Source organism: Lacticaseibacillus hegangensis, from assembly GCF_003946465.1.
Lineage (GTDB): Bacteria > Bacillota > Bacilli > Lactobacillales > Lactobacillaceae > Lacticaseibacillus > Lacticaseibacillus hegangensis.
In genome coordinates, this window is record NZ_RHOL01000014.1 from 1 (window position 1) to 56,038 (window position 56,038).

General features: G+C 58.2%; 55 protein-coding genes (1 of these 55 cut by a window edge). 13 read left to right on the forward strand and 42 right to left on the reverse strand.

Going from position 1 to position 56,038, the window contains the following annotated elements:
* Positions 1-148 precede the first annotated feature (148 nt).
* The 3 genes from EKM86_RS05575 to EKM86_RS05585 all read right to left on the reverse strand — a co-directional run bounded on the left by EKM86_RS05575 (position 149) and on the right by EKM86_RS05585 (position 3,095).
* The gene (locus EKM86_RS05575; RefSeq protein ID WP_125755898.1) at positions 149-1,747 is read right to left on the reverse strand and encodes a CTP synthase; all 1,599 of its coding nucleotides are present in this window, start codon (positions 1,745-1,747) and stop codon (positions 149-151) included.
* 230 nt (positions 1,748-1,977) lie between these two features.
* A complete protein-coding gene (gene rpoE / locus EKM86_RS05580) occupies positions 1,978-2,598 on the reverse strand; it encodes a DNA-directed RNA polymerase subunit delta (RefSeq protein ID WP_125755901.1) in 621 nt (206 codons plus the stop codon).
* A gap of 50 nt (positions 2,599-2,648) precedes the next feature.
* Positions 2,649-3,095 (reverse strand): DUF1934 domain-containing protein, encoded by a 447-nt coding sequence (locus EKM86_RS05585; RefSeq protein WP_125755903.1) that lies wholly within the window; start codon positions 3,093-3,095, stop codon positions 2,649-2,651.
* Positions 3,096-3,258: 163 nt separating this feature from the next.
* Between EKM86_RS05585 and EKM86_RS05590 the strand changes: the two genes are divergently transcribed.
* A complete protein-coding gene (locus EKM86_RS05590) occupies positions 3,259-4,602 on the forward strand; it encodes an HD domain-containing protein (RefSeq protein WP_125756004.1) in 1,344 nt (447 codons plus the stop codon).
* Here EKM86_RS05590 and EKM86_RS05595 read toward each other — a convergent pair.
* Complete coding sequence (locus EKM86_RS05595) at positions 4,599-5,042, reverse strand: NUDIX hydrolase (RefSeq protein WP_125756006.1); 444 nt, start codon at positions 5,040-5,042, stop codon at positions 4,599-4,601. The genes EKM86_RS05590 and EKM86_RS05595 overlap by 4 nt on opposite strands.
* A gap of 78 nt (positions 5,043-5,120) precedes the next feature.
* Here EKM86_RS05595 and EKM86_RS05600 point away from each other — a divergent pair, with 78 nt between their 5' ends.
* From EKM86_RS05600 to mscL, 3 genes are all read left to right on the forward strand, one after another.
* Positions 5,121-6,173 carry a YdcF family protein gene (locus EKM86_RS05600; RefSeq protein WP_125755905.1) on the forward strand — a complete coding sequence of 351 codons (1,053 nt, stop codon included), beginning with the start codon at positions 5,121-5,123 and terminating at the stop codon, positions 6,171-6,173.
* A gap of 265 nt (positions 6,174-6,438) precedes the next feature.
* Positions 6,439-9,171, forward strand: a complete 2,733-nt coding sequence (locus EKM86_RS05605; protein ID WP_125755907.1) for a YhgE/Pip domain-containing protein — start codon at positions 6,439-6,441, stop codon at positions 9,169-9,171.
* 88 nt (positions 9,172-9,259) lie between these two features.
* Positions 9,260-9,628 carry a large-conductance mechanosensitive channel protein MscL gene (gene mscL, locus EKM86_RS05610; RefSeq protein WP_125755909.1) on the forward strand — a complete coding sequence of 123 codons (369 nt, stop codon included), beginning with the start codon at positions 9,260-9,262 and terminating at the stop codon, positions 9,626-9,628.
* An 81-nt stretch (positions 9,629-9,709) separates the two neighbouring features.
* On the opposite strand, the gene EKM86_RS05615 is transcribed toward mscL, so the two are convergent.
* From EKM86_RS05615 to purR, 4 genes are all read right to left on the reverse strand, one after another.
* Complete coding sequence (locus EKM86_RS05615) at positions 9,710-10,678, reverse strand: ribose-phosphate diphosphokinase (protein WP_125755911.1); 969 nt, start codon at positions 10,676-10,678, stop codon at positions 9,710-9,712.
* 174 nt (positions 10,679-10,852) lie between these two features.
* The gene (glmU, locus tag EKM86_RS05620; protein ID WP_125755912.1) at positions 10,853-12,262 is read right to left on the reverse strand and encodes a bifunctional UDP-N-acetylglucosamine diphosphorylase/glucosamine-1-phosphate N-acetyltransferase GlmU; all 1,410 of its coding nucleotides are present in this window, start codon (positions 12,260-12,262) and stop codon (positions 10,853-10,855) included.
* A 158-nt stretch (positions 12,263-12,420) separates the two neighbouring features.
* Complete coding sequence (locus EKM86_RS05625; RefSeq protein WP_125755914.1) at positions 12,421-13,560, reverse strand: VanZ family protein; 1,140 nt, start codon at positions 13,558-13,560, stop codon at positions 12,421-12,423.
* Positions 13,557-14,408 (reverse strand): pur operon repressor, encoded by an 852-nt coding sequence (purR, locus tag EKM86_RS05630; RefSeq protein ID WP_125755916.1) that lies wholly within the window; start codon positions 14,406-14,408, stop codon positions 13,557-13,559. The genes EKM86_RS05625 and purR overlap by 4 nt, the downstream gene beginning before the upstream one ends.
* Positions 14,409-14,624: 216 nt before the next feature.
* Between purR and EKM86_RS05635 the strand changes: the two genes are divergently transcribed.
* From EKM86_RS05635 to EKM86_RS05645, 3 genes are read left to right on the forward strand one after another with little or no spacing between them, the layout of a single operon-like run.
* Positions 14,625-15,272: an ABC transporter ATP-binding protein gene (locus tag EKM86_RS05635; RefSeq protein ID WP_125755918.1), complete on the forward strand. Its 648-nt coding sequence runs from the start codon at positions 14,625-14,627 to the stop codon at positions 15,270-15,272.
* Positions 15,265-16,023 carry an ABC transporter permease gene (locus EKM86_RS05640; protein WP_125755920.1) on the forward strand — a complete coding sequence of 253 codons (759 nt, stop codon included), beginning with the start codon at positions 15,265-15,267 and terminating at the stop codon, positions 16,021-16,023. The genes EKM86_RS05635 and EKM86_RS05640 overlap by 8 nt, the downstream gene beginning before the upstream one ends.
* Before the next feature lie 40 nt (positions 16,024-16,063).
* Complete coding sequence (locus EKM86_RS05645) at positions 16,064-16,597, forward strand: GNAT family N-acetyltransferase (RefSeq protein ID WP_225419360.1); 534 nt, start codon at positions 16,064-16,066, stop codon at positions 16,595-16,597.
* Positions 16,598-16,656: 59 nt separating this feature from the next.
* Here EKM86_RS05645 and EKM86_RS05650 read toward each other — a convergent pair whose 3' ends face one another.
* From EKM86_RS05650 to EKM86_RS05685, 8 genes are all read right to left on the reverse strand, one after another.
* Positions 16,657-17,331: a Crp/Fnr family transcriptional regulator gene (locus EKM86_RS05650; RefSeq protein ID WP_125755922.1), complete on the reverse strand. Its 675-nt coding sequence runs from the start codon at positions 17,329-17,331 to the stop codon at positions 16,657-16,659.
* An 80-nt stretch (positions 17,332-17,411) separates the two neighbouring features.
* Entirely contained in the window at positions 17,412-18,290 is an 879-nt protein-coding gene (locus tag EKM86_RS05655; protein ID WP_125755924.1) for a cation diffusion facilitator family transporter, read from the reverse strand.
* Positions 18,291-18,433: 143 nt separating this feature from the next.
* Positions 18,434-19,282 (reverse strand): 4-(cytidine 5'-diphospho)-2-C-methyl-D-erythritol kinase, encoded by an 849-nt coding sequence (gene ispE, locus EKM86_RS05660; protein ID WP_125755926.1) that lies wholly within the window; start codon positions 19,280-19,282, stop codon positions 18,434-18,436.
* Between the two features lie 63 nt (positions 19,283-19,345).
* Entirely contained in the window at positions 19,346-19,834 is a 489-nt protein-coding gene (locus EKM86_RS05665) for a GNAT family N-acetyltransferase (protein ID WP_125755928.1), read from the reverse strand.
* A gap of 76 nt (positions 19,835-19,910) precedes the next feature.
* On the reverse strand, positions 19,911-20,162 hold the full coding sequence (locus tag EKM86_RS05670; RefSeq protein WP_125585135.1) for a Veg family protein: 252 nt from the start codon (positions 20,160-20,162) through the stop codon (positions 19,911-19,913).
* 124 nt (positions 20,163-20,286) lie between these two features.
* Entirely contained in the window at positions 20,287-21,171 is an 885-nt protein-coding gene (rsmA, locus tag EKM86_RS05675) for a 16S rRNA (adenine(1518)-N(6)/adenine(1519)-N(6))-dimethyltransferase RsmA (RefSeq protein ID WP_125755930.1), read from the reverse strand.
* A complete protein-coding gene (rnmV, locus tag EKM86_RS05680) occupies positions 21,164-21,730 on the reverse strand; it encodes a ribonuclease M5 (protein ID WP_125755932.1) in 567 nt (188 codons plus the stop codon). The genes rsmA and rnmV overlap by 8 nt, the downstream gene beginning before the upstream one ends.
* Positions 21,727-22,506 (reverse strand): TatD family hydrolase, encoded by a 780-nt coding sequence (locus EKM86_RS05685; RefSeq protein ID WP_125755934.1) that lies wholly within the window; start codon positions 22,504-22,506, stop codon positions 21,727-21,729. The genes rnmV and EKM86_RS05685 overlap by 4 nt, the downstream gene beginning before the upstream one ends.
* A gap of 132 nt (positions 22,507-22,638) precedes the next feature.
* Here EKM86_RS05685 and EKM86_RS05690 point away from each other — a divergent pair, with 132 nt between their 5' ends.
* The gene (locus EKM86_RS05690; RefSeq protein ID WP_164506180.1) at positions 22,639-23,358 is read left to right on the forward strand and encodes a beta/alpha barrel domain-containing protein; all 720 of its coding nucleotides are present in this window, start codon (positions 22,639-22,641) and stop codon (positions 23,356-23,358) included.
* An 88-nt stretch (positions 23,359-23,446) separates the two neighbouring features.
* Here EKM86_RS05690 and metG read toward each other — a convergent pair whose 3' ends face one another.
* The 6 genes from metG to EKM86_RS05720 form a co-directional block, all read right to left on the reverse strand.
* Positions 23,447-25,426 carry a methionine--tRNA ligase gene (gene metG, locus EKM86_RS05695; RefSeq protein WP_125755938.1) on the reverse strand — a complete coding sequence of 660 codons (1,980 nt, stop codon included), beginning with the start codon at positions 25,424-25,426 and terminating at the stop codon, positions 23,447-23,449.
* Positions 25,427-25,512: 86 nt separating this feature from the next.
* Positions 25,513-26,340, reverse strand: a complete 828-nt coding sequence (locus EKM86_RS05700) for a DUF72 domain-containing protein (RefSeq protein WP_125756010.1) — start codon at positions 26,338-26,340, stop codon at positions 25,513-25,515.
* On the reverse strand, positions 26,333-26,806 hold the full coding sequence (locus EKM86_RS05705) for an NUDIX domain-containing protein (protein ID WP_164506181.1): 474 nt from the start codon (positions 26,804-26,806) through the stop codon (positions 26,333-26,335). Before EKM86_RS05705 ends, EKM86_RS05700 begins: the two co-directional genes overlap by 8 nt.
* A 10-nt stretch (positions 26,807-26,816) precedes the next feature.
* Complete coding sequence (locus tag EKM86_RS05710) at positions 26,817-27,503, reverse strand: NAD-dependent protein deacylase (protein ID WP_125755941.1); 687 nt, start codon at positions 27,501-27,503, stop codon at positions 26,817-26,819.
* Positions 27,504-27,515: 12 nt separating this feature from the next.
* A complete protein-coding gene (locus tag EKM86_RS05715) occupies positions 27,516-28,448 on the reverse strand; it encodes a hypothetical protein (RefSeq protein ID WP_125755943.1) in 933 nt (310 codons plus the stop codon).
* 12 nt (positions 28,449-28,460) lie between these two features.
* Positions 28,461-29,237, reverse strand: a complete 777-nt coding sequence (locus EKM86_RS05720) for a PHP domain-containing protein (protein WP_125755945.1) — start codon at positions 29,235-29,237, stop codon at positions 28,461-28,463.
* 62 nt (positions 29,238-29,299) lie between these two features.
* Between EKM86_RS05720 and EKM86_RS05725 the strand changes: the two genes are divergently transcribed.
* The 3 genes from EKM86_RS05725 (at position 29,300) to EKM86_RS05735 (ending at position 31,012) form a co-directional block, all read left to right on the forward strand.
* Positions 29,300-29,809: a YbhB/YbcL family Raf kinase inhibitor-like protein gene (locus EKM86_RS05725; RefSeq protein WP_125755947.1), complete on the forward strand. Its 510-nt coding sequence runs from the start codon at positions 29,300-29,302 to the stop codon at positions 29,807-29,809.
* A 72-nt stretch (positions 29,810-29,881) separates the two neighbouring features.
* Positions 29,882-30,421 (forward strand): dihydrofolate reductase family protein, encoded by a 540-nt coding sequence (locus tag EKM86_RS05730; protein WP_125755949.1) that lies wholly within the window; start codon positions 29,882-29,884, stop codon positions 30,419-30,421.
* A gap of 87 nt (positions 30,422-30,508) precedes the next feature.
* Positions 30,509-31,012, forward strand: a complete 504-nt coding sequence (locus EKM86_RS05735; RefSeq protein ID WP_125755950.1) for an NUDIX hydrolase — start codon at positions 30,509-30,511, stop codon at positions 31,010-31,012.
* A 57-nt stretch (positions 31,013-31,069) separates the two neighbouring features.
* Here EKM86_RS05735 and EKM86_RS05740 read toward each other — a convergent pair whose 3' ends face one another.
* The 4 genes from EKM86_RS05740 to EKM86_RS05755 form a co-directional block, all read right to left on the reverse strand.
* Positions 31,070-32,053 (reverse strand): DUF1002 domain-containing protein, encoded by a 984-nt coding sequence (locus EKM86_RS05740; protein WP_125755953.1) that lies wholly within the window; start codon positions 32,051-32,053, stop codon positions 31,070-31,072.
* Between the two features lie 109 nt (positions 32,054-32,162).
* Positions 32,163-33,101 carry a Ppx/GppA family phosphatase gene (locus tag EKM86_RS05745; RefSeq protein ID WP_125755955.1) on the reverse strand — a complete coding sequence of 313 codons (939 nt, stop codon included), beginning with the start codon at positions 33,099-33,101 and terminating at the stop codon, positions 32,163-32,165.
* Positions 33,098-35,287 (reverse strand): RNA degradosome polyphosphate kinase, encoded by a 2,190-nt coding sequence (locus EKM86_RS05750; RefSeq protein ID WP_125755957.1) that lies wholly within the window; start codon positions 35,285-35,287, stop codon positions 33,098-33,100. The genes EKM86_RS05745 and EKM86_RS05750 overlap by 4 nt, the downstream gene beginning before the upstream one ends.
* A complete protein-coding gene (locus EKM86_RS05755) occupies positions 35,284-36,813 on the reverse strand; it encodes a Ppx/GppA phosphatase family protein (RefSeq protein WP_125755959.1) in 1,530 nt (509 codons plus the stop codon). Before EKM86_RS05755 ends, EKM86_RS05750 begins: the two co-directional genes overlap by 4 nt.
* 165 nt (positions 36,814-36,978) lie before the next feature.
* Here EKM86_RS05755 and EKM86_RS05760 point away from each other — a divergent pair, with 165 nt between their 5' ends.
* Positions 36,979-37,896, forward strand: coding sequence for an aldo/keto reductase (locus EKM86_RS05760; RefSeq protein ID WP_125755961.1), 918 nt, complete (start codon positions 36,979-36,981; stop codon positions 37,894-37,896).
* 73 nt (positions 37,897-37,969) lie between these two features.
* Here EKM86_RS05760 and EKM86_RS05765 read toward each other — a convergent pair whose 3' ends face one another.
* The 12 genes from EKM86_RS05765 to EKM86_RS05820 all read right to left on the reverse strand — a co-directional run bounded on the left by EKM86_RS05765 (position 37,970) and on the right by EKM86_RS05820 (position 49,942).
* A complete protein-coding gene (locus tag EKM86_RS05765) occupies positions 37,970-38,956 on the reverse strand; it encodes a GDSL-type esterase/lipase family protein (RefSeq protein WP_125755963.1) in 987 nt (328 codons plus the stop codon).
* A gap of 56 nt (positions 38,957-39,012) precedes the next feature.
* Entirely contained in the window at positions 39,013-39,672 is a 660-nt protein-coding gene (locus EKM86_RS05770) for a DUF1648 domain-containing protein (protein WP_125755965.1), read from the reverse strand.
* On the reverse strand, positions 39,659-39,943 hold the full coding sequence (locus tag EKM86_RS05775; protein ID WP_164506182.1) for an autorepressor SdpR family transcription factor: 285 nt from the start codon (positions 39,941-39,943) through the stop codon (positions 39,659-39,661). Before EKM86_RS05775 ends, EKM86_RS05770 begins: the two co-directional genes overlap by 14 nt.
* Before the next feature lie 154 nt (positions 39,944-40,097).
* Positions 40,098-40,910, reverse strand: a complete 813-nt coding sequence (locus tag EKM86_RS05780) for an alpha/beta hydrolase (RefSeq protein ID WP_125755967.1) — start codon at positions 40,908-40,910, stop codon at positions 40,098-40,100.
* Positions 40,911-40,923: 13 nt separating this feature from the next.
* Complete coding sequence (gene lepB / locus EKM86_RS05785; protein WP_125755969.1) at positions 40,924-41,544, reverse strand: signal peptidase I; 621 nt, start codon at positions 41,542-41,544, stop codon at positions 40,924-40,926.
* Positions 41,516-42,910 carry an MATE family efflux transporter gene (locus EKM86_RS05790; RefSeq protein ID WP_125755971.1) on the reverse strand — a complete coding sequence of 465 codons (1,395 nt, stop codon included), beginning with the start codon at positions 42,908-42,910 and terminating at the stop codon, positions 41,516-41,518. Before EKM86_RS05790 ends, lepB begins: the two co-directional genes overlap by 29 nt.
* A gap of 157 nt (positions 42,911-43,067) precedes the next feature.
* Positions 43,068-43,937, reverse strand: coding sequence for a TPM domain-containing protein (locus tag EKM86_RS05795; RefSeq protein ID WP_125755973.1), 870 nt, complete (start codon positions 43,935-43,937; stop codon positions 43,068-43,070).
* A 10-nt stretch (positions 43,938-43,947) separates the two neighbouring features.
* Entirely contained in the window at positions 43,948-44,535 is a 588-nt protein-coding gene (locus tag EKM86_RS05800; RefSeq protein WP_125755975.1) for a LemA family protein, read from the reverse strand.
* Positions 44,536-44,631: 96 nt separating this feature from the next.
* A complete protein-coding gene (gene trpS / locus EKM86_RS05805; RefSeq protein WP_125755977.1) occupies positions 44,632-45,648 on the reverse strand; it encodes a tryptophan--tRNA ligase in 1,017 nt (338 codons plus the stop codon).
* 481 nt (positions 45,649-46,129) lie between these two features.
* Complete coding sequence (locus EKM86_RS05810) at positions 46,130-47,455, reverse strand: dihydrolipoyl dehydrogenase family protein (protein ID WP_125755979.1); 1,326 nt, start codon at positions 47,453-47,455, stop codon at positions 46,130-46,132.
* A gap of 13 nt (positions 47,456-47,468) precedes the next feature.
* The gene (locus EKM86_RS05815) at positions 47,469-48,410 is read right to left on the reverse strand and encodes an ABC transporter ATP-binding protein (RefSeq protein ID WP_125755981.1); all 942 of its coding nucleotides are present in this window, start codon (positions 48,408-48,410) and stop codon (positions 47,469-47,471) included.
* Positions 48,410-49,942 carry an ABC transporter permease/substrate-binding protein gene (locus EKM86_RS05820; protein ID WP_125755982.1) on the reverse strand — a complete coding sequence of 511 codons (1,533 nt, stop codon included), beginning with the start codon at positions 49,940-49,942 and terminating at the stop codon, positions 48,410-48,412. The genes EKM86_RS05815 and EKM86_RS05820 overlap by 1 nt, the downstream gene beginning before the upstream one ends.
* A gap of 143 nt (positions 49,943-50,085) precedes the next feature.
* On the opposite strand from EKM86_RS05820, the gene helD reads away from it, so the two are divergent.
* The gene (gene helD, locus EKM86_RS05825; protein WP_125755984.1) at positions 50,086-52,389 is read left to right on the forward strand and encodes an RNA polymerase recycling motor HelD; all 2,304 of its coding nucleotides are present in this window, start codon (positions 50,086-50,088) and stop codon (positions 52,387-52,389) included.
* Positions 52,390-52,546: 157 nt separating this feature from the next.
* On the opposite strand, the gene EKM86_RS05830 is transcribed toward helD, so the two are convergent.
* The 4 genes from EKM86_RS05830 to EKM86_RS05845 form a co-directional block, all read right to left on the reverse strand.
* A complete protein-coding gene (locus EKM86_RS05830; protein WP_125755986.1) occupies positions 52,547-53,323 on the reverse strand; it encodes a CPBP family intramembrane glutamic endopeptidase in 777 nt (258 codons plus the stop codon).
* Between the two features lie 91 nt (positions 53,324-53,414).
* Positions 53,415-54,086: a CPBP family intramembrane glutamic endopeptidase gene (locus EKM86_RS05835; protein WP_125755988.1), complete on the reverse strand. Its 672-nt coding sequence runs from the start codon at positions 54,084-54,086 to the stop codon at positions 53,415-53,417.
* A gap of 17 nt (positions 54,087-54,103) precedes the next feature.
* Entirely contained in the window at positions 54,104-54,733 is a 630-nt protein-coding gene (locus tag EKM86_RS05840) for a pentapeptide repeat-containing protein (protein WP_164506183.1), read from the reverse strand.
* Positions 54,734-55,369: 636 nt separating this feature from the next.
* On the reverse strand, positions 55,370-56,038 hold the 3' portion of the coding sequence (locus EKM86_RS05845) for a peptidoglycan recognition protein family protein (protein ID WP_125755992.1). It continues 240 nt past the right edge of the window; the window shows 669 of its 909 coding nt (coding positions 241-909); the start codon falls outside the window, past its right edge; the stop codon is at positions 55,370-55,372.

Here is a 56,038-nt window from a genome sequence, read left to right on the forward strand (position 1 = left end):
AGATTCCACCTCGCGATGGACACCCTTGCCCTTGGCTAGCGGTTCCGACTACTACGGCCCGCAGTGGACTTTCACCACCAAGTTGGCGCCCATGCCGGGCGCACCAAAAAAGTGCCAGCCGATTGGGCTGGCACTGAAGACCTTAGGCTTAGTAGTTACCGGCGGCCTTGATAAACGCCTTGAACAGACCTTCCGGCTTGTCCGGACGTGACTGGAATTCCGGATGGTACTGCGGTGCCACGAAGAACTTATTTTTCGGGTACTCGATGATCTCCATCAGGCGGTTGTCCGGGCTGGTGCCGGAGAACACCAAGCCCTTGGCTTCAAGAGCTGCGCGATACTTGGTGTTGAACTCATAGCGGTGACGGTGACGCTTTTGGATCTCCGGCACGTTGTCGTAGGCGGCCGCAGCGACCGAACCCGGCTTCAGCACGCACGGGTACAGTCCCAGGCGCAGAGTACCGCCAAGGTTTTCCAGGTTCTTCTTGTCCTGCATGATGTCGATTACGGGATCTTTGACGTCCTTGTCGACTTCGGTCGTGAAGGCGTCCGTGATGCCGGCCATGTCGCGGGCAAACTCGATGGAGGCCATCTGCATGCCCAGGCAAATGCCGAAGAACGGCACGTCATTTTCACGCGCGTACTTGATGCTGGTGATCATGCCTTCCAGGCCGCGGTCACCGAACCCGCCGGGCACCAGAATGCCGTCGAAGCCTTCCAGTTTCTCCTTAACGTTGTCTTCGGTAATGTCGTCCGCCTGAAATTTCACCAGATCAATGTTGGCGTTCCAGAAGTAGCCAGCAGATTTCAGGGCCTCGGTGACCGAAATATACGCGTCCTTCAGCTCAATGTACTTGCCGACCAGCGCGATGCGCACCGTGTCCTTCAGGCTGCCGATGCGGTCGACCATGCCCTGCCATTCGGTCATGTCGGCCTGCGGCGTGTCAAAGCCAAAGTGGTCCACGACGCGTTGGTCCATGCCTTGCGCCTGCATGGCCAGCGGCACCTGGTACAGGATCTTGGCGTCGCGGGATTCGATGATGGACTCGACCGGCACGTCAGTAAACAGTGCGATTTTCTTCTTCATTGAATCGGTGACCGGCTTTTCGGTGCGCAGGACCAACATGTCCGGCTGAATGCCGACATTGCGCAGTTCCTTGACACTGTGCTGGGTCGGTTTGGTCTTCATTTCACCGGCGGCGCGCAGATACGGGATCAGGGTCGCGTGAATGTAGTACACATTCTCCGGACCGACGTCCTTTTTCATCTGGCGAATGGCTTCCAAAAAGGGCTGGGACTCGATGTCGCCGACCGTGCCGCCGATTTCCGTGATGATCACGTCGGAGTCGGTGTGCGTTGCCGCGCGCATGATTTTCTCCTTGATCATGTTAGTGATGTGCGGAATTACCTGCACCGTCGCTCCGAGGTACTCGCCGTGACGCTCGCGGTTGAGCACTTCCGAGTAGATCTTGCCGGTGGTGACGTTGCTGTACTTGTTCAAGTTGATATCGATGAAGCGTTCGTAGTGGCCAAGGTCGAGGTCGGTTTCCGTGCCGTCATCGGTGACGAACACTTCCCCGTGCTGGTATGGGTTCATGGTTCCCGGATCGACGTTGATGTACGGATCGAACTTTTGAATCGTCACCTTGAGGCCGCGATTCTTGAGCAGCCGGCCCAAACTGGCGGCCACGATCCCTTTACCCAGCGACGAAACGACCCCACCGGTAACAAAAATATACTTGGTCATGAGAAGACTCCTTTATGATTTTTTGAGGCCGGCTGCAACAGCGCAGCCGAGTGCGGCAGCAAGAAAAAACAAAAACAAGCTCCCTATTCAAGATGAACAGGGAGCTTGCAAGCGTCTGGCCCTGGCATTTCTGCAGGGCGCCCAAGCAATATAGTACCGGGAAGTGGGGTCCGTGTCAAGGACTTGCCCGCGGCGAAAAAAAACGCCGTTACCGGCGTTCGCAAATCAGGTTACTCATCATCGTCAGAATCGTCAGGATCCGCGGCGTCGCCGGAAAAGTCTGGCGTGTCGGTGTCCTCTTCATCATCCGTGTCAGTGTCGTCATCGGAAAATTCGGCCAGCTGGCCTTCGATCCCGTCTGGCAGGGAATCATCCTCGTCGTCGGTGTCATCGGTGTCGGTATCGTCGAAGTCGTCCGCAGCGTCTTCGGTGTCGTCATCGGCATCGAAGTCATCGTCTTCCGGATCATCGTCGTTGTAATCGATCACGTCATCGTCATCAGCGGCGTCGGCCAAGAAGGCGTTGACCTTCTTGCGCTTCTTGCGGCGCGGGGTGTCTTCCTCGTCTTCTGGGTGGTTGACCTCTTCGTCAACGGATTCGTACGGGTACCAAGCGCGCAGGCCCCACACATTATCGCCCAGCGAGATGAAACTGCCATCTTCGTTGAGGTCGGTGTAGAACTGCGACAAGCGACCGCGAATCTCAGAATCACTCTTGCCAAGATATGTCTGGATTTCGTTGACAATGTCAGCAAAACCCATCGTGTCGCCTTTTTCCTCGAGAATGGCGCGCGCCACCTCGATCATGGACAATTCCGATTTGTTCGCATCGGCAAATACATCAAGTTTCAACCGGTACACGCCCTTTCTGGTTAATACAGTCTATTCTGAATCATACGCGCTCAAACGCTAAAAAGCAATCGCAACCGGTAATTTCCCAGGTGTTGGCCGTTCGCCAGCAGCTCGTATTCGATGTAGATTTCGCCGGTCAGCGGCGCCGTCGTCAGCCGCACGTCCAGCCGTGGGGTGATGGTCTCGACCGGGATCACGCCGTACGGGGTGCGGTAGCGCGTCAGGATGCGCCGGTTATCCGCAAAGTGCAGTCGCAGGTGCGTGTCGTCATCACTGCCGCCGCGCGACAGCTGCACCGAGCCATCCCCGCGCAGCTTCAGCGTCACCGGGTAATTGGTGTGTTCTTCCTCGTTGATCTCGCGATAGCGCACGTAAAGCGTGTCCCCCATCTGCACCACCGTGCCGGGCTCGTCAAACACGTGCCGCTCGGTTTCGCCTTCTTGGGTGACAAACGTTTCAAGGTGCACCTGTACGTCAACGCCGTGTGATAAATCCATGGCAGCCATCATCCTTTCTTGCCTATTATAACTTACTCGCCAAGCTTCCGGCACAATTGGGGCTAAAGATGCAGTCGCCTTTTAAGTTGCCTATAATAGGAACTGACGAAATCACTGCGCAGTGCGAGTCTGTACACTGCCAGCCTTCATGAAGGAGAATATGATGAACATCAAACTGCTTCCCCGCGAAAAAGTCTTCCGCGATCCGGTCCACAATTACATTCACGTCCAGCACCAGGTCATCTTGGATCTGATCAACACCCCGGAGTTCCAGCGTCTGCGCCGCATTAAGCAACTCGGCGTGGCCGATTACGTGTTCCAAGGCGCCGAGCACACCCGCTTCACCCACAGCCTGGGCGTGTATGAGATCACGCGCCAGATCTGCGATAACTTCGCCGTTAACTACCCGACCCAAACCCCGGGCGATGGCCTCTGGGACGACAACGAACGGCTGGTTGCGCTGTGTGCCGCGCTGCTCCACGACATCGGCCACGGCCCGTACTCGCACACCTTCGAGCACATTTTTGACACCGATCACGAGGCCATCACGCGGCGCATCCTGACCGATCCCAGCACCAAGGTCAACGCGGTGCTGCGCGAAGTCGCCCCGGATTTTCCGGAAAAAGTGGCCAGCGTCATCGCGCACACCTACCCCAACCCGCAGGTCGTGCAGATGATCTCCAGTCAAATCGACGCGGACCGCATGGACTACCTGTTGCGGGACGCTTACTTCACCGGCACCAAGTACGGTGAGTTCGACCTCACGCGGATTCTTCGGGTCATGCGGCCGTATCGCGGCGGCATCGGCTTTGACGCCAACGGCATGCACGCGGTTGAAGACTACATTGTCGGCCGCTTTCAGATGTACCAGCAGGTCTACTTCCACCCTGTGTCTCGGAGCATGGAAATGATTCTCACTCATCTGCTGGAGCGGGCGAAGACGCTGTACGAAGCCGGCAAGTTCGACACCCGGTTCAACCCGCGGCTGCTGATTCCGTTTTTTGAGCACCAGTTCAACTTGCAGGACTACCTGCGGCTGGATGACGGCGTGCTCAATACCTACTTCACCTACTGGCTCGACTACCCGGACCTAGTGCTGCAGGACCTGGCCAGCCGCTTCTTGAGCCGGCGGCCGCTAAAGTCTGTGGCGTTCACCACACAAACGGCGCGCCTGCTGCCGCAGCTTAAGGCCCTAGTGGCCGAGGCGGGGTTCGACCCGGCTTATTACACAGCCGAAAACGACAGCTTTGACTTACCTTATGACCAGTATGACCCCAGCGTTGCCGACCCAAAGACCCAAATCGAGATCATTCAGCGCGACGGCACTTTGGAAGAGCTGTCGACCCTGTCGCCGCTAGTGGCCGCCATTTCCGGCAAAGCTATCGGTGACAAGCGCTTCTACTTCCCGAAAGTGATGCTGAGCAAAAAGGCCGACGATTTATTCGCCGGCACCTACGCGCGTTTTCAAACCTATATCTTAAACGACTCGCTGATCGATCCGCGCTAGCGAGTGCGCAGCCACTGGGCCACCCCATAGCGGTGCGTGGGCCGCTTCAGTGAGGCGGCGGCCAGGGCGATCGGCATTAGCATCAGCGTGTTGAAGTCCTCCAGGGGACTTTGAACCTGCTGAATGTCGGTGCAGGCGTAAAACGTTGCTGGATGGTAATAGGCGGTCTGGCGGTGGTGGGAGTAAAAATACTCCGAAGCCGTCCCGAGCTTTTCGCCGATGTTCACCTTGACCCCGAACTCCTCAAGCAGCTCGCGGGTCAAGGTCTCCTCGTCGGTTTCGCCGGGTTCCACCTCGCCGCCAGGCAAAAATAGCGCGTGGTTCGGCGCCTGCAAAATCAATAGGCGTTTGCCGTCCTGATCCGGGATCACCCCGTACACCCCAACGCGCTTATGGTAATCCAGCTTCGGATCCTTCTGGCCAAATACTGGCTCTGACATCATCCCCGCCGTCCTCTTTCTCATTTTTTCCTCATTATACTCGACTCATTGTCTAACCGCCACTAAGGATGTGATCAAATGTCCCCCTTGCCCCTTTGGCTCTACCTGCCGGCCATTCTCATGGGCGCCTTGTTTCTGATCAGCTTCATTCACGAACCCCGGCACCTGTACAACGGGATGCTGTTCAACCTGTTTGCACTGACGGCCCTGACCACCCTTGCGCTGGCCATTTTAGGATCGAAAAATCGCCTGCTGATCGCGGTGTCCTTGACCTTATTCATCATTTTCGTGCTGGTGATCGCGCTGATCGTCGCGCTGCACTTGGTCTGGCTGCTTTGGAACGCGTGGCTGGTGTGGCGGCGCGAAGGCCACAGCCTGGCCAACATGCTGACGCTGGCGCTGGCCGGCGGTTTGATTCTGCTGGAGCTGGCCGCGGTGTTTGGTCGCGACTGGGTCCCCAACTGGCTCTATGCAGGACTCAGTACTTTCTTCATACTGGCGATTGGCTACGAGCTGGTGGCGCTCTACAATTTCTTGACCATCCTGGTGCTGTACAACCTGCAGCGGCCGCGCCACGATCGTGATTACCTGATTGTACTTGGCGCTGGGCTGCTCAACGGCAGCCGCGTCAGCCCGCTTCTGGCCTCGCGCATTCAAGTCGCGGTCGACTTTTATCAAAAACAGATCCGCATGGGCCGGCCAGCGCCGAAAATCATTTTGTCCGGTGGCCAGGGGCCGGACGAGGCGCTGCCCGAAAGTGTGGCCATGCAGCAATGGGCCATCACGCACGGCGTCTCCAAGGCCGACACGCTGATTGAGGATCAGTCCAAAACCACCTACCAAAACATGAAATTCTCTAAAGCGCTGATTGACCAGCGCGAAGACGGCAAGGCAGCGAAGGTCGCTTTTTTCACCAATAACTATCATCTGTTTCGCGCCGGCGTGTTCGCTCGTGCGGCGGGGCTTAAAGCCAACGGCGTCGGGGCTGCCACCTCGTTTTACTACCTGCCCAACGCCGTGATTCGCGAGTACCTGGCGTTCGTCGTGATTCACAAGCGGCGCCATATCGTTGCCGCCATCGTGATTGCCTTGATTGCGGTAAGCGTGGCCATCGGTCGAATCAGTGGCTAACGACCTGGAGGCTGAGACATAAAGCGGTTTTAGCCCAAAACACAAGGGCCCCTGTGCCACGATTCGTATTATCGAATCGCGGTGCAGAGGCCCTTGTGCACTTGGGCGCGCTTTTATGGAACGCGATTAGACTATCCGTCCTGCTTTCTTTTGCGTGCGCCAAGCAGCCCGCTCATTTTGGTAATTATCAAAGGGGCTATTAATCAGAACAAAAATTGGGTATGCTAGCGCCGGGGGAGCGCAAGGGGTTAATGAGGAGAAGAATATGAAGAACATCGGCCGTCTGTTTGTCCTGGACTGGAAGCGCATTTTTAAGAGTCCATTTGCTTTCTTATTAATCGCCGCGCTGGTCGTCATCCCCAGCCTTTACTGCTGGTTCAACGTGTGGGCACTGTGGGATCCCTATTCCAACACGCAAGATCTCAAAGTTGCGGTTTACTCCGCGGATCGCGCAACCACTTTTCAGCATAAGAAAATTGCGATCGGCCGTGAGCTGATCGATCAGCTTCACCACAACAAGAAGCTCGGCTGGCGCTTTGTCGATTCCAAGCAGGCGGTGGTGTCCGGCGTGCGGTCCGGCAAGTACTACGCTGGGATCGTCGTCCCCAAGCGCTTTTCCAAAGATCTGCTGACGATTGTGGACGGCAAGTTGCAAAAGCCGAAACTGCATTACTACGTCAACGAAAAAATCAACGCGGTCGCGCCCAAGCTGACTGGTTCGGCGGCCTCAACACTGCAAACCACGATTTCCAAACAGTTCGTCGACACCGTGGCTAAAACGCTGGTCACCGTGTTCAATCAGGCTGGCATTAAGCTGGACGACAATCTCCCGATGATCCGGCGCTTTGCCAGTCTGGTCACGACCACCGACGCCCAGCTGCCGACAATCGAAAAATATTTGAATGAAGTCGCGGCACTGCAGGCCAAAGTCCCAGAGATTGAAGCCAAACTCCACACCGCCAATCAGATGGCCACTTATCTGCCTGAAGTGAATCAAATGGCGCAGAAACTGGTTTCGGCGCAGCAGTTTCTGCCGATGATCGATTCAGCTGGCCAGCTGGCGGGTCAGGTGCAGACAAAACTGCCCGAAGTCCGGCAGGCAGGCACGCAACTGAACACCGTAGCAACTAATTTTGATCAGTTGAGCACCGCAGTCACAAACGGGATCACGGTCACCCGGCAAAGTCTCACGATTATCGACGAGGTCGATGGGACCCTGCCGGCCTTGACCGCGTTCGGCCGCAGCGCACAAGGGGCAGTGGCAACCACCAAAAATGAGGTGCTACCAAAGATCCAGCAGGCGCTGACCATTGTTCAAAGCGCTGTCGATTCAGGACTCAGCTTGATTCAAACCGCTAACACCAGTTTAAGCTTAAGCCTCACCCAGCTGCAGCAGCAGCTGGCAAGCCTTGACACCAGCCCCAACACCGCCGCGGTCAAGGCCGCCATGGCTGACCACCTTACGGCACTGGCAGCGCAGCAAGGCAAGGCGGCCAGTGCGGCCACCCAAACGGCACAGGCTTTGAGCCAGGTTCAAACAAGTTTTCAGCACTTGCACAACAGCACTGCAACACCATTTGCCGAAGCCATCCGGCAGCTAGATCAACTCGCGGCGACTGCGCAAGCGGTCCAAGCTGAAGCAACCGCCATGGCCGCAAAAGTCCCAACCATGTCCACTGCGCAGCTGCAAGCTGGGCTCGCTCAGCTCAACACTAGGGCCCAAGCCTTTGCTCAAGCTGCGGCGAACCTTCAACAGCTGCACCTGGGTACCAGTGTCCACCAGGTGTTGAGTCAGTTTGCGACCCTTTTGGGGGCCTCGCAAACTACCCTTTCAACAATTAATAATCAAATTATGCCGGCCTTACCAAGTCTGCTGGCGACCACAAAATCACTGCTGACCCAGGCGAACCGGTTTCTGACCCAGACTCAGGCTCAGCTGCCCGCCTTGCGTCAAGAACTCAATGATGCCAACACCCTGCTTAATGGCCACATGGCCCTGATCCAAAGCGGGGTCACCACCGTCGCCGCCCTTTATCAGAGCGATTTCCCCGCGCTGCGCACCAAATTGCAGACCGCCAGTCGATTTATCGCCACTGACCTTCCTGGCATCGAAACCCAGCTGACTCAGACTCTGGCCCTGGCTAATGCCAAGATGCCAGCACTCAAGCAAGGCTTGACCACTGCGGCTGCGTTCAAGCAGAATGACTGGCCGACCTTGAAGGACGCGATCCAGCGGGGCAGCAGTGCCATTAAGCAAAGTGAAAAAACGATCGACCTGAGCGCCTTGATCAAGCTGCTGCGGCGCGACGCCACCAAAGAGGCCAGCTTTTTGGCTGATCCGGTCACGATCGCGCAAACTAGCATTTATCCGATTCCGACCTACGGCTCACAAAGCGCGCCCTTTTACCTGGCTCTTTGCATCTGGGTCGGCGCCCTGCTACTCGGCGCAATTTTGATCACCGAATACAACCTGCCCAAAGCGCTGACCAGCGTCACCATCAGACAGCAGTATGCCGCCCGGTGGTTGACTTTTGCCGGCTTGGCCATGCTGCAAGGTCTCATCGCCGGGCTGGGCAACATTTACCTGATTGGCACCTACGTGGTCAACAAACCACTGTACCTGCTCGGGGCCATGTTTCTCAGCATCGTCTTTGTGTCCATCATGTACGCCTTGATCAGCCTGTTTGGAAACATCGGCAAAGGGATCGGCATCATCATCCTGGTCTTATCTATTTCCGGCGCTGGCGGCAATTTTCCAGTGGTCTTATCCGGCAAATTCTTCCAAATGATCAACCCCTGGCTGCCGTTCACCTACGCGGTCAATCTGCTGCGCGAAACCGTTGGCGGCATTTACTGGCCCAACTTCTGGACGGACGTATGGAAATTGCTGGCGTTTGGGGTCGTCTTCTTCTGTCTTGGACTCCTGCTCAAAGGGCCGATTCGCCCCTGGATCAATAAAATGCATCACATCACCAGAAACTCTCAAATCATTGAGTAGGTCGACCTCCCTCATCGGCAGATTTAACCCGGCCGAAATACGGGCATTTTGCTACAATGAAATTAAATGAGAATAAGGGGGAATTTCAGTGCTCAAAGAATTTAAGGCCTTCATCATGCGCGGCAACGTGCTGGACATGGCGGTCGGCGTCATTATCGGCGGTGCGTTCACCGCGGTCGTCACCAGCTTGACCAAGAACCTGATCAACCCGCTGATCGGCCTGTTCCTAAAGAGCTCGAGCCTAGCCAAGCTCAGCGTCACCGTAGCCGGTGCGACCTTCACTTACGGGCAGTTCATTAACGATGTCCTGAACTTCCTGATTGTCGCCTTCATCGTGTTCCTGATCGTGCGGTTTGCCAACCGCCTGATACCGAAAAAAAAGGCAGCACCGGCTGGACCGACCCAAGAGGAACTGCTGACGCAGATCCGCGACCTGTTGGCCAAGCAGCAACACTGACCCAGTGCCACTTAATGCACGTCAAAAAAGCCCCGCTTCACTTTGAAGTGGGACTTTTTGCGTGGCGCCTTAAAACTTGATTTACTTGGTGAACCGGTTTTCAAACAATGGCGAAACCGGCTTGTTTTCTTGGATGCGCGTGATGGCGCGGCCGATGAGCGGGCCAACGGAAACAATCGTCAACTTGTCGATCTTCTTGGCGTCAGGCAGGTTGATCGAGTCGGTGACAACCACGCGCTCAATGGCGCTGTTTTGCAGCCGCTCAATGGCCGGGCCGGAGAAGACGGCGTGGGTCGCCGCCACCTGGACCTCGATGGCACCGGCGTCTTTGAGCGCCTGCGCGGCCAGCGTGATGGTGCCGGCAGTATCGATCATGTCGTCAATGATGATGCACCGCTTGCCCTTAACGTGGCCAACGATGTTCATGACCTCGGCCACGTTTGGCCGTGGGCGGCGCTTATCGATGATGGCGATCGGCGCCTTCAGAAACTCTGCCAGCTTGCGGGCCCGGGTCACACCACCGTGGTCTGGTGACACAACAACCGTGTCGGCGTTGGTGTAACCATTGCGGATGAAGTAATCTGCCAAAAGCGGCGCCCCCATCAGGTGATCGACCGGAATGTCGAAGAACCCTTGAATTTGGGCGGCGTGCAGATCCAGTGCCAAAACGCGCGTGGCCCCGGCGCGTTCGAGCATGTTCGCCACCAGCTTGGCGGTGATGGGTTCACGTGAGCGGGCCTTGCGATCCTGCCGTGCGTAACCGTAGTAAGGAATGACAACGCTGATCGTGTGAGCGGAAGCGCGGCGCAGAGCGTCGATCATGATGAGCAGTTCCATCAGATTGTCGTTGACCGGCGCGGAGGTGGACTGGATCAGGTAAATATCATCCCCGCGAATACTTTCCTCAATGTTGATCTGGATCTCCCCGTCGGAGAACCGCGTCACCGACGACTTCCCGAGTTCGACGCCCACTTCAGCGGCAATTTTCTCCGCCAGGGGTTTGTTCGAGTTCAGGGCAAAAATCTTCAACTTTGGATCAGAGTAAGACATGTTTTCCTCCATCAGATTGACATGACGACATAACAGCCACCGACACATACTTTACAAGCCGATTATACCAGAACATTCTGGTTAAGGACGGTGTCGCGGGTCAGTGTCATCAGATTTTAACCAAATAAAACCAGCCGACTTTCAGCTCAAGCCCGCTGGTTTTCACCATTATTTTCACTTAGTATGCGAATCGTCGGCGTTCCACTCGCCATCTTTGGCCAGTGCCGAGCGGTCCCAAAAGTCCGCCTTGTTGGTCTGGCGGGCACGCGCGATGCCCATCGCGTGGTAGGGCACATCATCGGTAATGGTCGACCCCGCGGCGATGAAACTGTGGTCCGCGATCTTGACCGGCGCCACAATATTCGAGTTTGAACCGATGAAGGCGTGGCTGCCAACATTGGTATGCCACTTTTTCACGCCGTCGTAGTTCACGAACACGACCCCGCAGCCGACATTGATGTCTGACCCCAGGGTGGCATCGCCAACGTAAGTCAGGTGGCCGACCTTGGTCCGCGGCCCGATCGTGGCCTTTTTCACTTCAACAAAATTGCCGATGTGGACGGCTTCACCAATGTCCGACTGCGGACGCAGGTGCGAGTTTGGCCCGATGTTTGAGCCCTTGCGCATGATCGAGTCTTCAATCGTCGAGCTGGTGACGGTGACGCCGTCTTCCAGGGTCGCGTCGATCAGCTCCGAGTGCGTGCCGATTTTGCAATCTGCCCCGATTTTGGTGTGACCTTTGAGATAAACACCGGGTTCGATGATAGTGTCAGGCCCAATCTCAACGTCGGCGTCGATGTAAGTCGTCGCAGGATCAATCAGCGTGACCCCGTTTTGCATGTGCCGCTTATTGATGCGTGCCTGCATGACCTTGGTCGCCGCCGCTAGTGCCACGCGGTCGTTGACGCCCATCGACTCGGAAAAATCAGGCATCCGGTACGCGGCGATCACGTCACCCTTGGCCTTCATGATTTGGATCACGTCAGGCAGGTAATACTCGCCTTGCGCGTTGTCGTTTTTGACCTGGTGCAGCGCCTCAAACAGCTCGTGGTTGTCAAAGACGTAAACGCCGGTGTTGATCTCATCCACGCGGGCCTCTTCCGGGGTGGCGTCTTTTTGCTCGACGATTTTCTGCACCGTGCCGATGTCGCTGCGAATGATCCGGCCGTAGCCGAACGGATCCGGGGCCTGCGCGGTTAAAATGGTCGCTGTTGCGCCCTTGTCCTGGTGATATTCAAACAGCTTCTCGAACGTCTCCGCCGTAAACAGCGGGGTGTCGCCGGACACAATCAACGTCATGCCGCTTTCCTTGCCGATCAGCGGCTCGGCCTGCAGCACCGCGTGCCCCGTGCCAAGCTGCTGCTCCTGGACGACGTACTTGGTGCGCTGGCCCAGCGCCTGTTCGACCGCTTCGGCGCCGTGGCCGACAATGGTCACAACCTGGTCCGGGTGCGTCTTTTCCACCTCGGTCAGCACGTGGTCGACCATCGGCTTGCCGCAGACCTCATGCAACACTTTGTAGAGCTTCGACTTCATTCGGGTACCCTTGCCGGCCGCCAAAATGAGAGTGAATTTCTTCGTCATGTTCATGCTCCTATCTCAATTCAAGTTGCCTCAAGCATAGCCCAGGCAGTCTTTTACCGCAAATTTTCTCAGTGGAATAGACCGCTTGACACCGGCTTTGCAGAGCTGATTGGCCCATTTCGTGACGCATGTCGGTTTCCGCCTGGGGCCGCCAACAATCACTGGTGGGCGGCAGTGCTAACCTGCTTAGTCTTGGCCGAAACATCATAAAAGTAATGATTGTCGCGGGTGATGACCTCCCAGAGAAAATTGGCCACCAGGAACAAAAACGCGGTGAGCAGCAGCGCCAACAGCGCCCAGTTGAGGTCTGTGCGGTGAAACTTGGAAAACAGATCAGCAAATACGGCGTTCAGGCCCACCGCCACGTACTTAGCAAAGCCGTAAAGCAGAAATTCCCGGTAAAGCAGCCGCCAAAAGCCTACAGGCCGGCCGTCTTCGCGCACAATGCGAATACGCACCAGGCGTTTGCCCAACGTTGCTCCGCCTGACAGCAGCGGCCCGAGGACAAACACGACCAGTGGCGCAAACACCGCGTTGATCAGGACCGTCAACAAGGGACTGGTCAGGTTGAACAGGTGCACCAGCAGCGTCATGACCAGCACCGTCAGGCCCACGCCGACCACGTTATCGATGATAAAAGCGACAAACCGCCGCAGCCAGGTGACCCGGCCGCCTTGCGCATAACTTTTGCGATCCATTTCCTCACGCGTCGGAAACACCCGCATGAGCGCCGGCGCGATCAGGGCGCCCAGCACCCCGCCGGTCGTATTGATGATCAAATCGTCCACGTCAAACAGCCGGTAGGGCCGCGGGTAAATGCCGTACAGCCCAGACAGCTGCGTCAGCTCGAAAAACAGGCTGAGGCCAAACGTCATGACCAGCACCTGCTTCAGGCTGCGCTTGAAATAGTAACGCAGATACACGCCAAACGGCAGCGTCAAAACCAAGTTGAACGCCGGTTGAATGAAGCCCGGCTGCCTAAGCGCCGCCAGCCAGGTCCCCGGGTGAAGCGGTGAAAATACTGTCGTCGCCAAAAACGTCCGCAAAGCCGTTAGTGGCACAAGGTTGTATTTCGGTGTCGTCAGCGCCGCCACGCTAGCGCGGCTGGGGAGCGGCAGCATGATCATGAAGTAGGCCGAAAGCAGGTAGAACACGAAACTGTACAGCACCACTGCCCGCCAGAACAGGAAACTGCCGTACTTGCGATACTGGCCCACCATGAATGGCAACGACACAAAAAGTGCGATGAACGGAAACGCAATCACCGCACTTTTAATGGGAATCAGATAAGCACTCATTTTTTCAGTGCGTGCAGGCGGTCTTGATTTTGCGCGAGGTAGTTACCCGCGATAGCGTGCAGCGTGTTCGCCTTCGTGTCGACTTCATCCACCCGGATCAGGCTCGTGTAGTCCGTCACCATCCGGTCGCCGGAGAAGTTGCCCTCGGCGAACACGGAGATGCCAACCAGCTCTGCGTCAAATTCCTTGATCAGGCTGCGCATGCCGTTAACCGTGCCGCCGCCCTTCATGAAGTCGTCGACGATCAGCACCCGCGAGCCGGCCGGCAGGCTGCGTTTGGACAGCTCCATTTTTTCGATGCGCGCCGAACTGGCCGAGACATAGTTGACCGACACGGTCGAGCCTTCAGTGATCTTGCTGTCGCGGCGAACGATCACAAATGGCACGTCAAGGTACTGGCTAACGCTTTGCGCGATCGGGATGCCCTTGGTGGCCACCGTCATCACAGCGTCGACTTTCGCGTCCAGGTACTGCGTCGCGATCAGCCGGCCAATTTGGCGCAGCACGTCCGGCGTGCCCAGCAGATCGGACAGGTAAACGTAGCCGCCCGGCAGCAGCCGGTCGGTTTCGGAGAGCCGGTGCGACATTTCGGTGATGAATGCCTCTGCTTCTGCCTCACCGATAGTCGGAATGAACCGGACCCCGCCGGCCGCCCCTGGCACGGTTTCGAGGATCCCGGTTTGGCGGTTTGCAAACACCCGCCGCACGATTGCCAGGTCCTCAGAAATCGAAGACTTCGCGGAATCGTAACGCTTGGAAAAGTAAGTCAGCGGCACCAGGGTGTGGGGCCGCTCCAACAGATACCGGGTCATGTCGATCAACCGGTCACTACGCCGAACTTTTGTCATGAGTAATCTCCTTAAACTCCGAATATTTGGATTATCGCACCGAATTTGGTACCAATCCTCAATATTATATGGGATTTCAGCCAAAATTCCTAGCATTATTAGAAAAAACTTCCGAACGTTCGCCTAATTCAAATTTTTGCGTTCAGTTCAGGTAATTTGATGCAATTTTCCCGCTGTTAGATTAGAATGATTATTGTATAGAAAGGACGTGAGGTCTTGCTATTTTCTTTGGATCATGTTGGCTTTGAAACCGGGGGCCGCCCCATTTTGAGCGATGTCAGCTTCACCGTGGCTGAAGGCGAATACGTCACCTTCTCCGGCCCTTCGGGGTCTGGTAAAAGCACACTGCTGCGCCTGATTGCCACCTTGCTGACGCCGACCACTGGCACCATTTTGTATCACGACAAACCGCAAAATGACTACGCCAAGGTGGACTACCGGCGCCAGGTCTCGTACTGCTTCCAGCAGCCGAGCCTGTTCGGCGATTCGGTGCGCGACAATCTGGCCTTTCCCTTCACGCTGCGCGACCAGCCGTTTGACCCGGAAAAGGCGACCGCTGCGTTGAAGCAGGTCGACCTGTCTGCCAGCATGTTGGATAAGCCGATCAAAGAACTGTCCGGCGGTGAGAAACAGCGCGTGGCCCTGATTCGCAACCTGCTGTTCACGCCGGACGTGATCTTGCTCGACGAGGTGACGACCGGTCTGGACACGGCGACCAAGGACATTGTTCACCAGCTGATCGAGGACAAAAACCTGCACCAAGGTGTCAGCGTGCTGGCCGTCACCCACGACGAAAGCGAGATTGCTGTCGCTCACCGCCTGATCACCATTACTGCCGGCAGAATGGAGGCCGAACATGAATAATCTGATTGTTAGTCCCACCGCTCTGGCCTTTGCGGTGATCCTGGTCATCATCGCCTTGCTGCTCAACTTCAAGGAACACATCGGCCTGGAAAAAGACATGATCATCGGCGTGATTCGCGCCGTGATCCAGCTCACCGTGGTCGGGTACGTTTTAACCTACATCATTAAGGTTGACCGGCCGGCGCTCACCTTGCTGATGGTGGTCATCATTATCCTGAATGCCGCCTGGAACGCCCGTGGTCGCGCCAACGGCATTCCCCACGCGTTCGCCATCTCACTGCTCGCCATCAGCGTGGCCACCATCACCACGATTGCCCTGCTGGTCCTGGCCCATGCGGTAAAGTTCACCCCGAGCCAGATCGTCCCCATCTCCGGGATGATCGCCTCTAACGCCATGGTGGCCATCGGCCTGTGTTACCGCAACCTCAACGCGTCCTTCCACGACCAGCGTCAGGCAGTGCTGGAGCGCCTGGCGCTGGGTGCCGACGCCAAGCTGGCAACGCTGGACATCGTGCGCAACGCGATCAAGACTGGCATGGCCCCGACGATTGACTCGGCCAAAACCGTCGGCCTAGTCAGCCTGCCAGGAATGATGTCCGGCCTGATTTTTGCCGGCATCGATCCCAGCAAGGCCATCATGTACCAGATTATGGTCACGTTCATGCTGCTGGCAGCCACCAGTCTGGCCAGCGTCATCGCCTGCTACCGCGCCTACCCACAATTTTTCAACGAGGACCTGCAACTGCGGTAAACTAAGCTGGTAACCATTCTGAACCGGAGAAGGCATATCATTGGCAATTGAAATTAACCGCATCACGCAAGTAAACAAGGCGGCCCTGCGTCTGCCTAACCAGCCGTTCAAGCGGTTCGGCACGCTGCTCGTCACCCGCACCGAAACGGGCTGGCACCACCAGGAGCAGCTCAGCGACCAGACGTTTGAGCAAACATTTCCCGAAGAAAATTACCAGCTGAGCGCCATCGACGCGGCAGGTTTTGCCTTGGGCGCATTTGAAGGCAGCCGCTGCGTGGCGCTTGCGACCTTCGAATACGATTTTCACTTCAATCGCTACCTGTACCTGGCCGACCTCAAGGTGGATCCGCCCTTTCGCCGCCAGGGGATTGCCGCAAACCTGCTGAACGCGGCTGAACCTTTGGCTAAAGCGCACCACAAGCGCGGCCTGTGCACAATTGCGCAGGGCTCAAACCTCGGGGCTAACCGCTTCTACCTGGCGGCCGGGTTTCACATCGGCGGGCTCAACACCAACGACTACCGCTTCACCTCGCAGGAAGGCGATACGGACATCTACTATTACCGCGACTTTTAGGCCACACCAAAACCGGCCGCTGCACCCAAATCAGTGCAGCGGCCGGTTTTTTTGACGGATTAGTCTTGCAACGCCAGCCCGTCTTCGTCCAGCACCTCGATGTGCTGGCGTCCGCTTTGCCGAATCAGCCCGGCGGCTTCAAAACTCGCCAGCTTGCGGCTGATGGTTTCCGGCGTGGTACCCAGGTACTGCGCGAGGTCCTTTTTCTTCAGGGGCAAGTCGAAGCTCGCCTTACCGATCGCGCCGGCCGTTTCCACCAGGTAGTTGGCGAGACGCTCGGAGACGCTGGCCACCGCCTGCGCCGTGGTCTTAGCCTCCAAGGCAACCACCCGCCGTCCCAGCGCGTTGAGCACGTTCAGCGCCAGCGCCGGGGTGTTTTTGAGCAGTGCCTGAAAGTCGTGCTGGCTGATGGTGCAGACTGACAACTTGGTCAGGGCCGTGGCGGTCGTGGTGTGCTCACCCTTTGTGAACAGCACGCCTTCGCCGTCGAAATCGCCGGGGCCCAGCACCCGCAGCAGCTGCTCGCGGCCGGCGGCAGTGCTTTGCGTGACTTTGGCCTGGCCGTGCGCCAAAATGTACAGCCGGTCGGCCAGCGTGCCTTCAGTGAACAGAAAGTCCCCGGCCTTCAGTGTCTGGTCGCGGACCAGTTTGGCGATCGCCGTGATGTCGGCATCGCTGAGCGTTTGAAAAATCGGCACAAGCCGCACACAATCCTCTGCTTCATGCTGATGCATGACGAATTCCCCCTTTGCTACCCGAGCCCAGCATACCAGGGTCCGCGCGGGTATAACTTGATCTGCGTCAAGTTGGCGGCTCAATATGGGTTGTCCCCTGCCTGAAGCGGCAGGTAGTCGCCGTACTCGACCTGAATCGTGACATGGGCAATGTCGAACGTGTGCCGCAGCTTGTGGCCAAGCTCTTCGAGGAACTGATCGTTGTTGACATCGGTTTTGCGCGTGATGTGCACCGTCAGCGCCACATCTGTCGTGCTCAGCGCCCAGATGTGCAGGTCATGACAACCCGCCACCGTGGGATAGGCATTGATCAGCGCCCGCACTTTGTCTGGGTCGATGGCCTTGGGCACGGCGGCCATCGCGAGATTCAAGGCGTCCTTGAGCAGTCCCCAGGTCCCAATCAGGACAAACACCGCAACCAGGATCGACATGGCCGGATCAAGCCACTCCCAGCCAGTCAGCACGTATATGCCACCCGCGACCACGACGCCCAAAGACACGCCGGCGTCGGCCGCCATGTGCATGAAGGCGCCGCGAATGTTCAAATCGCGCTGCTGGCCGGCATGAAACAGCATGGCCGTCGCCCCGTTAATCACAATCCCGACGCCGGCCACCAGCATCACAACGGCGCCCCTGGTCGGCTCCGGCGTGGCCAGGCGCTGCACGGCCTCGACAATGATGGCCCCCATCGCCACCAGCAGAAACACCGCATTGATCAGCGCCGCCAGAATCGAGGAGCCCTTGTACCCGTATGTGCGCTGCGTCGTCGGCTTCAGAAGCGTCAGCCAGCTGGCAAACCAGGCGATGCACAGACCCAGCACATCACTCAGGTTGTGCAAGGCGTCGGCCACCAGGGCAATTGACCCAATAGCCACGCCAAACCCGACCTCAGCGATAATATAAATTGAATTGAGTAAAATTCCCCAGCGAAACGCGTGATTTGGTTTCGGTTGTGTCATCCTAATTCCTCCCGTGCGTGCGGTCCAAGTGGTGCAACCGGTCAGCTTCATTGTCGGCTACCCCCTGGGTAAAGTCAACCAAACCCCGTCGCGACGGGATTTATCAGGACTCGTTACGAATAAAAAAAGACGCCTGTTGACGTCTACTGCAACGGCCTCACCAGGTAAACCTCCCGGCAAAAACCCTTCATGCTGTTATAAATGCGGTGCGCGCGGCTGCGCTTGCGGCATAGGCCAAACACGGTTGGCCCGCTGCCGGACATCTGGGCGACTGCCGCGCCGTAGCACAAAAAGCGCTGCTGAAGGGCCAAAATCTCTGGATGCCGCGCACCCGTCACCAACTCCAGCGAGTTGGCCATACCCGCCGTCATCAGCGCAAAGTTACCGGTTTGAACGCCGCGCACGACCTTGGCGGTATCCGGACGCGGCATCGGCTGATCGTAGTCGATCGCGCGTAAAATGCTGGCGGTCGACACCGAAATGCTTGGCTTGGCCAGGATCACCCAGCAGTCGGGGCGCCGGTCCAGCGGCGTGACGCGATCGCCGCGGCCCTGCACCAAGGCGGTTTGCGAGTACACGCAGTACGGCACGTCAGAGTCCACCGCCAGTCCCACCTGGGCCAGTCGGGCTAACGGCCAGTTCAAACCCCATAGCTCGTTTAAGCCGCGCAGCACTGCCGCCGCGTCAGACGAGCCGCCACCCAGCCCCGCCGCGACCGGAATATGCTTTTCCAGCTCGATGGCGGCGCCTTGGCGCACGCCGGCTGCGCGTTGCAGGGCCAAGGCCGCCTGGTACGCCAAATTGCGCGGGTCTTCAGGGAGAAATCCGCTATCGGTTGCGACTGTGATTGTGCGGCTTGGTTTTATCCGCACGTAATCAGCAAGATCAACCGACGTCATCACCATTTCCCACTCGTGGGCCCCGTCACGATGCTGAAATAGCGCGTCTAAACTGAGATTGATCTTGGCTGGGGCCTTCTGGATCAGTTCCATGATCAACCACCAGTCTCTACTTGTTTTGCCTAATTATACCGGTTTACCGCCCGAATTCATACGTTAGTCCGCTAAGTCGCGATCCAAAATCACGACTGGCACGGCGGCCTCGGCGTGTCCCTCACCCACCGGCGTGAACCCAATTTGCTGCCAAAAGGCCAGTCCCGCGGGATTCTCCGCCGCCACGGCAACGCGCAGCTTGGTGTAGCCCTGACGGCGAAACTGCTTGGCCAGCCCGTCGATTGTCCGGCGGCCCAGGCCTTGCCGCTGGCGGTCCTTGCGAATCATCAGCAGCCCAATGTACACCGTACTTGGCTCCGGGTAGCCATTCAGCCGGTCCAGCACCCCGATCGGGTCACCGTTGACCAGCAGCAGGCCGTAGTGTTTCTGGGTTTCGCTGACGTCGTCCGGATAGGCTTCGGCATCCTCGCGGACGGTACGTGCTGTGGGCTGCGGCTGCTTCAACTGGGTAAAAAAAGCCGGGTTGCTTTGGTAAACGGTCAGCGCCGCCGCGCGGTCTGCAGCCGAGTGGGCCGCATGAAATTTTAGCATGGCCAAGAACTCCTTCCAGAATCATCACCCAAAACTGAACGTAACAAAAAAGCCGCGGGCAGCGGCTGGTTTGCTTTTATGAAGCTTGCTCTTCGTCATCAAATGTAATCTGGATCGATTTGGTGAGGAGGTCAGCATAACTGTATGAAACGCGTTCAAACGAGTTTTCCTTCTGGTCTAGGGCGACCACGAAAACTGCCGGATAGGTTTCCTTCAGCGTGCCTTTGCGGCGGATCACTTTTTTGCGACCCGCTTGTGCGACAACGGTCAAATTCTCCCCGATTTTTGCGTCGAGTTGCTGCTTGATGCTTGCTAATGTAATTGGCATGCACTTCACCCCTTAGTGAACATTCTAGCAGATTTGCAAGAAATTTGCAATTATACCATTACAAAAGGGTGTACACAAGCGAGAATCATTGAAAACCGCGCAAATTTTCCCGATTAGGTCAAGCCTACAGCCCGTTCGCCTTTAGCGCTTCCGCCAAGGCCGCAAATTGCGGGATGCTCAGTGTCTCGGCCCGGGCACTCGGTGCCACGCCAACCGCCGCAAGGGCGGCCGTCAGCTTGGCCTTGACCGCCTCGTCCTTGCCAAACAAATTGGTGAGGTTGTTCCACAGCGTCTTGCGCCGCGCGGCAAAGCTGCCTCGGACCAGCCGGTCAAACGCCGCCTGGTCCGATATCTTGGCCAAGGGCGCCGACCGCTTCGTCAAGTTGACGATGGCTGAGTCCACGTTGGGCGCCGGCACAAAGGCGGTGCGGCTGACCGTGAAGGCCACCTCAATGGCCATGCGCTGCTGCACGCCAATGGTGAGACTGCCGTAATCTTTGCTGCCGGGAGCGGCGGTCAAGCGATCCGCGACCTCTTTTTGCATCATCACGGTGATGTCGTCAAACGCCACCGGCGCCTCGATCAGGTGCATCAAAATCGGCGTGGTAATGTAATACGGCAAATTGGCGACGACCTTCAGCTGGTGCTGGCCATCGAAGTGCTCGGCGATCAGGGCTGGCAGGTCCGCCTTCAGCACGTCTGCTTCAACCACCGCCACATTCGGGTATGGCGCCATGGTTTCCGCCAGCACCGGCAACAGCCTTGGATCGATTTCAAGGGCCAGCACCTGGTGGGCGCTTTCCGCCAAAAACTCCGTCAAAGCGCCAATTCCTGGACCGATTTCGATCACGTCGTCGGCTGCGCTCACGCCGCCGGCAGCAACGATGCGCTGCAGCACCTTGGGGTTGGTCAGAAAGTTCTGGCCGAGGCGCTTCTTAAACCGAAACCCGTGACGCTGCAAAATTTCCTTGGTGCGGCTGGGTGATGCGATGTACTCGTGTTCAGGCATGCGGCTCCTCCTTGTTCAACTGCTTCAGCGCCGCCGCGAAGGCGTCTTCGCTGATCTCAAACAGCGCCAGGCGCTTTTGCAACTGTTTACCGTTGGTGTACCCAATGTGCAGCAAGTCCCCCAGCCGCTCTCTGCGTGCCCGGGCATTGGGCCCGCCGAGCAGCCCGGCGGCAAGCAACACCGCGCGCGGGCAGAGCGGCGTGGCGTTTGGCTGCTCCGTGACCAAGTGAGCCAGGGCCTCCTTCAGCGCCGCGGGACTGGCGTGTTCGACGCCCAGCGACCCCTTGTGGTTAGGCACGGCCTCTTTGACCGGCAAAAAGGCGTGAGTCACGCCTGGTACCGCCGCGCTGATGGTTTTGCGGATCTTCTCGCCCGGAAAATCAGGGTCAGTCAGCACAATGACACCGCGCGTGGCCTGCGCCTTTTTGATCAGGTCTAAGGTCGCCTGATCAATGGCGCTGCCGCGCGTTTCAATCGTGTCAATGGGGCCGAACGCCTCAGTCAGGCGCTTGGTGTCGTCGCGGCCCTCGACCACGATGATTTGCTTAAAAGCCGTCATTCTGTCTCCTTCAAGCCGAAGATTCGGTGGGCGTTCGCCCAGGTCAAAGCGGCGATGTGTTCCGGCGTGTCCTCGCGGTACTTGGCCTCGGCTTCGACCACGTAGCGGGTGTACGCCGGCTGATTCTGACGGCCGCGGTACGGCGTCGGTGTCAGGTACGGCGCGTCTGTTTCCGCCAGCAGCCGGTCTGCCGGCACCACCTTGACGCTTGCGTGCTCCAGCGGGGCATTTTTGAAGCTGATGATCCCAGAGTACGAAATGTACATGCCGAGGTCCAGGAACTTCTTGGCCCACTCAGCATCCCCAGTAAAGCTGTGCATGATGCCGCCAAAGTCGCCAACATGGGCGTCCTTGAGAATCGGATAGCTGTCCTCAAACGCGTCGCGCGAGTGAATCGAGACCGGCAGATGCAGTTCGCGGGCAATGGCCAGCTGGCGGCGAAACACGCGGCGCTGGATCTCCCGGGGGCTGTTGTCCCAGTGATAGTCCAGGCCAATTTCGCCCAGCGCAATGGTCTTGGGCGCTGCGAGCTGTTCTTCCAGCAGGGTTTCGGCTGCCTGGTCGTAGTCCTTGCTGTCATCCGGATGCCAGCCGACGATCGCGTAAAGATTGGCGAACTGCTGGGAAAGCCGCATGGCCCCCGCGTTCAGCTCAGCATTCGAGCCCACAATAGCCATTTTCGCAACGCCGAGCTGCTTGGCCGCTTCGACGTACTCGGCCTCCTTGCCGGCGTATGGGGTATCGTTCAGGTGGGTATGGGTATCAAAAATTTTCATAGTTGCTCCTTAGATGTCGCAATTCATTATACGCAGGGCGGCGAATTTCCACAAACCGCGGGCCAAACTTTTTGTGGCAGCGGCGCCCAGCTGGCGTACACTAAATGTAATCTTGTCCTGGGAGGAATCAATATGTCTGTCAAACTGACCGCGGGCCAATTCGCCCACCTCACGGCTTTGTCCAACCACCAGCAGGTGCTCACCGCCACCACCGACCGCACTGAGGCCCTCGGCCGGCTGATGACCTACGATGCGCCAGCGGATGCGTCCCGACTGCCCGGCCTGCAAGCCGACCTCAGTGCGCTGCGCATCGCCGAAACCGGCGGCGACGGCGTGCTGCTGCACCTCACTTACTTGGCCGATGCCGATGAGGTGATCAACGACCGCAAAAAGGCCCTGGTGGAGCGCGTGGGCGCCGAGGCCAAGGCCAATCACCTGCCCTTTGTGCTGGCCCTGGCCACCCCCGAAGCGGCAGGCACAGTGCCAGAGGCAATCATCGCGATGACCCGCGAGTTCAGCGATCCGCGCTACGGTGCCACAGTACTGGCGCTGCCGGCGCCGGTGCCTCTCAGCCACATTGATGGCTTCGTGAAAACCCCGGCTGCACCAGACTACGACCGCACCCAGGCAGCCTCATTGTTCAAGCAGCAAAGTGATGCGACCGACCTGCCGCTGGTGTTTCACGAATCCGGGCTCACTGCGGCAGAGCTGGAAGCACAGCTGAACTTTGCCCATGACAGCGGCGAAGAGGTTAACGGCCTGCTCGCTTCGTTCAAAATGCTGACCGCGTTGGCTAAGCCGCTGGCCAAAACGGCCACGCCTTGGCAGGCCAAGGTCGAAGTCGAAGATTAATCGCTTTACCCCCAGGGGCGCCCAGCAGCGCCTCTTTTTTGCGGCCAGCCATGAAAAAACGCCGCCCGGCAGGCGACGTTCGACCTGATCAGCTGATCAGGCTGCCATTTTCGATGGCTGAATCCACTTGAAGCAGTGTGACCTTGCCGTTATTATCCTCGGACGACAGGAGCATCCCTTCGCTCATTTCACCCTTCAGCTTCCGCGGCTTCAGGTTGACGACCGCCAGTACCTTCTTGCCCACCAGCTGTTTGAAGTCAGGGTAATACTCGGCGATTCCGGACAGGATCTGCCGCGTGCCTTCATCCCCGGCATCTAGGGTGAACTTGAGGAGCTTGTCGGCGTTCTTGACCTTTTCGACGTTCAGAATCTCGGCGACGCGAATCTCGGACTTGTCGAACTGCTTCCATTCGATCTCGCCCTTGCGTGTCTTTTCGTCGACTGTGGCGGCCTTCTTCGGCGGCTGCATCTGGGACTTGATGTACGCGACTTCTTCCTCGGCGTCCAGCCGCGGGAAGATTGGCGTGCCCTGTTCAACGACCTTATTGCCGGCCGGCAGGTGGCCCCATTCGAGGGTCTCCTGCTCGTCAATGGCCGGATCCAGGCCGAGCTGCTCGAACATTTGCTTCGGCGCGTGGGTCATCACGGGCTGGATCAGCAGCGCGATGAGGCGCAAGCTTTCGGCGAGGTGCCCCATCACGGAATCAAGCTGCTTCTTGGTCGCCGGCGTCTTGGCCAGGTTCCACGGCTCGGTTTCGTCGATGTACTTATTCGCGCGGGCCACCAGCTTCCAGGCCGCGTCCAAAGCGTCCGAGAACTGCAAGTTGTCCATCAGGTCACCGTACTTGGCGATAGCGTCCTTGGCCACCTGCTCCAGATCAGCGTCGAACTTGGTCGGCTCGGTTTGCGAAAGGTCCGGCAAAACGCCACCGTCGTACTTGTTGATCATGGCCACCGTCCGGTTGAGCAGGTTGCCCAAGTCGTTGGCCAGGTCAAAGTTGATCCGGTCGATAAAGTCTTCAGGCGTGAAAATCCCGTCGTTGCCAAACGGAATGGCGCGCATCAGGTAGTAGCGCAAGGCGTCCAGCCCATAGCGCTTGACGATCATCTCCGGGTAAATGGCATTGCCCTTCGACTTGCTCATCTTGCCGTCTTTCATGACCAGCCAGCCGTGACCGTAAATCTTTTTCGGCAGCGGCAGGTCCAGAGCAAAGAGAATAATCGGCCAGTAAATGGTGTGGAACCGGACGATTTCCTTGCCGATCAGCTGGACGTCGGCCGGCCAGTACTTGTCAAACAAGTCCTGATTGGCCGACCCGTAGCCCAGCGCGGTGATGTAGTTGAGCAGGGCGTCGACCCACACGTAAACCACGTGCTTGGGGTCGCTGGGGATCGGCACGCCCCAGTTGAAGCTGGTGCGGCTCATCGCGAGGTCTTCTAGGCCCGGCTTGATGAAGTTATTGATCATTTCCGTCTTGCGGCTCGCCGGCTGGATGAAGTCGGGATGCTCGTCGTAGTACTTCAGCAGGCGATCCGTATACTTGCTCATCTTGAAGAAGTAGCTCGGCTCGTGCACCAGCTTGACCTCATGGCCGGACGGCGCCTTGCCGCCGATGACCTTGCCGTCCTTGTCGCGGTAGACTTCGGCCAGCTGCGATTCAGTGAAGTACTCCTCGTCTTCGACCGAGTACCAGCCGGTGTACTCACCCAGGTAGACGTCGCCTTGTTTGATCAGGCGCTCAACGATTTTTTGAACCGCCGCCACGTGTTCCTTGTCGGTGGTCCGAATGAACTTGTCATTGGTGATCTCGAGCATTTTCCACAGCTGCTTGATCTGCGCCGCCATACCGTCGACGTAAGCCTGCGGGGTGATGCCCAGCGCGTCGGCCTTTTGTTCGATTTTCAGCCCGTGTTCATCGGTGCCGGTCAGGAAAAAGACGTCGTAGCCGGTCAGGCGCTTGTAACGCGCCAGCACATCGGCCGCGATGGTCGTGTACGCGTTGCCGATGTGAAGCTTACCAGATGGATAGTAAATCGGCGTGGTCACATAAAAAGTGGGTTTTGACATTGAAAGAGCCTCCTGAAAAAGTCACCCGGCGAAATGGCGCCGGATGCTCGTATGCCATCAAGTATAGCATTTAGGCCAAAAGGCCGTTAGAACAAATCCAGCTGCTGCGGTCCCAGGTCTTGATAATGCAGCCCCAGCAGCTTGATGAACTGCTGCGCGTTGGGCGAGGCGTCATGGTGACCGTTGTTGTTGAAAATCACAATCACCTGCTTGGACTGCTTGGCCAACTGCTTGGCGATTTGGCCCAGCGCCTGCAACTCCTCTTGAGTGTACCGGTAGTTAGTGCGCTCGCTGCGCCACTTGGCGCCGCCGCGCTGCCAGCCGGCCACGTTGCGTCCGTGCAGCCGCATGATAGACAGTTCTGAGTTGGTCGAAGCTGCCACCAGCGGCACGCTGCCGGCTGGCGTTTGCGGCTCATCGACCACCACGTGAATCAGGTTTAATTCGCGCATCAAAGCCAGCGTCTGGTCTCGATACTCCGGCAAGTACCAGCCGGCGTTGCGAAACTCCAGCGCGACCGGCAGCTCGGGGTACAGCGTGCGAATGCGGTTGAGCACCCGGATGTTGGTGGCGCTGACGCCAAAATAAGGCGGCAGCTGAAACAGCACCGCCGCCAGTTGGCCGGTCGCTTGCATTGGCACCAGCGCCCGTTTTAACCCGGTGAACTCGGCCCCAGCGTCATGGGGATCTTCGACTTTGTGAGCGGACATCGCCGCCGTCGCTTTGACGACAAACTGGAAACTGCTTGGCACCTGCTGCAGCCAGTGGCTCACAACCTGGTCGCTTGGCACGTGGTAGTACGTGGTGTCCAGCTCCACCACCGGAAACGTGGTCGCCAGATCCGCCAAGCTGCTGGTGCGGCCGCTCGCCAAGTCCGGATGATCCGCCACCGCGGTCAGCCCGACGTTAATCATCACTGACTGCCTTCAGGCCGAGGAACCGCGAGCCTTCAAAATCTGAGCGCAGCGTCACGCTGCTGCCGGCCTCAAAATACGGCAGCATCGCGCCCAGGTCCGGGACCAGTCCCAGGTTATCCGAGGCGGTGAGCCATGCCGGGTTCATGGCCGCCACAATGCCCTCGCGCGTCTGCATCGGCAGCGTCAGTTCCTGGCTGGTTTCGGCCTTGAACAAAAACAGGTCGCCTAGTAGCGCCCCGTCGACGTACCAATGCACCAGTCCGCAGGCTTTAAACACATCCGGCGGCAGGACCAGCCCACATTCTTCGTGAAACTCGCGGGCCATGCCTTCGCGCGGCGTTTCGCCGGGCTCCACCTTGCCTCCCAGCCCATTCCACAGGCCGCGGTACGGCGGCTTTGCGCGGTTGATCAGCACCACGCCGGTTTTGGTGGTCACCAAACCGACCGTTAACTGCTTTGTCATGCCATCACTCCTATAATTGACTAAACACATCCACCGCGTCACCGACGACCATGTGGGCGCCTGCCGGCAAGGCAATGGGTTCGCGGTTGACCGCCGCCAGCACCGCTCCGGGCTTGGCATAGCCGATCAGGCCGGCAAACGGGTACACCTGAAAACTGGTGCCCACCACTACCAGCAGGTCGGCTTGGCTGATGGCCAAAACGGCTCGTTCCACGACATCCGGGTCAATCGGCTCGCCATACAGCACGATTCCTGGCCGCAGGATGCCGCCGTCTTCTTGGTGGACATCCGACTGCAGGTAGGTCTGGTAGTCAAAGTGCTTGCCGCACGTCTGGCAGAAGATATTGTAAAGATTGCCGTGAAATTCGATGACGTGCTTGGCGCCGCCTTTTTGGTGCAGGCCGTCCACATTCTGCGTGACAATGGCCCCTTTTGCGTTCGTGATGGCGGCCATTTTCTCGTGGATTACGTTCGGTTTAGCATCCGGGTAATACATTTTCTTGACGACCCAGTCGTGAAACGCCTCGTGGTGATGCCGCAGGTTTTCGTCGGCCAGCGCCTCTTCGGGGCTGGCCAAATCGGAATACAGCCCACCTTTGCTGCGGTAATCCGGAATACCGGACGCCGTCGACACGCCGGCGCCGGTCATGAAGGTCACATACTTTGCCTCGGCAATTGCTTGTTTAAGATCAAACATGCTGACTCTCCTTTAATCGCGGATCGCGTAATCCACCTGATACTGAAGCAGTACCGTTTTCAGCGGGGTCTGATACAGCTGCTGGAACCCTTCCGAAGACAGAGCGGCCAGCGGCAGGACGAAGGCATTTTGCTGGTCACCCTTGCCCATGGCCACGTAGGCGCGCTTTTTGGTCGCACGATCCGTCATTTCGCTATGCAGGATCTCGTAGGTCTGATTCAAGTTCAGCCGCAGCTGACGCTCGGACAGGATCGGCGGCAGCGTGGCAAACTCTGCGTTGGCCGTTTCCTGGAAGCCGTGTTTTTGCAGAATCTGGTCAAACTGCCGCCAGATCCGCACCACCATGCGGCGAAAATCAAACGGAGTCGCCGTGCCCTTCGACGTGATGGTCGCGTACAGTTCCTGGGCCAGCGGCAAGGCATCCGGATAATTGACCTGCCAGTACTTGAGCTGGGGCTTACTACCGCCTTCAAACATGACCAAGGCGTCCAGCAGCGTCATAATGCAGTACACCAGCTGGTCCGGCCGCGGGTCAGCGGGCAGCGACGCCGTGACCCCGGCGCCCAGCTGCTTCATGGTCTCCCCGGTCAAAAGCCCCATTTTGGCCTGTTCGGCGCGAATCTGCACGTGCATCACCGAGTCGTAAAGCGAAGTGCCAACGGCAAAGAACTGTTGGTCGACGTCTGGATCGCCGGTGGCCAGCCGGTACTGCAGCGGTGAAAAGCCGGCGGTGACCAGCTTCATGTGCAGCAGCTCGTGGCTGAGCGTGTAATCGACATTGGTGGTGTCGGCCACCTTCAGCTCCAAATGGCCATTGGCGAGCAGCTTTTGCGACGACTGCGTGTGGGTCAAGACGCCAGACGCCGGACCGTCGATCACCACGTCCACCGGCATGGTGTAATGCTGCTTCACGTCATCAAGCAGTAATTTGACTTGTTCATTCATGTGTTTTCCCTCCTAAAATGCGGTCAGGTGCGGGCGGTGGTGCTGATACAAGGCCAACTGCGAAAACCCGCTTCGGCGCAGCAGCGTCTTCGCTTCCGCAAACCCGGTTTGAAATTTATCGGCGGTGTGGGCATCAGAGCCCAAGGTGACCAGTTCGCCGCCCGCCTGCCGGTACCAAGGCAGCACCAGCTCGTACAGCGCGGCATTGCCCCACTGATACATGGATTTGGTGTTGACCTCAAAGGCCATGCCGCGCTTCACGACCAGCGCCAAAATCGCCTGCAGCTGGGGCTTGACCCAGGCTTCCAGCTGCACCGGCGTCACGTCCAGGATGCGCAGGCCGTAATCAAAATGCGCCAGCACATCCCCAAACGGGGCACTTTGCAGTCCGGCCAGCATGCGGTCGTAGTAGGTCTGCACATGCCGTTTCAGGTCGACTGTTTTAAAGTGTGGATCCTGGTAGTCGTACTGCCCATCGTGATGAAAACTCAGCAGCACCAGGTCAAAGTCCTGCGCCTGCAAATAGCGCTGCAGGTCCGCCTGGCGCGGCGCAAAGTACCCGCACTCGATTCCACGCAGGAACCGGTTGGGATACCGCCGCTTTAATGCCTGCAGCTTGGCCGTGTAGGCGGTTTGGTCAGGCTCGTCATCGCTGGCGCGGTCTTCGGGATTGCTCAGCTCCAGGTGTTCTGTCGTGATGAACGGCCGCTCTGTTTGGTTCAGGTAATCCTCAAATTGGGCCTGAGAATCGAACGAAAAATAGGTGTGCACGTGCTGGTCATATTCCATTGTAAGCCTGCCTCCCCGGTTCGTGTTACTCTTAAGTTAACGCAAACAGGAGGCAATAAACAATGAAAGTAACAGTTCCCACGACTAATGGTTATCTCGCCGATTGCTACGGCAAGTACGCCGACGAAAGCGATAAGCACCAAGGCACGCCAACGCGCAGCTTCCCCATCGCGATCAGCGAGGCGCCAGCAGGCACGCAGTCGTTTGCCCTATGGCTGATCGATTACGATGCCGTGCCCGTTTCCGGCTTTCCGTGGATCCACTGGACCGCGGCCAACATCCCCGCAGGCACCACGCTCATCCCCGATGACGCCAGCCACCAAGGCACACTGAAAATGGTTCAGGGCCACAACTCCACGTCTGGTCACCTGGTCGGCAGCACCGATCCCGTCACCGCCACCGGCTATGTCGGCCCGCAGCCGCCGAATGCCGACCACGCGTACACTCTGACGGTCTTCGCGCTTGACACGACCCTCGCGCTGCAAAACGGCTACTGGTTGTCTGACCTGCGGCACGCGATGCAGGGGCACATTCTGGCGCAAGTCAGCCAAGATCTGTGGTCTCGCCAGTAAGTTCTGGAAACAGTGAGAAACCGCTTTCTTTTGTGATACAATTAACGTAATCAAACAGAAGAGGGTGGTTGGATGTCTCGCAATGTGATCTTGTACCTGACCGAAAGTTTGGACGGCTTCATCGCCGAACCAAACGGCAGCACCGAATGGCTCCGCAAGCTGAACTCTAACGCGGGCGACGATGCCTACCAAGGCTTCTACCAAAATGTGGATACGGTGCTCATGGGGCGTAAAACCTATCAGCGCGCACTGAAGCTGGCCGGCACTTACCCATACCAGGATAAGGAGTCCTACGTCTTTTCGACCACGCTGCACGACACGGACGACCCCACCACGGTGGTGGCCGGCAACATTCCTGAATTTGTCCGCCAGCTCAAGGCGAAAAAAGGCGGCGACATTTGGCTGGTCGGTGGCGCGGATATTTTCACCGACCTGCTAAAAGCCGACTTGATTGATAAACTGACCATCACCATTGCACCAGTGCTGCTGGGTGATGGCATCAGCCTGGTGTCGACTAATCTCCACGATGTGCCACTGAAGCTGGAGACGACGATGCAACACGACCAGGTCGTGACACTCACCTATCAGGTCTGCAAAAAGTCTGAGGAATAAGTACGACCAGCCCCTGCCCGCGCAGGGGCTTTTTGCGTCCGCAGGCACGAGGGCGTAAACTCGGTGTTCCATGATAGGAGGCGGCAAATGGTCACCGATAAGTTAAACGAACCCTGGGATCTTTATGACCGGCATTTTCACATTGTTGGCGCCCAGCTGCGCAAAGACGCCGTCCCGCAAGGCCTTTTTCACCTGACCGTCGCGATTCTGGTATTCGATGATACCGGTCAGCTGTTAATCCAGCGGCGCAGTCCGCACAAGCTGCACCGGCCAGGCTGCTGGGACCTGGCCGCCGGCGGGTCTGCGCTGCGCGGTGAATCAAGTGCCCAGGCGGCGGCGCGCGAACTGCAAGAAGAACTCGGTATTACCGCCGACTTTACCCACCAGTCGCCAGTCGCGACCCTGTGGCACGCTTCTTGGGTCGAGGTCGTGTACCAGGTCACTGTTCCCGGGCTGACCGTGGCGCCGCTCACCTTGCAGTCAACCGAAGTCGCGGCAGTGGCGCTGCTCCCAATTCCTGAGGCCACTGCTCGGTTAAGCGGCAGCAGTACCGACTGGGCCGCAGTGGTCCAACAGGCCAGGCAACACTAAAAAATCGCCTCACGGTCGCACAGTTTCGTGCAAGGCCGTGAGGCGATTTTGATTTGGCTAGCTAAACAGGCTTTGAATCCAGTCGCCCAGGGTCTGGAAGAAGTTGACGATGCTGTCCCAGATTTGCTGCAGAAAGTTGCGATTTTCCGGGGTGTCCAAACTCTTCAGCTTGCTGAACAGGCCTTTGGCGCTGTTTTGGATGCTGGACGCCAGCTGATTGGCTTGGGTCTTAAAATCATTCCCTTTCAATGCCCCAGAATCTTGAATCTTCACCAGCAAATTGATGATTTGCGTCCGCTGGTTGTTGTTGATGATCTGGGTCAGGTTGTTCTGCTTCAGCTGACTGTCGACGATGTTGCCGATTTGGTTTTGCGACAGCGTCTGACTGCCGTTGTTACTCTGGCTGGCCATCTGGGACTTCATCCCCGCGACGGCATTGTTCAGCTGTTTGTCGGAGTACCCGCTTTGGTCCTTGTTGGCCTGCGTGATGCCCGACAGCGTGTTGACCTCATCCTGAGCTGCAGCGATCTGCGCTGAATTTAGCGTCTCGCCGTTTTGGGCAAAGGCCGCGTAGACCCCGGCCAGAGCGCCGGAGCCGTCGATCCGCACCGCACTGGTGATGAAAATGTTGGCATTGGTCACCCCTGCGGTCAACGCCGCGTTGCGGTACTGGTCAGCCGTAATGGTCGTGATGTTGTTGACGCCATTGTAATTGACGATTTGGACGTTGATGCCGCCGCTGCTGGTTTTTTGCACCAGCGCGCTGGACCAGACCCCGGAGCTCGCCGTAAACGAAGAGCCGGCCGGGTTGAGGTACTTGACCAGCGTGCTGCCGTTCACCGTCAGCTGGGAAACATTTGTCACGTTCGCGGCGTTTTCCAAAGTACTCAGCGTGCCGGATTTTTGATCCGGCGTCAGGGAGACCCCCAGCGTCGCCACCGGCGTCCAGGTTTCATCGGCGCGCACCGGCGTGCTTTGGCTGACGCTGACGCCCACCGCAAGCGCGGCAGCCGCAGCAAGTGCAAGTAACCATTTTTTCATGATAATTGCTCCATTCGTGATTGATACCCTATTTATACCAAAAGCCGACCCGATGCACGCGCATTTGGTCGGCTTTTAAGTAAAGCTTTGGCAATCCGTGACAGTTCTGTTAGTCGGCGATGGCCGCCTCGGCCTGGTTCAGGTACGTGTACAGCGCCCCTTCCCGCAGCCCGTTTTGGGAAAACAGCAGGCGGTCGCAGTCGATGTAGCGCAGCATGGTGATCACCGGCGTCAGCCCGCCGATGATGATGTCGGCACGCTCGCGGGAAAGCCCTGGCACCTCCTTGCGCTCGGCAAGGTCCTTGCCCAGAATGTCGGCGTAAATCGCGTTGGCCGCGACGGTCGACATGCGGTAGCCGTGAATGTCCTCGTAGCTGCCGAGCCCCTCCCGCCGCCGCTGGATCTTGGCCAGCGTGCGGTTGGAGCCGCCAAGGGCGACAATTGGCAAGTTGAGCGCCTTACGCAGCCACCAGATGCCGTTGAGCATTGTCGTAAACGAGGTGGTCAAGTTGAACAGCTCTGCCGGCGTCACCCGGTCTGCTTGGATGTACTGCTCGGACAGATTGACCGCGCCGACTGGCAGCGAGACCCGGTGGATCAGCTTGCGGTTTTGCACCAAGGCCAGCTCCGTCGACCCGCCGCCGGTGTCCATGATCAGCGCGTTTTGAATCGGCAGCGTGTTGACCACGCCCAGGTAGTCCAGCTCGGCCTCCCGTTCGCCGGTGATCACCGTGACCGCCAGTCCGGTTTCAGCCTGGACGCGCGCCACAAAGGCCTTTTGATTGACGGCATTGCGCGTGGCCGCCGTGGCCAGCACCTCCAGCGTCAGCGGCGCAAAGGGTTTGATGGCCTCGCCAAAGCGCTTGAGCGCCGCAATGGTGCGCGCAATCGCCGGCTCCTTCAGCGTGCGCGCCGGCCCCATCCCCTCAGACAGGCGCACCATGTCCTTGAGTTTGACGACTTCCTTGGGATTGTTGTTGGCATCGATTTGCCAAATCGAAAGCCGCGCCGAATTGGAGCCCAAGTCGATCACGCCGTAATAGGTCATTTAGTCTCCTCCTCATCCAGCGGGGCCGTCAGCGGCGTGAAGTGCCGTGCACTGGTCGGATCTGCCGGTGCTTGTTCTTGCTTGCTGACAGCCTGCACCGCAGTTTTGGCCGCGGCTTCTGCCAGGAAGGTCGCCTGGGCGTTTTGCGGGTTGACGCCGCGCCGGTCGACGCGCGCCCAGCTGTTGTCGGGCTGGAGCACCCGCGTTTTCACGTTGTCGTCCCACAGGGTTTGATAAATCTGCAAGATGCGTGCGTGGATGTCGTCCTGCAGAATCGGGAACAGCAGCTCCACCCGCCGAGACAAGTTGCGCTTCATCAGATCGGCTGACGACAGATATAGGTGCTCGGCCCCGCCTGCATAAAAGTAGTAGATCCGGCTGTGCTCCAAGAACCGGCCGACGATCGAGTGCACTGTGATGTTGTCCGAAACGCCCGGAATACCGACTTTGAGATTGCAAATACCGCGCACCAGCAGGTGAATCTTCACCCCGGCCGCAGACGCCTGGTACAGCGCCAAGATCATTTCGGTGTCGGACAGCGAGTTCATTTTCATGCGGATCTCCGCCGGCCGGCCCGCCTTGGCCTCGCTGATTTCCTCGGCGATGCGCTCCTTCAGAAAGTCGCGAATGCCCAGCGGCGCGATCACCAGCTTGTTAAAGTACGCCGGCTCCGAGAAGCCCGACAGCATGTTGAAAATGTTCGAGGCGTCGGTGCCCATTTCGGTGTCGGCGGTGAACAGACCCATGTCCGTGTAGACGCGCGCAGTGACATCGTTGTAGTTCCCGGTCGCCATGTGCATGTAGCGGCGGATGCCGTCCTCGTCGCGGCGCACGACCAAAGCGAGCTTGCTGTGCGTCTTGAGCCCGACCAGACCGTAGATGACGTGGCAGCCGGCCCGCTCGAGTTCCTGCGCCCAGTGCACGTTGTTTTCCTCGTCAAAGCGCGCCTTGAGTTCGACCAGCACGGTCACCTGCTTGCCATTTTGCGCGGCCAGCTTCAGGTAGGAAATGATCGGCGACTTGGACGACACGCGGTACAGGGTCATTTTCACGGCGAGCACCTGCGGGTCCTGGGCGGCCTGGTGAATGAATTCCACCACCGGCGTGAACGAGTCGTACGGGTGCTGCATGAAAATGTCGTGGTCGCGAATCTGATCGAACAAATTGCCAGAGACCAGATGCTGGTCCAGGTAAGGCGTAAATGGCGGGTAAAGCAGCTCGTCATGGCCGCGGACCTGCTTGACCAGCTTGGACAGCACGTTCAAATCGATGGGGCCCTTGATGGCGTAGATGTCGTTTTCCTTTTCCACGCCCAGGCCTTTGATCAGGCGTTTTTTCAAGTACTTACTCATGTCCGCGTCGATTTCCAGGCGCATGACCTTGCCACGCTGGCGCTTTTTCAGCTGGGACTGGATCTCCTTCATCAGGTCAGAGGCGTCCTCTTCGGCCACATCGAGGTCCATATCGCGCGTCACCCGAAACAGCGCGGTTTCGCGGATCTTTGCGCCGACAAACAGCGCCCCCAGGTGCTTGCTGATGACATTTTCCAGTAAAATGAAGTCGTTGTCGCCGTCTGGCAGCCGCAGGACGCGCGGAAAGACATCCGGCACTTGCACCATGGCAAAACTGCGATTCTTCTCGTCCTTGTCGTCCTTGCCTTCGTCCTCGGGCCGCTGCAGCCTGATCGCCAAGTTGAGCGAGTTGTTGGCCAAAAACGGGAACGGGCGGGTCGGGTCAACGCCCATCGGGGTCAGGACTGGGTACAGCTCCTGCTCGAAGTAGTCGCGGCAAAATTCCACCTGGCGCGGTGAGAGCTGGTCCGGTGTCAGCAGGCGAATGTTCAGCTCATCCAGCCGCGGGGAAAGCGAGCGCGTCCAGGTCGAGTACTGCTTCTCCACCATCGCGTGCGCGTCCTTGGCGATGCCCGCCAGTTGCTGCGATGGCGTCAGTCCTGCCGCGTCTGGCTCGCCGTAATTAACGGCGACCATTTTGCGCAAACTAGCCACGCGCACGTTGAAAAATTCGTCCAGGTTGCTTTGCGTGATCGCCAAGAAGCGCACGCGTTCCAGCAGCGGATTGGTCTTGTCGCGTGCCTCTTCCAGCACGCGGTCGTTAAATGCCAGCCAGCTCAGCTCGCGGTTGGTAAAATGCTTAGGATCTGCGAAATCGACACCTTTTTTGCTCATAGCCGAGTCTTTCCTTTCAATTCAATCGGCAACCCGTACACGGCGGCGAAAAACGCCCCTTTGGTCCGCAGCGACCAGCGCTCCAGTTCGACGTCATCACTCGCAGTGACTGTCAACAGCACGCGGTCTTTTTGCAGCGAGACGCGCAGCTTTTCAATTTTCTGCTGGCGCGAGGCGTCCAGGGCGTCGGCCACCCGCAGCAGTGCGGTCAGCTTGGCGATCACCAGCCGGCGGTTCGCGTTCAGCTCGGTTAAATCAGACAAATCTGTCTGCGGCGTGTCGCTCGAGTGGTAGCGCGCGATAGTCGCCACCATCCGCTGCTCGGCCGCAGTCAGCCCGATCAGCTCCGAGGCCTGAATAATGTAGTCCGAGTGCTCGTAGTGCTTGTGGGTGTCCACGTACGCGCCAACGTCGGTCACCGTGGCCGCAATCTCTAGCAGCAGGCGCTCACGCTTGCCCAGCCCGTGCAGTTTTTTCAGCCGGTCGAACAGCTGCAGCGCGTACTTCACGGTGAAGTCGCGGTGCTTGGGATCGACCATGTACCGCTCCGCCAGGTTGCGCGCGGAGATCAGAATCTCGTGGTCCGAATCGATGTTGACGGCCTTGGAGCCCGACTCAGACGCCGCGTTGACCTCCAGGCCGTCCAGCAGCTTGAGGTCCGAGATCCAAATCTCATCCGAGTTCAGCGACTTGATCAGGCGGTAGACCAGCAGCACCGTCGGCAGCACCTGCGCGATTTCCGTCGGCGTCAGGTCGTACTGCTCGCTGAGGTACTGGTCCGACGCATGGGTGATTTCCTGGTACAGCAGCTTGAAGCCGTCGCGGTCGATTTCCACAGTGTCGGCGCCGGTGGGGATCAAGGCGCTGAACACCGACAGCGCCGAGCCCATCAAGATCACATGCGGATAATGCTGATTCTTGGGCAAAAGGCGCATAAAATCCGCCAGCCGCGAATCGATGAAGTCGCGCATGACCTCGACCGGGTTGGGCACCGTCCGCTGCAAATCGGCCATCACCTCGAACACACGGAGCGGGCCGAGCGACAGGTTGCGGGAGAAGCCGAAGTCCCCGTCGGCAAAGGCGGTCAGCTCAGCCGAGCCGCTGGAAATATCGATCAGCACCGTGCCGTCCTTGGTGACCTGGTTGAAATTGGGAAACTTGCCCAGCACCGCCTGGGTCCGGTAGAACGACTCTTCCGAGAGGGTCAGTGTCGAGACCACCAAACCGGTGCGGCTTTGCAGCTGATCACGAATGAACTGGGCGTTTTCCGCCTCGAAGAAACTGTGGCTGCCGACGACTTGCACGTCGCGGACGCCGTAGTCCTTCATCAGCCGATCGATAGTCTGAAGCGCCACCACCAGCTGATCGACAGTTTCCGGCTCGATCTCGTGGGTGGCGTAAATATCCTCGCCCGTGGCGACCGGGTAAGAGCCGCGCTCGACTTCCTTGAGCGTACGCAGATCCGTAATGCTGAAAAAGACAAACTGGGCGCCAATCACGACAAAGCCGCGTTCAGAAACTGCCATGTTACTCCCCCTCTTTCTGGTTTCAATCATAGCATTTTCACGGCGTTCTGCGAATGGGCCGGGCCCGTATGTAACAGCTTTCAAAAGCCGTGCAGGTGTGCTAATGTGAAGAAGCATTGGTCCGGCCGCTTGCGGTCGAGACCCACTGAAGGAGGGATTTTTTCAATGAAACATCTGAATCTTGGCGGCGTCGGCGTGTCCGTCTCCGCCGTTGCCCTGGGCGTCATGCGTATCACCAAGCTGAACGTGGATGAAGCCACGACCCTGCTGGAAAGCGCCCATGACGCCGGCGTGAACTTTTTCGACAACGCCGACATTTACGATGGCGGCAAGGCCGAGACCCTGTTCGGCCAAGCGCTGAAAAACGCCAGCTTCTCTCGCGATGACGTCATCGTCCAAAGCAAGGTCGGCATCGTTCCTGGCAAGCGCTACGACTTTTCCAAGCAGCACATCACCGAAGCCGTTGACGACTCACTGAAACGCCTCGGCCTCGACTACCTGGACGTCCTGCTGCTGCACCGGCCAGACGCCTTGATGGCGCCGGAGGAAGTGGCCGAGGCCTTTGACGCGCTGCAAGCCGCCGGCAAAGTGCGCCACTTCGGCGTGTCCAACTGCAACCCGATGCAGATCGAACTGCTGAAAAAGGCCGTCAAGCAGCCGCTGGTCGCGAATCAACTGCAGTTTGCCGTCACCCACACTGGCATGATCGATAACGGTATTCATGTCAACATGACCGACGACCGCTCCGTTGACCACGACGGGTCGATTCTTGAGTACTCGCAGCTGCACGACATGACCATCCAGGCGTGGAGCCCATTCCAGTACGGCTTCTTCGAGGGCGTCTTCATTGACAACCCAAAGTTCCCGAAGCTCAACGCCAAACTCCAGGAGTTGGCTGATAAGTACCACACGAATTCCAGTGCCATTGCGGCGGCCTGGCTGATCCGGGTGCCAGGCACTCAGGTCATTGCCGGCACCACCAACGCCAAGCGCATTGCCAACATCGCCGAAGCCGGCGACATCACGCTGACGCGCCAGGAATGGTATGACGTCTACTTTGCGGCAGGCAACGACTTGCCTTAATGCATCCATTATCACGCACAAAAACGTGGTCACTCCAATGTTGAAGTGGCCACGTTTTTTAGTGGACAGATGGTCAGGCCACGCCTTGGCTGGCAAGAAAATCACCCAGGTGCGCAGCGATTTGCGTCATCCCCTGCGCAGTCGGATGCAGCAGGTCTGAACTTAATGCGGTCATGTCGGCCAACAAATCGAGGCCGCTGATGTACGGGAGCTTGCCGGCGGTTTCCTCGCGCACGATCCGGCGGAAGGCGGCCACTTTGGCCGGGTCCTCCGGATAGTCGGTCACGACCATGTCTGTGGCCACCACCGGGCGCGGATCTTGGGCAAATGGCGCGATGAAACGCCGTACCCGAGTCCGAAAGGCATCAGGCGAAAAGGCCCCAAGCATGTTGATGCCCATTTCAAGTGAGGCGAACTGCCAGTCATCACGACCGACCAGGTAATCGACCACACCGGGTTCCAGCCATGCGGAACCTGGAAACCCGAAGTTGAGCAAATCAGCATTGAACCGGTCGGCGACTAACTGCGGATACGTCGCGAACGGATTCAGGGCCAGTGACCCATGCGTAATCGAAGACCCGTACGCCAGGTAGGTCCGCTGCGGCATTTGCGCTGTTTCTGGCACCGCGACGTCCCCACTGAAGCCGTAAAAGTAGTTGCGGCAATAAGGCAGGCAGACTCGCACCACCGCCGGATCAAAGGCCAAGTGCTGCTGCGTGGCCAGTGCCTGCAACCGGGCGAGGTTGACCGGCCGCGGGATCGTGACGGTCGTCTTTTGCGGGGTCAAGATGCGCGACGAGGCCGCCCAGGTCCCTGGAAACGTGCCGTAGCGAATGTAGGCCACCTGCGCCTCGGCGGCTTTTTCCACCGCCAGCGTGAGCGTGACGGTTGGCGCGTTCATCACAAACCGCAGCTCCACCCCACTGGCGTCAGACGAGGTGTGCGTGGCCGGCTCGTCCAGCTGCGCAAACACCGTTTCAGGCACTCGGTCTAGCAGCGGGCCAGCCGGGGTCTTGCGGATCCGTTCAACGTTGTGAAACAAAATTCCTGATTTTTCCACTTCTAAAGCTTCTCCCTATCAAATCAAGCCCGGCTGTAGTCAGCATTCGGCAAGCGTTACTTATCAGTGCGCGTCGTCCACCGGTAGCTCAGCGGCATCACCACGATCATGGCGGCAATCAGCAGCACCAACGCAATCACTGAAACCACCGGTGGGAAGAACAGACTGACCAGCATTAAGACGCCGCCGGCCACCATCACGTACCCCAACACGCGCATGGCCTTCAGCGCACCGGCGGGGTTTTTCACCTGCCACGGCACGTGATAGCCGACCCCGACCCATCCTTGGTGCGCCGCGCTTGCCGGCACGGTCGGCAGGTAGTTGCCCATCACAATGAAGATGGCGCCGACCACGGCAATCGCCCACAGCCGAATGTTGACCGCCTGGCCAAGGGCGTAACGGATCGTTGCCACGTAAATGACCACCGTCACCACTGGAATGATCCACACGGTGATGCGTTCAAACCGCGCCGCACTTTTGCCGTGGCTGCTGGCCCAGTAAGTGGTGCCAACGGCCAACCAGTGGGCGGCCAGCATCAGCAGCGGCAGGCCGTACACGACCAGCGTTTTGGGCATCCACCCGTTCGGCTGATTGTCGACCCCCCAGTGCGTCACCAACGTCGCCGGCAGCGCACTGTATTGGCTTGCCCCGTACAGCATCGTCAACAGAATCACGGCAGAGGTCAGCGCCAGCACCCGCCATTTATTTTTTGTCATCAGACTCGCCTCCAATTCCCAAACTGTAAATCCAGCTAAGCACTTCCTCAAACACGCTGGCGTTTAGGTCATAGTAGATAAAATTCTTCTCACGCCGCTCGGTGATCAAATTCGCCTGCTTGAGCAGCTTCAGGTGGTACGACACCGTAGCCGGTGTCAGGGCGAACTGGGCCGCGATCTCGCCGGCCGGCTTAGACTCGTCCTTTAGCAGGTTCAAGATCTTGCGCCGCACCGGATCGGAAATGGCCTTCAGGGTGTCACTCATTGCCATGGTCCTGCCTCCGATTTTCTATTTTGATAATTATCTAAGTAGATATTAAAGCCTTGCCCATCTGCCGTCAACAACTGTTTAGATTATTTTCGAATTAGTCAGTAAAAAAAGGCTCACCCGAAATTGGGTGAGTCCGCGGAACATGGCAGGACGATTACATAAACTGCTGCAGCCAGGTGGCAAACAGCGGCAGCCACTGCGCCACCACCGGCGCTTTGCCGTAGTCGTGACGCTGGCTCCAAGTTTCGCGCGTGGCCAGGCTCAGGCCGTGGCGTCCGGCCGGAAAGATGTGGAGCTCGCAGGCCACGTCGTGCTCGTGCAACGCCTCGGCGAAGCGGATGCTGTTTTCGACTGGCACGGTTTCGTCGGTCATGGTCGTCCACAGAAAAGTCGGCGGCGTCTGCGCGCTGACCTGCCGCTCCAGAGACACCTGCAGCCGCAGCGCCGGTGAGGCGTCCGGCCCGATCAGCTGATCAAACGAGCCGGGCTCCTTAAATTCACCACTGGTGATCACCGGATAACCGAGCATCATCCCGTTTAACTGGATCTCATCAGCCTGGTAATCGGCGAGCACCGTTTGCGCGATCAGCGTGCCTAAACTGGCGACCAAATGGCCACCGGCGGAAAAACCGACGCCGATGATGGCTTCAGGGTTCACGTGCCACTCGGCGGCGTGCTGGCGAATCATGCGCACTGCCTCGGCAAGCTCTAAAAGCGCGGTCGGAAACCGGTGCTCAGGGCCCACGCTGTAATGCAGCACGAACGCCTGGCAGCCCTTGGCCAGCAGCGCCATGGCGACGGGCTCCCCTTCGCGCGGTGAAACAAACGCGTAGCCCCCGCCCGGGGCGATTACAGCGGCGGGCCGCAGCCGGTCAGGTTCCAAATCCTCGTATTGATCCATCAAATACGCATCAAAATAGGCGTCCTTGGACAATGGCGTGTCCAGCGCTTCACGAATCACTTGCATGACGCAAGCCTCCTTAGAATTTTTCCACCGCGTTCAGCGGCCAGTAGCGCCACTTGACGACGCCGAACACTTTCGACCGCTTCACAAACCCGAATTTGCGACTGTCGTACGACACCGGCCGGTTGTCCCCCAGCACGAAATAGGCATCCTTCGGCACCGTGCGGGTCCGCGTCGCCTTGAGCGAAGCCAGTGAGAAGTTCGGGGTAAAGGCGGGACTGTTCCCGGTCTCACCATTTTGCTTGGCCTCAAAGGCCATGACCTTGCGTTTGAAAGCAGGCGTGATGAACGGCTCCTTGACCCGTTTGCCGTTAATGTAAAGCACATCGCGGCGCACGACCACAGTGTCGCCAGGCAGCCCGATCACCCGCTTGATGTAGGCGAGGCCGGGCGCTTCGGGACTGTCAAACGTGATCACGTCGAAGTGGTGAATCTCGGCATGCCGGCGCACCACCAGTCGATCGCCCGGATTCAGGTTCGGCGCCATGGACTCGCCGGTCACCCCAGCATTGGCAAAAAACAGCCCCAACACCAGCTGGATCAGGAACATGGCGGCCCCGATGCCGATGATGATCAGGCCCCACTTGAGGAGTCCTTTTAAAGTCGGATCAATTGATTTGCTCTGGTTTGTTGGCATCGTCCAGGCTCCTTTGCTGAGCTTGCACTTGGGCGTCCTCCTTCTGCCGGATCCGCCGCATCGTCCGAACGTACATGTTGACCAAAACGAAAACGGAGCCGACCCAGGCCAGCGGGTTAGCCATTGACGCACCGGTAAAGCCGAGGTGCGCGACCAGCACGATGCCGGCAAACGCGCGCATCATCAGCTCAAACAGCCCGGCAACGGTCGGCACCAGCGTGTGCCCCAGCCCCTGCAGCAGGTTGCGCATGGTAAACAGGATCGCCAGCAGCCAGTACATGCTGGCGTTAAAGTGGAAATAGGTCTGCGCCAGTGCCGTGACCGCCGGCTGATTCGGCCCCAAAAACAGGTTGACCAGGGGTTTGGAAAAGATGATGATCAAGGCCCCCAGCACCGCCGAGATGCCGACGTTCAGCAGCAAGGTCTGATGCACCCCGCGCCGGATGCGTCCGTACTCGCGAGCCCCGAGGTTCTGCGCCGCATAGGTGGCCATCGTCACCCCAAAGGACGACGCCGGCAGCGTGGCGATTTGATCGATACGTCCGGCCGCCGTGTACGCCGCGACCGCATCGGTGCCCAGCGTGTTGAGCATGACCTGCAAAATAATCGACCCGATGGCGATGATCGACATGGAAAAGCCCATCGGCATCCCCACGACCATGTGGTGCTTGATCTCGGGCCAGTCAAACTTCAGGTCGCTTCTTTGAATGTTGAGCAGTGGGACCCGCAGTTTAATGTAGATCCAGCACAGTACCGCAGAAATCGCCTGCGCGGTCACCGTGGCCCAGGCCGCCCCTGGCACGCCCCAGTGGAACCCAAGGATGAAGGTGAACTCGAGGATGATGTTGATGACCGTCGCGATGATGAGAAAAATCAGCGGTGTGCGGGAGTCGCCCAGCGCCCGCATCATGTTGCTCAGCAGGTTGAAGGCCATCGACGCCGCGATCCCGTAGAAGATGACCCGCAGAAAGGCCACGGAGTTTTCCAAAATCTCCGGTGGCGTCTGCATCAACACAAGAATCGGCCGCGTCATCACGGCCGCCGCCGCGGTGAGCACTACCGACAGGGCCACACAGATCCAAATCGACACCCCAAAACTGCGCCGTACCCCCCGCTCGTCGCGCGCGCCGTACGCCTGCGCCGTCAGCACGGAAAGCCCGGCGGTCAGGCCCTGCGCAAACCCGATGATCAGAAAGTTGACCGACCCAGTCGCCCCAACCGCCGCCAGGGCGTCCTTGCCAATGGTCCGCCCGACGATCAGCGCATCCATGAAACTATACAGTTGCTGAAAAATATTCCCAATCAATAGCGGAATCGTAAAAAAGAAGATGAGCTTGATGGGATTGCCCTTTGTCAGCGTGTGCATGTATTTCCTCCTCCACTCAAACCAAATGCCTTGAATCACTGTATCACAATTGGCCTGAAGCGGCGCCGGTAAAAACGAGTTGATATAATTCCGTCATATAGCAGATTAAAACAAAAAAATTCGGCAGACCGCAGCCTGCCGAATCCGAATTTTTGCGTTAAATGCCGGCGCCGCCACCCCCGGAGGAACCACCTCCGAACCCACCGCCGGAGCCGCCACCAAAGCCGCCTCCGCCGCCGAATCCACTGCCGCCGCCCCACCGGTCGTTGCGGTTAGAGCTGGACAGCAGGTCACCAAGCAGCCACCAGAGCCAGAAGCCAGTGCCACCGCCCCGACCGCCGCGGTGATTGTTGCCGCCGCTGAAAAACAGCGCAATGATGGCCACCACAATAAACAGCGTGATCAGCGTGGCCAGGATGCCGCCACCGCCGTTTTCGTCACTGCTTTGGCGCTCTCGGTACTGCGCCATTTGGCTGTCGGACACCGTGTTGTCATCGGTTTTGAACTTGTACTTCTTGTCGATGACGGTCGCGACCGCGTTGAAAACGTTGCGCAGGCCCTTATTGACCTCGGCATCGTTTTTGGATTTGATCAGTGTCTTGTTATCCTGCAGGATGCGGCCGGCCATTGCGTCGGGCAGATCACCTTCCAGGCCGTAGCCGACTTCAATGAACAGGTTCTGGGCGCCATGATTATCGGCGTACACGAGCAGAACCCCGTTGTCGCTGTTTTTCTGGCCCACGCCCCACTTGCTGAACAGGTCTGGGGCATACTCGCCGAGGTCTTCGCCGCCGGAAGATTTAATCACCGCCACGGCGACGGCGGGTTTCTGCTTAGTCTGCTCCCACGAGCGGTTCTTGTCGTTGATCAGCGTTTGCGTCTGCGGCTCGAGCAAGTTGAGCTCATCGGCGTAATACGAATCGCCAGTGGGCTTTGCCGGGTAACTGACCGCCTGGACCGGGGTGGCATGCAGAAAAAGGAACGCCAGCGGCAGCAGGAATAAAACGCTAAGCCAGCGTTTTTTCATGTGCGGCCTCCTAATCGCCGAGGTTGACCTTCGGCACTTCGTCGGCCCCCGGGTTGGCCTTAAAGGTCGGCTTCTGACCGAGCCCCATCATCGAGGCAAACAGGTTTTTCGGGAAAGTGACGACGCTTTGGTTGTAGTCACGCACGTCCTCGATGTACCGCTTGCGCTCAACGGAAATGCGGTTTTCGGAGCCTTCCAGCTGCGTCATCAAGGTTTGCACGTTCTGGTTGGACGCCAGCGTCGGGTACTGTTCCTGGATGACGGAAACTAAGGTGCCGACACTGCTGTTCAGCTGGTCATCAGCTTTGGCCTTGGCCGTGGTCGTGTTCGCCTTGTTGTAGTTTTCGCGGGCTTTGGCGATGGTGCCGAAGATTTTATCCTCGTGCTTCATTGAGCCCTGGACGGAGCTGACCAGGTTCGGCACCAAGTCGGCGCGGCGCTGCATCACGTTTTCGACCTGACTCCACTGCGCCTCGACTTCTTGGTTCTGCTTTTGCAGCGAGTTATAGGTGCTGATGCTGTATATGCCAACGATCACTGCGACCGCCGCGATCACGATCCACGTGATGGCCAGCGGACTGAGCTTCTTTTTTTGCATAACGCTCTCCTTCGTTTCACTAAAATAAAAAACGGATTGATACGCCTAGTTTAACATGTTTCGACTAGGCAGCATCAGCCCTAAGAATGAGACAATTTATTTGAAGTAATTAAAACCGATGGCGTCGCGCACCTCGTCGAGTGTCTGGTTTGCGACCTCGTTGGCGTGCTTGGTCCCGTCGATGAGCATCTGCTGGACCTGACCCATGTCCTCGGCGTACTGCGCACGGCGGGTGCGGATTGGTTCAAGGATCTGTTCCATGACCTCGTTGAGGTAGCGCTTGAGCTTGACGTCACCCAGACCGCCGCGCTGGTACTGGTCCTTGAGCGCCGCGACCTGCTTTTTATCCGGATCAAAAATGTCCAGATAGGTAAACACGACGTTGCCTTCAACCTTGCCCGGGTCCTCCACGTGAATGTGGTCGGGGTCGGTGTACATGGACATGATTTTCTTTTGCACGGTGTCGGCGTCATCTGCCAGGTAGATCCCGTTGTTCAGGGATTTGCTCATCTTGGCGTTGCCGTCGATGCCTGGCAGCCGGCCCAGCCCCTTGGCCGGGAAGTAGCCCTCAGGTTCGACCAGCACGTCCTTGTTGTAGGTCCGATTGAAGGTGCGAACGATTTCGCGCGCCTGCTCCAGCATCGGTTCCTGATCGTCGCCGACCGGCACAGTGTCAGCCTTGAACGCGGTGATGTCCGCGGCCTGGCTGACCGGGTAAATGAAGAATCCGGCTGGCACTGAGGCGCCGAATTCCTTTTGCTTAATTTCCGTCTTCACCGTTGGGTTGCGATCCAGGCGCGACACGGTGACCAGGTCGAGGTAATACATCGTCAGCTCCGTCAACGCTGGGACCCCACTTTGAATCAAAATGGTCGACTTAGCCGGATCGATACCGACAGCGAGGTAATCCAGCGCAACTTCCATCAGCGAGTGCCGGATCTTCTCCGGATCGCGCGCGTTGTCGGTCAGCGCCTGCGTGTCGGCGATCATGATGAAGGTGTCGTAGTCGCCAGAGTTTTGCAGCTCAACGCGGTTCTTCAAAGAGCCGATGTAGTGGCCGATGTGCAAGCGGCCGGTTGGGCGATCGCCGGTTAAAATGACTTTTTTGGACATGAAATGATCCTCCTAATTGTTTGCGGGATGGGTGGAAAATGGGGCTGGGTTCTAATCGGGCTCCGGGCTGGCAACGCGGGAGTGGCTTGATCAGCTTGTAGCGCCTTGCGCGTACAAGCTGACATGCGGCAGCAGCTACGCTCAGCGCCTCGAAGCCAAAGTACGGCTTCAATGCGCTGAGCTAGGCTACCCATCCCGCTAAGTGCGCCAGCCCTGCGCACCTTACAACAAAAAAACCGCCCCATGCTTTACATAGGACGGCTTTGCGCGGTACCACCTAACTTCACCGGACTAAACCGGCACTCTCAAGCGGCTTAAGGCGCACCCACCGAGCGCCTTGGGTGAGCCAATTCACTGGAGGCTGCGGCCGACTTTTCAGTATCGTCGACTTCCTGAACGCACTTGCCCTCGGCTACTCATCACCCGCATTGACGCGAATATAGGTTAATGATAGCACGGGGAATGCCAAAATCAAACCGGATTACAACAGGTAGTCCATGTCGCTGGCCTCACTCGGGTAGGCAAAGACCATCCGTTGCACTTGATCCGCTGGCGTCTTGGTATTGATTGCCATGGTCAGCAGGTTCACCAGCGACTCGGCACTGCTTGAGACCACCGTGGCGCCGACAATCAGGTTGGTCGCCTTTTCCTCGACCACGGTCACCGAGGCAAAAGTCTCCTGGGTGCGGTTGTAAGTGTACCAGTGGGTCACGTCCTCGCTATTCACCACGTAACGATCATCTCCAGCGGCAGTCTCTGGGGACACGCCGACTTTGGAAATTTCCAGGCTGCCGTACACCGTCGTTGGAATCGCCGGATACGCAATCGGCGCGGCGCTGCCCAGCAAATGTTCCGCGACATAGCGGCCGTCAAAGCCCGCCACCGGCGTCAGCTTAGGCTGGCTGGTGGCCGCCACGTCACCAATCGCGTAGATGTGCGGCGTCGTAGTTTCCAAGAACTCGTTCACGACAATGCCGCGTGCCGTCGTTTTGACGTGCGCCCGGTTGAGGTGCAGCTGCTCGTCCGGCCGCCGCCCCATCGCCGCAAAGACGCGTTGCACGTCTAGGGTGAAGCCATCGGCCTGCAGCCGCAGCGTGCCCTGTGGTGTCTCATCGACCCGCTTGAGCTCAATGTTTTCGTGGAAGTGGATGTGTTCATTTTGCATGGCTTTTTGCAGCGCGTCGACCGCCGCTGCGGGAAAGCCGCGCAGGGCGCGGTCGCCGTGCATGATCACGTCAACTTCTGCCCCAGCGGCTGCGGCGATGTTGGCCAGCTCCATGCTGACATAGCCCGCACCGATGAAGGCGATGTGCTGAGGCAAGTGATCCATGTCGAGAAAGTCGCGGCTGGTGGCGATCAGCTCGCGGCCTTTGATGTCAGGCAAAACGGGCTGCACGCCAGTGGCAATAATGATATCCTGCCCCTCGTACAGATCCTCACCGACCGCAATCGTGTGTTCGTCGATAAAACGCGCCTCACCATCAACGGCCACCATGCCGGCACCGGTCACCCCGCTCCGCGTGCCGCTCGGCACCGTGCGTGTGTAGGCGCGCTTAAATGCCATCAGCTTGGGCCAGTTGATGTCCGGGATGCCGTTCAGCCCTGCCTTGGTCATGCGCGCGGCGTAGGTTTTGGCCTGAACCGCACTGTATAGCATTTTCTTCGGGTCGCAGCCGTAGTTCGGGCAGGTCCCGCCCCATAAATCGCGCTCCACGACCAACACTTTCTTACCCGCTGAAGCCAGCGGATAGGCCGCGGCAAGCCCCCCTGGGCCGCCACCGATCACGATCACATCATACTGCTGCATGTGTTCTCCCCCTTTAATCCTTGGCAACGTCGGCCAAGAAGGCCATCACCTGCGTCGCGTTTACCTTAAAGTTACCTTGCTGACACGCTACTGTCACGGATTTGCCCTCGCCCAGCGGGGTCAAAATCGCGCGCAAAGGATCGCCCTCCTGCGCCTCGCCCGCCTCAGTACTCCTGTCAGCAAACCGCCGCAGCTCGATGAGCGGTGTGTCCAACACCTCTGGTGCGGCGCTGGCAAAGAAATCCGAAACAAAGTTGCTGGCTGGATTCGCCGCAATTTCTTCAGGGGTCGCCACTTGTTGAAGCACCCCTTCACGCATGACAGCGATTCGATCACCGAGCCTCATAGCCTCGTTCATGTCGTGCGTGACAAAGACAATCGTCGTTTTCATTTTTTTATGTAACCGCAGCACCATGTCCTGTAAGCTGGTGCGCGAGATTGGATCCAGCGCCGAAAAAGGCTCGTCCATCAGCACCATCGGTGGTTTGGTCGCCAGCGCCCGGCATATGCCCACCCGCTGCTGCTCGCCACCAGACAGTTCGGCCGGCATGCGGTCGCGGTACTGTTTGGGCTCCAGGTCCACCGCAGTCAGCATCTCATCAACCGTTTCACGGATCTGCTCCTTTGACCAGTGCTTCATCTGCGGAATCAGCGCAATGTTCTGGGCCACTGTCATGTTGGGAAACAGCGCGATCTGCTGCAGCACGTAGCCGATATTCCACCTCAAATCTCGCAAATTCGTGTCAATGAGCCGCTTATCGTTAAAGTAAATGTTGCCGTCAGTCGGCTCGATCAGTCGGTTGATCATTTTCAACGTGGTCGTTTTGCCGGAACCAGACGCGCCGACCAGAACAAACAGCTCACCGTCGCCGATTGTCAGGTTCAGGTCTTTGACCGCGGTGGTGCCTTCAAACTGCTTGACCACGTGTTCAAAACGCAAGACGTCTTTGGTCATCAGCGCGCCTCCTTTAACAGGCCATGCTTGGTCAGGTAAGTCTTGGCGACCGCACTGGCCGACTTACCCTGCACGTTGACCTCGTAGTTCATTTCCTGCATATCCGCTTCAGAAATCTTACCGCCCAGCTGATTCAGCGCGGCGGTGAGCTTAGGATGATCTTTGGCAAACTGCGTCCGCATCAGCGGGGCGCCTTGGTAAACTGGGAACAGCTTGCGGTCATCCTCCAGAGCCAGCAAATGATACTGGCGGATCTGCGAGTCGGTCGAGTACCCATCCGTCACCTGCACCTGGCCGCGGTTGAGCGCCTGATAACGCATTGAGGAATCCAGCGTGTTGACCGTGAAGCTGACGCCGTACTTGCTTTGGATGCCCTTGTAGCCGTCCTCGCGCGCGTTGAATTCAACGTCAAACCCGGCCTTCAGCGGCGTGCTGAGCTTGGTCAGATCCGAAATCTTGGTGATCCCGTTCTGCTCGGCCCAGGCCTTTTTGACGACGACTGCGTAAGTATTGTTGTAAGCCATCGGCTTGCCCAGGCTCAGGTCCTGCTTGTTCAGCAGCGATTCTGCGATTGGGTACGGGTCCTGGCCTTCAGCAATCTGCGCGGCCTGCTTTTTGGAAGGCTTCAGCAGGCTGCTGACAACGGTCCCAGTGAATTCGGGATAAATGTCGATTTTATCGCTTTTAAGTGCGCTGTAGAGAAAACTGGTCTGGCCAAAGTTCGGCTTCAGCTCGACGTTCACATTCGCATCCGCCTGCTCGATCAGATCCTTGTACATGTTGATCAGGATCTCGGGCTCAGAGCCCAGCTTGCCGGCCACAACGATGGTCTCCGGCTTGGGCGCCACCGCCTGATAGGTCGCATAGCCGCCAAAACCGAGCACCAACGCACCCAAGACCGCAACAGACACCTGCCAGCGCCACTTCGAAAACATCGAAATGAACCAGGAGAAGAGAATCGCAAGCAGTGCTGAGGCCAAAGCACCCAGCAGCGTCAGCGTCGGGTCGTTCAGGTTGATTCCGCGCATGATGATGTCGCCCAGGCCGCCGCCGCCAACCAGCGCCGCCAGGGTGGCCGTGCCGATGATCAGAACGGCCGCGGTGCGCACCCCGCCTAGAATCACAGGCATCGCCAGGGGCAGCTCCACCTTGACTAAGCGCTGCGGCTTGCTCATGCCGAACGCCTCTTCGGCTTCCTTATAAGCTGGGTCGATTTCATGCAGCCCCGTGTACGTGTTTTGAAAAATGGGCAGCAGCGCGTAAACCACCAAAGCGATGATCGACGGTGCGGTGCCGATCCCCACAATCGGAATCAATAGTCCTAACAGCGCCAGGCTGGGAATCGTCTGCAAGATCCCCGTCACCTGCAGCAGAAAACCGGCAAACCGATCATGGTTTTGAGCCCAGATGCCCAGCGGAATCGCGATCAAAAGTGCCAAAAGCAGCGCGATCAAAGACAGCTGAAGGTGCTCCACCAGCTTGGTCAACAACGTCCCGCGCTGGTCTAAAAAGGTCTCCCACAATGCCTGCATAGTGTCCTCCGTATCTAATTCTATGTACTCTAAAGATAACACTTTCCCACGTTTGGTAAGCAAACATTTGTACCGGGCCGCTTTACAACCACGGCCAAAAAGCCTACACTGATTGCACGATTTTTAAGCGAGGAGGGGCGTCCATGCAAAATCAGACGAAGCAGGAAGAACAGGCGCGCGTCGACTTCGTGCGGGCCAAGTTGAAAGAGCGCCTGACCATTGTCAAGCAGCAGCTGGCTCGGGCCCACCGTGAAACCACCCGCATCGAGCGAGCCTACGGTGATGCCACCCGCGTCAACATCACCGAAATCGATGACCGCATGGAAACCAATGCCGCCGTTCAGCAGCAGAAAACCATGGTCGCCCGGGCCGTCGAAAACGAGCAAATCCTGGAAAAAGAGCAGCAGCGCCTGCACCTGCTGCAGGACACCCCGTATTTTGGCCGCATTGACATCATCCAAGACGGCGAGCCCGACACCCTGTACATCGGGCTGGGCACGTTCATCGACCAGGACGACGATTTTCTCGTGTACGACTGGCGCGCGCCGATTGCCTCGATTTACTACAACGGGACGCTGAGCAAGGTCACCTACACCACCCCCTTCGGACCGGAAACCGTGGAGCTGGTCAACAAGCGCCAGTTCACGATCGAGCACGGCCGCATCACCAACATGTTCGACACCGACGAAACCGTCGGCGATGAGATCCTGCAGTCCGTCTTGGGCGCGCAAAGCGACGTTTATATGAAGAACATCGTCGCCACCATCCAGCAGGAGCAAAACGACATCATCCGCGACACTAAGCACGACCTCCTTGTGGTCCAAGGCGTGGCGGGCTCCGGGAAAACCTCGGCGGTGCTGCAGCGCGTCGCCTATTTGCTCTATCACAGCCAAAAGGACCTGGACGCCGACCAAATGGTGATGTTCTCACCCAATCAGCTCTTTGCTAATTACATTTCCGAAGTGCTCCCGTCGCTGGGGGAAAAGAACATGCGCCAGGCGACGCTCGCCGAGTTTTTGGGCAAGCGCTTCTCCGGGCTGCACGTCGAGACCCTGTTTGAGCGCTACGAGCGCGATCACGAAAGCCTGCCCGAAGCAGCCAAAGCGATCCGCCGCTACAAAGAGCGCGCCGGGTACCTGGACGAACTTAAGGCTTACGCCAACACGCCAGGCCGCATCCCCTACTTTATCGACATCACGCTGAACGGCGAAGTCTTCTTCTCCGCCAAAACCATCACCAAGATTTTTGCCAGCCAGCCGGCGCAAGCCACTGCGGCCAACAAATTCCTCGACACGAAAAACGCTTTGATCAAACGGCTCAAGACCCGCATCAAGCTCGCGATTTACGACGACTGGGTGCAGGAGCGCCTAGGCAGCCTGTCGTCTGGCGAAGCCCGCGACATTTTGGGTGATGAGCGCTTCGAAAACGGCGAGGACGAGCAGCGCTACATCGCCACCCAGCTGGTCAAGGACGCCTTTTCACCGGTTTACGATGCGATTTACAACGATTACTTCCTCGACCCCTACCAGGACTATGCCCGTTTCCTGGCCCAGTGCCAGCCGCCGGTCGCGGGCAACGTCTGGGCCGAAATGAGCCGCGCCTACCAAAGCGACCTTGAGGCCCACATTCTGCGGCTGGCCGATGCCGCGCCAGTGCTGTACCTGCGCGACCTGATCGCCGGCTCCGGGCAAAATCACGCGATTCAGTACGTCTTTATCGATGAGATGCAGGACTACTCGATGGCCCAGCTGCGCTATCTCCACTTCGCCTTTCCCAAGGCCAAGCTCACCCTGCTCGGCGACGCGCGCCAGGACGTCTTCACGACCGACTATCAGCCCAGCGACTTCATCCACGAGATCTCGGCGGTTTTTGCCACCAGTTCAGTGCGTCTGATCAACCTCAACCGCAGCTACCGGTCGACTTTGCCGATCACCAACTTCGCCAAGGCGCTTTTGCCAGTCAACGACCACATTCAGGCCTTCACCCGCGGCGGCACCAAGCCTCGCCTGGTGACCGTACCCAAAAACGCCTACCGCACCGGACTCATTCGCACCCTCAACCAGCTGCTGGAAACCAACACGACGGTGGCCGTGCTCACGCGCGACGCGGCCCAGGCTGCCCAGCTGTTCGCCACGCTGCAGCTCGACGTGCCGGTGCAGCTGCTGACGGCCAGCGACCATCAGCTCCACGCCGGTTGCGTCATTCTGCCGGTCTATCTGGCCAAGGGGCTGGAGTTCGACGCGGTGGTCGGCTTTGACATTTCCGCCGGCACCTACGATCAGGCCAGCGACGCCGATGTGCTGTACACCCTGGCGTCCCGCGCCTTGCACACGTTAATCCTCATTGCGCTGGACCGGCCGAGTCCGCTGGTTGCGGCCCTGCCCAAGGACTTGTACGAAACGATCGACGCCGCGGACCATGCGGCTGCCTCAAATCCGGCTCACTAACGCAAACGAGGCGGCTGAAACAAAATTGCCTAGTCGCGTTCCATCAAGCAACGCCCAAGTGCACAAACGCCCCTGCACCGCGATTCTAAAAACGAGTCGTAGTGCAGGGGCGCTTGTGCTTTGGGCTAAAACCGCTTGATGTCTCAGCCTCTCGTTTTTATGATACAGCCGGGTGCTTGGCCTCGCGACTGACCAGCCAGATCAGGTAGATGCCCACTGCGACGTGGACCACCACCATGACCCAAAGGAAAAACTGGTCCTGCCAGTTGTCCCCAATGTAAGAGCCGGCACTGGCCCCGCCTGGGGAGAAATAGTAGGAGAAAGCGTCAAAGAAGGCATGCAGAAAAATAGTGAACCCAAGGTTGTGCGTCAGCAGGTAAATGCCGGCGGCGCCCAGCCCCAAGGCCGTGGCGTACAGCACCTGGATCAGCGTCTGCTTCAGATCCTGGTTGCTGCCCAAATTGGTCAGGTGAATCGCCCCAAAGCACAACGCGGACATCACCCCGCTCCACCAAAACGCTGACAAGTGACGCGGCGTGTGGCGATAAAAGAGAAACAAGAGCAGACCGCGCGTTATTACCTCCTCAAAAATGCCAGCGGACAGCCCGAACAGCACCGCCCGCCCCAACCGGTGCGCCGAAAACGTTGGCAGCGGCCCGTAATCCAGGCACCCGACGACCAGCATGGTCAACACCGCCAAAATCCCGAGGCGGATGTGTTGCGGCTTAGCCAGCAGCGGCAGGCGCAGCCACCAAATGGCCAGGCTCAGAATCACCAGCCCGCCGGCGATTTCACCCAGGCTCTCCCAAGTGTCGCCGTTCAGACCAAGCCTGGCCGTCAGCAGCATTTCCACAAAGATCCCCACGATCCCGGCGACGATGATTACCGCCATTTTCAGTCCAAAGTGTTTGACTTGCGGCTTAAAGAAATCCATTATCCCCACCCCATTCTCATCGCCTTCATTTTGCTCCTCAGCGCGCGGATTGCCAAATCAAAAAACCGCCCAGGGCAGCTGGACGGTTGTCTCACAGCATCAGGGCTGCAAGGTTATTCAAAAAGTGTAGAAACATCGAGTACCGAATGTCGCCGGTGTACGCATAGGTCAGCGCAAACACGGCACCCAGAGCACTGTAGATCGCCCAATTGAGCGGATCCGTGAAGGAGGTGTGCGCCAGGCCGAAGACCATCGAGGACAGAATCACGGCCACCACGCGCCAGCCGATTTTTTCCTGATGCGGGAAACTGTGCATCAGCAGGCCGCGGAATAAGAGCTCCTCAACGGCCGGGCCGCCCACGCAGGCAATCAGCGTCATGGCCAGCGGCGCCTGCTGCATGATTGCCATCAGACTGCTTTGGTTCGCCGGCTCGCTAGTCGCGCCGCGCGCCTGCAGCAGACCGCCGGCGATTTGCACCCCGTACATCAGCAGCACCATCAGCGCCTCAAACCCGACCATTTTTAAATCCAGTGGTTTACGGTGCCAGTGCGCAGCATCCTCTTTGCTCAGGAACCACTGGTAGGTGCGCCAAAGCAGGAGCAGCAAGATCCCGAACACCACCGTGAACAGGCCGGCAACCACCAGCGTGCCGGCGCGCCCGTGCGAGCGAAGCGTTGGCACCAGCACCATGTACTCGGCGTAACTGTATGCCAGAAATAGCAAGAAGACGATGCCGAGGCGCTTCAGTGTGGTTTTAATCATGGGTATCCTCCTTCGCGTCACTCGGCGACGATGTCCGCACCCAAGCTGCCGGCAATCACCGCCGCCTGAAACTGGTTGATCTTCAGCCCCTGCAGCAGCGCCGGCGTGAACAGCAGACTGTCAAAGTGCGTTTTGGCCAAGTTGACCTGCGCAAGCTTGGCGTCGGAAAAATCCGCACCAGTCACGTCGCCGCCGGAAATTTTGAGCCCGGGCTTAACAATGCTGGCGGCCTGAAAACTGCTTTCGGTCAGCTTGGTGTCAACAAATTGGACGTTCTTGAGCTTGGCCTCGGCCAGGATCAGGTAAGTGGCTTGGCAGTCCTGCACCGTCACATCGCGCCAAGTGCTGCGCGTGAAATCGGCACCCATCAGCTGACAGCCTTCGAAGCGGCAGCGGTACATCACACTCCCAGTGAAATCCGCGGTGAGAAAGCGACTGCCTTTAACGGTGCAATCCAGCCACTCGCCGCCGCGGAAATCGGTTTGCGCAAAGGCGCAGTTCACAAAGGTCACGCCGGAAAGCTGAATGTCTTCATTGGACACCGTGAGCGTGCAGCCGCTGTACGTCTGGTCCTCTTGCACCTCGTCTAGGCTCAGGGTCTGCCCCTTAATCATCGCTGCCACCGCCTCGTCAATTATGGTTTCCATCCTAGCATACTTTTCAAAATGACGAAAAAAAGGCCCGACATCTCTGTCGGGCCACCGCAGCCGTTTACCGGATTCTAACATTGCCGCCCCACAGGCGTCAACAACGCATTCTGTCCCACTTATGTCCAACATAGACTTGTTCAACTGAAATCAGATTGCCTAACGGCCCGCAGCTCAGGACAAAATAAAAACCTTCCAGTGGGCGGAAGGCGTGGACGATGACCCGGTTGACTGGACCGGACCTGATGATGATTCATCTATCACTCAAAGTCATAATAATGAACTCACTGTAGAAAATCAAGAGCTATGCTAAAATGTAATACGGCGGCCGATCGTTTGACCGCGATCAATAGCGCCGCCAGAACCTGGTGAAACTATGATTCATTTATTACTCAAAGCTAGCTGCAACGTGTCGCTTAGCCAAATTTCCGGCTTTATTACTACCCTTGGAATTCTTGGCAGTGGCGCGGTCTTCGTAAAGAAGTCTAAAAAACACTAGCACACACCTAGAAGTCTGATCGTCCCGGCAAGCAAGGCAACGGTCAGGCTTCTTTCCGTTTCTATTATAACATGGTTAATCCATTGCACAAAAATAAGCCCCACCCGCCGAAGCGAGTGAGGCTAAATTTAATTGATTTAGAACGGCCGCTTGCCGGCGTTGACACACTTCTGCATGTACATGACCAGCCGCGACTGTTTGTCAATCTTGCCATCCACTGGCGTCCCAGCTTTGCGCTGCCATGCCTTAATGGTTTCGGGGCCGAGAATACCGTCAGCCTTAACCCCAACCGCGCGTTGCATAGCAGCGATGAGCAGGCTTCCGACTGGCTTGCCAACAAACTGCCAGCCGCCAGTGAGGCCCGCGTTGTGCCAGTTGTACTGGCTGGACACCACGCCGTCCACGGTCGTCCCGTACAAGCGCTGGAGGGCCATAGTGAGGTGCGGTCCCCAGTAACCGTCAACCGTCAGCTTGGCCGCCGATGCGCTGATTGCGCCAGCACTTTCGATCGTGGTAGATGCAGAGACCGTAGCAGACGCCTTCCCGGCCTCCAAGTCAGCGGCGATCTGAGCCTTGCTGATGCCCAGATTCTTGAGGTACGGATATGGGTCTTGGTGGTCAGACCCGCCGTAGTTGGCAGAGCACCACGCGTGAGACTTGAAGCCATGCGTCTTGTCCGAGCTGTCCAGGGTACGAGGCACGCCGTACTTGTCCGCCATGGTGACCGCTAAGGACACCCAGTTGCGGTAGGCCTTCATGGCGCGGTCGTGGTCTTCAAACTCACACAGCTCAAGCTGTACGGGCGC

What these genes read in the sequence shown, in the direction of transcription:
- EKM86_RS05575 (WP_125755898.1), bottom strand. Translation starts at nt 1,747, where the DNA reads ATGACCAAGTATATTTTTGTTACCGGTGGGGTCGTTTCGTCGCTGGGT.
- EKM86_RS05585 (WP_125755903.1), bottom strand. Translation starts at nt 3,095, where the DNA reads ATGGATTTATCACACGGCGTTGACGTACAGGTGCACCTTGAAACGTTT.
- EKM86_RS05590 (WP_125756004.1), top strand. Translation starts at nt 3,259, where the DNA reads ATGAACATCAAACTGCTTCCCCGCGAAAAAGTCTTCCGCGATCCGGTC.
- EKM86_RS05595 (WP_125756006.1), bottom strand. Translation starts at nt 5,042, where the DNA reads ATGTCAGAGCCAGTATTTGGCCAGAAGGATCCGAAGCTGGATTACCAT.
- EKM86_RS05600 (WP_125755905.1), top strand. Translation starts at nt 5,121, where the DNA reads ATGTCCCCCTTGCCCCTTTGGCTCTACCTGCCGGCCATTCTCATGGGC.
- EKM86_RS05605 (WP_125755907.1), top strand. Translation starts at nt 6,439, where the DNA reads ATGAAGAACATCGGCCGTCTGTTTGTCCTGGACTGGAAGCGCATTTTT.
- EKM86_RS05615 (WP_125755911.1), bottom strand. Translation starts at nt 10,678, where the DNA reads ATGTCTTACTCTGATCCAAAGTTGAAGATTTTTGCCCTGAACTCGAAC.
- glmU (WP_125755912.1), bottom strand. Translation starts at nt 12,262, where the DNA reads ATGACGAAGAAATTCACTCTCATTTTGGCGGCCGGCAAGGGTACCCGA.
- EKM86_RS05625 (WP_125755914.1), bottom strand. Translation starts at nt 13,560, where the DNA reads ATGAGTGCTTATCTGATTCCCATTAAAAGTGCGGTGATTGCGTTTCCG.
- purR (WP_125755916.1), bottom strand. Translation starts at nt 14,408, where the DNA reads ATGACAAAAGTTCGGCGTAGTGACCGGTTGATCGACATGACCCGGTAT.
- EKM86_RS05640 (WP_125755920.1), top strand. Translation starts at nt 15,265, where the DNA reads ATGAATAATCTGATTGTTAGTCCCACCGCTCTGGCCTTTGCGGTGATC.
- EKM86_RS05650 (WP_125755922.1), bottom strand. Translation starts at nt 17,331, where the DNA reads ATGCATCAGCATGAAGCAGAGGATTGTGTGCGGCTTGTGCCGATTTTT.
- EKM86_RS05655 (WP_125755924.1), bottom strand. Translation starts at nt 18,290, where the DNA reads ATGACACAACCGAAACCAAATCACGCGTTTCGCTGGGGAATTTTACTC.
- ispE (WP_125755926.1), bottom strand. Translation starts at nt 19,282, where the DNA reads ATGGAACTGATCCAGAAGGCCCCAGCCAAGATCAATCTCAGTTTAGAC.
- EKM86_RS05665 (WP_125755928.1), bottom strand. Translation starts at nt 19,834, where the DNA reads ATGCTAAAATTTCATGCGGCCCACTCGGCTGCAGACCGCGCGGCGGCG.
- EKM86_RS05670 (WP_125585135.1), bottom strand. Translation starts at nt 20,162, where the DNA reads ATGCCAATTACATTAGCAAGCATCAAGCAGCAACTCGACGCAAAAATC.
- rsmA (WP_125755930.1), bottom strand. Translation starts at nt 21,171, where the DNA reads ATGCCTGAACACGAGTACATCGCATCACCCAGCCGCACCAAGGAAATT.
- rnmV (WP_125755932.1), bottom strand. Translation starts at nt 21,730, where the DNA reads ATGACGGCTTTTAAGCAAATCATCGTGGTCGAGGGCCGCGACGACACC.
- EKM86_RS05685 (WP_125755934.1), bottom strand. Translation starts at nt 22,506, where the DNA reads ATGAAAATTTTTGATACCCATACCCACCTGAACGATACCCCATACGCC.
- EKM86_RS05690 (WP_164506180.1), top strand. Translation starts at nt 22,639, where the DNA reads ATGTCTGTCAAACTGACCGCGGGCCAATTCGCCCACCTCACGGCTTTG.
- metG (WP_125755938.1), bottom strand. Translation starts at nt 25,426, where the DNA reads ATGTCAAAACCCACTTTTTATGTGACCACGCCGATTTACTATCCATCT.
- EKM86_RS05700 (WP_125756010.1), bottom strand. Translation starts at nt 26,340, where the DNA reads ATGATTAACGTCGGGCTGACCGCGGTGGCGGATCATCCGGACTTGGCG.
- EKM86_RS05705 (WP_164506181.1), bottom strand. Translation starts at nt 26,806, where the DNA reads ATGACAAAGCAGTTAACGGTCGGTTTGGTGACCACCAAAACCGGCGTG.
- EKM86_RS05710 (WP_125755941.1), bottom strand. Translation starts at nt 27,503, where the DNA reads ATGTTTGATCTTAAACAAGCAATTGCCGAGGCAAAGTATGTGACCTTC.
- EKM86_RS05715 (WP_125755943.1), bottom strand. Translation starts at nt 28,448, where the DNA reads ATGAATGAACAAGTCAAATTACTGCTTGATGACGTGAAGCAGCATTAC.
- EKM86_RS05720 (WP_125755945.1), bottom strand. Translation starts at nt 29,237, where the DNA reads ATGGAATATGACCAGCACGTGCACACCTATTTTTCGTTCGATTCTCAG.
- EKM86_RS05725 (WP_125755947.1), top strand. Translation starts at nt 29,300, where the DNA reads ATGAAAGTAACAGTTCCCACGACTAATGGTTATCTCGCCGATTGCTAC.
- EKM86_RS05730 (WP_125755949.1), top strand. Translation starts at nt 29,882, where the DNA reads ATGTCTCGCAATGTGATCTTGTACCTGACCGAAAGTTTGGACGGCTTC.
- EKM86_RS05735 (WP_125755950.1), top strand. Translation starts at nt 30,509, where the DNA reads ATGGTCACCGATAAGTTAAACGAACCCTGGGATCTTTATGACCGGCAT.
- EKM86_RS05740 (WP_125755953.1), bottom strand. Translation starts at nt 32,053, where the DNA reads ATGAAAAAATGGTTACTTGCACTTGCTGCGGCTGCCGCGCTTGCGGTG.
- EKM86_RS05745 (WP_125755955.1), bottom strand. Translation starts at nt 33,101, where the DNA reads ATGACCTATTACGGCGTGATCGACTTGGGCTCCAATTCGGCGCGGCTT.
- EKM86_RS05750 (WP_125755957.1), bottom strand. Translation starts at nt 35,287, where the DNA reads ATGAGCAAAAAAGGTGTCGATTTCGCAGATCCTAAGCATTTTACCAAC.
- EKM86_RS05755 (WP_125755959.1), bottom strand. Translation starts at nt 36,813, where the DNA reads ATGGCAGTTTCTGAACGCGGCTTTGTCGTGATTGGCGCCCAGTTTGTC.
- EKM86_RS05760 (WP_125755961.1), top strand. Translation starts at nt 36,979, where the DNA reads ATGAAACATCTGAATCTTGGCGGCGTCGGCGTGTCCGTCTCCGCCGTT.
- EKM86_RS05770 (WP_125755965.1), bottom strand. Translation starts at nt 39,672, where the DNA reads ATGACAAAAAATAAATGGCGGGTGCTGGCGCTGACCTCTGCCGTGATT.
- EKM86_RS05775 (WP_164506182.1), bottom strand. Translation starts at nt 39,943, where the DNA reads ATGGCAATGAGTGACACCCTGAAGGCCATTTCCGATCCGGTGCGGCGC.
- EKM86_RS05780 (WP_125755967.1), bottom strand. Translation starts at nt 40,910, where the DNA reads ATGCAAGTGATTCGTGAAGCGCTGGACACGCCATTGTCCAAGGACGCC.
- lepB (WP_125755969.1), bottom strand. Translation starts at nt 41,544, where the DNA reads ATGCCAACAAACCAGAGCAAATCAATTGATCCGACTTTAAAAGGACTC.
- EKM86_RS05790 (WP_125755971.1), bottom strand. Translation starts at nt 42,910, where the DNA reads ATGCACACGCTGACAAAGGGCAATCCCATCAAGCTCATCTTCTTTTTT.
- EKM86_RS05795 (WP_125755973.1), bottom strand. Translation starts at nt 43,937, where the DNA reads ATGAAAAAACGCTGGCTTAGCGTTTTATTCCTGCTGCCGCTGGCGTTC.
- EKM86_RS05800 (WP_125755975.1), bottom strand. Translation starts at nt 44,535, where the DNA reads ATGCAAAAAAAGAAGCTCAGTCCGCTGGCCATCACGTGGATCGTGATC.
- trpS (WP_125755977.1), bottom strand. Translation starts at nt 45,648, where the DNA reads ATGTCCAAAAAAGTCATTTTAACCGGCGATCGCCCAACCGGCCGCTTG.
- EKM86_RS05810 (WP_125755979.1), bottom strand. Translation starts at nt 47,455, where the DNA reads ATGCAGCAGTATGATGTGATCGTGATCGGTGGCGGCCCAGGGGGGCTT.
- EKM86_RS05815 (WP_125755981.1), bottom strand. Translation starts at nt 48,410, where the DNA reads ATGACCAAAGACGTCTTGCGTTTTGAACACGTGGTCAAGCAGTTTGAA.
- EKM86_RS05820 (WP_125755982.1), bottom strand. Translation starts at nt 49,942, where the DNA reads ATGCAGGCATTGTGGGAGACCTTTTTAGACCAGCGCGGGACGTTGTTG.
- helD (WP_125755984.1), top strand. Translation starts at nt 50,086, where the DNA reads ATGCAAAATCAGACGAAGCAGGAAGAACAGGCGCGCGTCGACTTCGTG.
- EKM86_RS05830 (WP_125755986.1), bottom strand. Translation starts at nt 53,323, where the DNA reads ATGGATTTCTTTAAGCCGCAAGTCAAACACTTTGGACTGAAAATGGCG.
- EKM86_RS05835 (WP_125755988.1), bottom strand. Translation starts at nt 54,086, where the DNA reads ATGATTAAAACCACACTGAAGCGCCTCGGCATCGTCTTCTTGCTATTT.
- EKM86_RS05840 (WP_164506183.1), bottom strand. Translation starts at nt 54,733, where the DNA reads ATGGAAACCATAATTGACGAGGCGGTGGCAGCGATGATTAAGGGGCAG.